Source organism: Rhizobium sp. CRRU65 (assembly GCF_048551595.1).
Classification (GTDB): domain Bacteria; phylum Pseudomonadota; class Alphaproteobacteria; order Rhizobiales; family Rhizobiaceae; genus Rhizobium; species Rhizobium leguminosarum_J.
The window spans coordinates 111,714-167,217 of record NZ_JBLYZH010000017.1 but is presented as its reverse complement, the minus strand read 5'-3'; the positions used below and the strand labels follow the sequence as shown (position 1 = coordinate 167,217).

The window sequence follows — 55,504 nt, the reverse complement described above, 5'->3', positions numbered from 1 at the left end:
GATACTGACAAGGTCTGGAACAAGCGTATCTCGACGGCGCGGCTCAACCGCTGGCTGGAGACGCAGCAGATCCAGCATCCGCCACCGGCCGTTTCCGGCCGCCGCATCAAGCTGAAATATATGACGCAGGTCAAGGCCCGCCCGCCGGCCTTCATGATCTCCTGCACCCGGTCGGATGCGCTGCCGGAATCTTATACACGCTATCTGATCAACGGGTTGCGCGCGGATTTCGACATGCCGAGCGTGCCGATTCGCATCCACTTCCGCTCGCCTGAAAATCCGTTCGAAGGCAAGAAGAGGCGGACGTAGGGCTGGGGTTGGCGCTGATTGGTAGCGTTTTGTGGAGTTTGGGTGTGCCGCGTGGCAACCGCCCTCTGCCCTGTCGGGCATCTCCCCCACAAGGGGGAGATCGGCAGGAGGCGAACGCTCAACGCTCTCTATCGGTGTTCTGATCGCCAAACGGTAATTGTTTGGGAAGCCGAACGTCCATCTGATCTCCCCACCTGTGGGGGCCGAAGGACGGGTCGAGACCCGTGGCTCGACCCCCAGGCCCCGGCAGGGCAGAGGGGGTATCACAAGCACTGTGATACCAGTCCGGTTAGCAGCTAAACCACGCTTCGATTCAGCGCTTCACGCAGCGCCACGATCTCGGCCTGGAGGCGGGTGAGGTCGACTGCATCGCGACCGCTGGCAGCGGCGATGCAGCCCGGGATGCCGATCGCCTTTTCCTTCAGGCGAATGCCTTCTTCGCTTAGGCGGATGACGACGACGCGTTCGTCCTCCCGGCTGCGTTCGCGTCTGACATAACCAGCGGTTTCCAGGCGTTTGAGCAGCGGGGTCAGCGTGCTCGATTCGAGGAAGAGTTTTTCACCCAAGCCGCCGACGGTCTGGCCGTCCTGTTCCCAGAGCGAAACCATCGCCAGATATTGCGGATAGGTGAGGCCGAGCGTGTCGAGCAGCGGCTTGTAGACGCGGTTCAGTGCGTGGCTTGCCGTATAGACGGCGAAGCAGATGAAGTTGTTGAGCTTCAGCTGATCCTGCATGGGATATCTCCAAAACTGACAGAATCTATATCGTGCGATAAAGAATCGTAAGCGCCTTTTATGCATAGCAGGCATGCGAAGATTTAAATTGCCCGATAAAGAATCGTGCGCGATATAAAAGCTGTGTTCACGACGAACATCGAAACCGAGAGGACAAGACAATGTCGACCATCAAGACCACCGTTTCCGCAGCAGCACTGCTCGCAGCCTCCGCCGTTGGCGCGCTTGCCGATCCGGTACTCGAACCGACAACGCAGAAATTCATCGACGGGCTTGCCGGCGGCAAGCCGATCTACACGCTGTCGCCGGCCGATGCCCGCAATGTGCTGGCCGGCGCGCAGAAGGGCGATGTGAAGAGGCTTGCTGCTAGGGGAGAGGACAAGGTCATCAAGGCTGGTCCGACAGGCAGCATCAAGCTGCGCATTGTCCGCCCGGAGCATGCCACGGGCACGCTACCGGTCATTCTTTATTTCCATGGCGGCGGCTGGGTGCTGGGCGATGCGGATACGCATGACCGGCTGGTGCGCGAGATCGCCAACGGCGCCGATGCCGCCGTCGTCTTCGTCGACTACGAGCGCTCGCCGGAAGCCCGTTATCCCGTTGCCATCGAGCAGGCTTATGCTGCGACCAAATATGTCGCCGAGCATGCCAAGGAGTTCAAGGTCGATGCCTCCAGGCTCGCGGTCGCAGGCGATAGCGTCGGCGGCAACATGGCGGCGGTGGTGACGCTGCTTGCCAAGGAACGCGGCGGTCCTGCCATCGACCAGCAGGTGCTGTTCTACCCCGTCACCGACGCCAATTTCGACAATGGGTCCTACAACCAGTTCGCCGATGGGCCGTGGCTGACCAAGGAAGCGATGAAGTGGTTCTGGAACGCCTATCTGCCCGACGAGACCAAGCGCAAGGAGCCGACGGCCTCACCGCTGCAGGCGTCGCTGGAGCAGTTGAACGGCCTGCCGCCGGCGCTGGTCATCGTTGACGAAAACGACGTGCTGCGCGACGAGGGTGAGGCCTATGCCCGCAAGCTCAGCCAGGCCGGCGTTAAGGTCACGTCGATGCGATACAACGGCACGATCCACGATTTCGTGCTGCTGAACGCGATTGCCGAAACGCCTGCCGCGCGCAGCGCGATTGCGGTCGCGAACGACACGCTTCGCAGCGCCCTGCACAAGTAAAATCAATCAGTCTGCAGACGGGAGGGGCCTGGCGGTTTCGCCGGGCTTTCTGCTTCTTGGAAGTGATTTGGCAAACTGCCAGGCCTTCTTCCATTTCGGCGTGATGACGCCATTGGCGGCGCGGATATTGTTGATGAACTGCAGCGTCGCTGCTTCCCAGGAATATTGCATGGCGAGTTCACGCGCCTTGCCGCGCGAGGCGGAGAGGGCGGCAAGGCAGGCGGCCTGCAGGTTCTGGTCGAGCGCCCCGACCTCGCTGTCATCGCCAATGATGTCGAGCGGGCCGGTGACCGGATAGGCTGCGACCGGCACGCCCGATGCCAGTGCTTCGAGGATGGTGTTGCCGAAGGTATCGGTGAGCGAGGGAAAGACAAAGACGTCGGCCTGGGCATAGGTTTTCGCCAGGTCCTCGCCGAACTGCACGCCCGCGAAGAAGACGTCGGAATATTGCTTCTCGAGTTCGGCGCGCGCCGGGCCGTCGCCGACGACGACCTTGGAACCCGGCAGGTCGAGATCGAGGAAGGCCGGCAGGTTCTTTTCCAGCGCCACGCGGCCGACGGTCATGAAGATCGGACGCGCCAAGCCGAACGGGTTTTCCTCGAGCGCCATCGGACGGAACTGCGTGGCGTCGATGCCGCGGCTCCAGGGCATGAGGTTGCGGATGCCCTTTTCCGACAGTTCACGGGCAAGGCTCGGTGTCGCCACCATGCAGCCAGCGCCGCCATTGTGGAACCAGCGGACGAAGGAATAGAGCCAGCTCTTCGGTATCGGCAGGCGCGCGGAGACGTATTCCGGGAAGCGGGTGTGGTAGCTCGTCGAAAACGGCATGCGGTTCCTCAGGCACCAGCGGCGGGCGGTCAGCCCCAGCGGACCTTCGGTGGCAATATGCACGTAGGAGGGATTGTGCTTTTCGATCTCGCGGGCGATGCGGTGGTAATTGGCGATCGATAGGCGGATCTCGGGATAAGTTGGGCAGGGGATGCTGTTGAAGCGCTCCGGCGTCACCATCGAAACCTCGACGCCCATCTTCGCCAGTTCGCGGTTGGTGTTCTCGATCGAGCGAACGACGCCGTTGACCTGCGGGTGCCAGGCATCGGTGACGATCACCAGCCTTTCGGGCAGGTTTCCGGCGGCTGCGGCATTGGCCCAGCTCTCGCAGCTATAAGTGTTTGCCGGACGTTGCAGCATGTCACGATTTCCATCCGCGTCGCAGTGATATGCCAACGCTCAACCCCAAAGCGGGGTTCCGGAACGGCGATTCCCGCTTCTCTATTTTGAGGCATGACCATGATGGAAATATTACAGCCCATATTGCAAGGATTGCAGGGCTTTAGCGGCTCGATACCCGCGAATATGTCAGCGGTCGATCGCGGTTTTCATGCATAAAGAACGATGGCGCCGGTCGTGGACCGGCGCCGTTTGGGAGGTCAAGCGGCAGCGGAAGCCGAGCTTGCTGTCGGAACTTCCGAGATCGTCTTCAGAACCTGCGAAGCGATCTGGTAGGGGCAGCCCTGCGAGTTCGGGCGGCGGTCTTCCAGATAGCCCTTGTAGTCGTTCTTGACGAAGGAGTGCGGCACGCGGACCGAAGCACCACGGTCGGCAACGCCGTAGGAGAACTTGTTCCACGGTGCCGTTTCGTGTTTGCCGGTCAGGCGCTTGTCGTTGTCAGGACCGTAGACGCTGATGTGGTCCATCAGGTTCTTTTCGAACTGCGCCATCAGCGCTTCGAAATAGGCCTTGCCGCCGACTTCGCGCATGTATTTGGTCGAGAAGTTGCAATGCATGCCCGAGCCGTTCCAGTCGGTATCGCCGAGCGGCTTGCAGTGATACTCGATGTCGATGCCGTACTTTTCGGTCAGGCGCTGCAAGAGGTAGCGTGCCATCCAGATCTGGTCGGCGGCCTTCTTGGAGCCCTTGCCGAAAATCTGGAATTCCCACTGGCCCTTGGCCACTTCAGCATTGATGCCTTCGTGGTTGATGCCGGCAGCGAGGCAGAGGTCGAGATGCTCTTCGACGATTTCGCGGGCAACGTCGCCGACGTTCGAATAGCCGACGCCGGTGTAGTACGGGCCCTGCGGAGCGGGGTAGCCCTGCTCAGGGAAGCCGAGCGGACGGCCGTTCTGGTAGAAGAAATATTCCTGCTCGAAGCCGAACCAGGCGTCTTCGTCGTCAAGGATGGTGGCGCGGGCATTCGATGCGTGCGGCGTGACGCCATCCGGCATCATGACTTCGCACATGACGAGAGCGCCGTTGGTACGGGCCGGGTCGGGATAGATGGCGACCGGCTTCAGCACGCAATCGGAGCTGCGGCCTTCGGCCTGCTGCGTCGAGGAGCCGTCAAAGCCCCAGAGCGGAAGCTGTTCCAGCGTCGGGAATACGTCGAATTCCTTGATCTGCGTCTTGCCACGCAGGTTCGGTACCGGAGTGTACCCATCGAGCCAAATATACTCGAGCTTATATTTTGTCATCGTGACTCTCTCAATGCTACGAAGGTGAGCAAATCCGGAGGTGATCTCGGCGCGCAAGCGCATCCGACCGCCAGGGATGATGCTTTAAAAGCACGTAGCGTGCCAGTTTTGGCGCGGCTCGAAAGAAAAATCGCGAGTCAGCATGTCTGTCGGTTTTTTAGCTTTTGGAAAATCGGGCCGTTTTTAACGCTCACCGGCGGTATTGCCCATCAAAACGCGCTTTTTCCGTCTGGAACCGGATGAAAATTGCGGCGTTAAGCTGAAATGATGAAGTGTTAAACAAATTATCGGAAGCTTTTAGCCGAGACAGCATACCGACCGATTACAATTGTAACATTGCCCTTATTTTATGCAATTTGCATAAACTATGTGCATTGTGCTATGTAGGTGGTCCTGAAATGTTGATGCGCCGAACTGAATGGAGGCGATCTCATGCCCACCGGTTTCCATCGTGAATCCGCGACGATCTACCAGTTTCCCGCTAAGGCGATACGAAACGCCAACCGGTTCGAACGCGCCAAGCTGATGGAGCGCGAGGCAGCAGCCGTCTGCGATGCAGCGCTCGACAGCTGCTGGTACCATGACGAGGCAGTTCGCGAGTCCGATCGACCGACGAAGTCCTGATTTCCCCTGGCAGCGGGGCACACGATGCCGATAAGGCAGGGAGCGCCTACACATGGCGTTCAGACTGCGTCACCATGGGCGGCGTAAAAGCATGTTGCGCTAAGCGAATCTGAAAGACCGCGCCGCTTTAGCCGCGGTCCAATCCAAGCTTTTCCCTTACGACCAATGCACCATGTTCGCTGACGACGCGGGCAGCAACCTTTGCTGCGAAGCGGGTGGCGGCAGGCGCATCGCCTGCTTCGAGATATCGTGCGAGAAAGGCGCCGTTGAAGCTGTCGCCGGCGCTGGTTGTGTCGACCACCTTCTCCACTTTTTCGGCCGGAACGAAGGTTTGCTCGCCGGCAAAATTCATCGTGACACCGTCAGCGCCGTTCTTGACGACGATATCGACGGCACCCAGTGCGCGATAGCGATGGATCGTCGCCTCGATGGAATCATCGCCGAAATGGGCCGCCTCGTCGTCGAAGCTCGGCATGACGAGCACGGAGGAGCGGGCGCCTTCGCTGATCGTCGTGTGCATCACGTCGTAGCTCGACCAGAGGCGCGGGCGGATGTTCGGATCGAAGACGACGAGCTTGCCGGCGGCCTTGGCGCGACGGACTTCTGCAAGCAAAGTCTCGGCATCCTCCTGGGGCAGAATGGCAAGGGTGATGCCGGAGAAATAGATGACGGCAGCGCTCTCCACCGCCTCGCGCAGGCGGTCCGGATCAGCCGCCAAGCTGCGGGCAGCCGAGCTGTCGCGCCAGTAGCTGAAGGAACGTTCGCCGTTCTTCAGATTGATCATATAGAGGCCGGGCGTCCTGCCCTTGATGCGGCGGATGAGGCTCGTGCCGATGCCTGATGTGTCGATGAAGGCCAGCATCTCGTCCGACATGGCGTCGTCACCGAGGGCGGTGAAGTAGTCGACCGACCAGTCGGCGGCAAGGCAGGCGCGGGCATACCAGGCGGTATTGAAGGTATCGCCGGCAAAGCCCTTGCGCAGCAGACCATCGCCTGCCTGCGAGAGTTCCACCATGCATTCACCGATCGATAGAAACCGTCTGCTCACCTTGTCCTCCCGGCATTTGGAGCCCCGCGTGTCCAACAGGACGCGCTAGTCTTCATTCGCTGATACGCGGAGCCGGGCGGAGTGACAAGCGTCGATATCACCAGATATGTAAACCCGCCTTCACGGACGAGGCGAAGGCGGGCTCTTATGATCTATTCGTGGATGGTGTAGCTGCCCATCGCGCAAAGATCCTGCGTATCTTCGGTGGTTTCGAGGTTTGACCCTTCCTCGAATTCGAAGCGCATGTCGTATTTGCAGACGGTGCGGCCGTCGGCGATGGTGATATCCATGGTTTCGTCCGGATCGAGAACGTTCTCGCCGAAGACGTCTTCTTCCCAGTCGTCGACGCCGGTCGGCGAGCTGTAGAAGTGCGTCAGGACGGAGTTCGTTCCGTTGATGAGCTTGAACGTCAGATCTTCGGCATGCGATGAAACCGCGGAGACGGCAATCATGGCCGCGGTAAGTGCGATTACACCTGATATTTTCGATTTCATATATGCGTTCCCCTGGCTTGCGATTAGGCCGAAATGGGATAGCACATGCTTATAAAAGCTTTCTTATTGGGGTCTTTAGACCCAAAATAAGTCTGCTTCGCCCGAAACGGATGGCGCACTGGGTATCCTTATGAGGTGACGGCCGCTTGCGCGACCGTCGTTCCATTCATGGCCTGTCCATATGATAACAGGCGGCCTTCTGGCCGGGGCGGACCTCCTCTGTCGGCGGCATTTCGGTGCGACAGATGTCGGTCGCCTTCCAGCAGCGCGGTGAGAAGACGCAGCCTTTCGGCGGGTTGAGCGGCGAGGGTGGGTCACCCTGCAGGCGGATGCGGGTGCGCAGGCGCGCAAGCTTCGGATCCGGGATCGGCGCAGCGGAGAAGAGCGCCTGCGTATAGGGATGGGCGGGATGATCGAAGACGGTGGCGCAGTCGCCGGCTTCCACCACCCTGCCGAGATAGAGCACCAGCACATCGTCTGAGATCAGGCGCACGACGGAGAGGTCGTGGCTGATGAAGATCAGCGTCAGGCCGAATTCCTTGCGCAGCTTGCGCAGAAGCGTGATGACCTGACCCTGGATCGAGACGTCGAGGGCCGAAACCGGCTCGTCGCAGATGATGAGCTTCGGTTTGGTGACGACCGCGCGGGCGATGCCTATGCGCTGCGCCTGGCCGCCGGAGAATTCGTGCGGATAGCGGTTGATCATTTCCGGCACCAGGCCGACGGCGGTCATGATCTCGCGAACACGCTCGGTGCGCTCGGCCCTTGATAGCTTCGGCTCGAAGACGGTAAGCGGCTCGGCGATGATATCTCCAACAGTCATGCGCGGGTCGAGCGAGGCGATCGGATCCTGGAAGATGATCTGCATGTCGCGGCGGGCGGCGCGCATTTCCTCGTCCGACAGGTCGAGAAGGTTGCGGCCCTGCCAGAGGATACGGCCCTTCTGCGACTTCAACAGCCGCAGGATGGAGCGGCCGAGCGTGGACTTGCCGCAACCGGATTCACCGACGATGCCGAGCGTGCGGCCTTCGCTGAGGTCGAAGCTGACATTGTTGACGGCGGTCAGGAAGATCGGCGGCTTGAAGAGGCCTTTGGCTGGCAGTTCGAATTGGGTCGTCAGGTTCTCGACCCTTAGAAGCGATCGTTCAGCCATGGTTCAGCAGCTCCTCGCGACGCGGGAAGGGGTGGTAACAGGCGGCGCAATGGTGCGGCGCCAGCGTTTCGAGCGGCGGCGGTCGGTCGATGCAATCGTCCTGGACCTGCGAACAGCGCGGCGAGAAATTGCAGCCCTTCGGCAGGTGCTGCAGGTTCGGCGGACGGCCGGGGATGACGACGAGGTCGTCGACATCCTGGTCAGGGCGTGGGATCGAGGCATGCAGTGCTGCGGTATAGGGATGGGCCGGATTGTCGAAGAGTTCATCGACCGGCGCTTCCTCGACGATGCGACCGGCATACATGACGGCGACGCGGTCGGCGAGGCCGGCAACGACGCCGAGATCGTGGGTGATCATGATCAGCGCCGTGTTCATCTCCGCCGTCAGATCGTTGAAGAGGTCGAGGATCTGTGCCTGGATGGTGACGTCGAGGGCCGTTGTCGGTTCGTCGGCGATCAACAGCTTCGGCCGGGTGAGCAGCGCCATGGCGATGACGATGCGCTGTCGCATGCCGCCGGAGAGCTCATGCGGGTAGAGGTGGAAGCGTCGCGTCGGGTCGGGGATGCCAACGCGTTTCAGCATATCGAGTGCGGCGGCGGATGCGGCGCGCGCCGTCAGCCCGCCGTGAACCTCGAGCTGCTCCGTCAGCTGCCGGGAGATCTTCAGCGTTGGATTGAGCGCCGTCATCGGGTCCTGGAAGACCATCGCCATGTCTTTGCCGCGGATCTGGTCGAGCTCGCGCGGTTTCAGCGCCAGCACGTCCTTGCCTTCGAGCAGCGCCTGTCCCGTCGTTTTGCCGTTCTTGGCGAGCAGGCCCATGATGCCGAGGAAGGTCTGACTCTTGCCGGAGCCGGATTCGCCGACGATGGCGATGCGCTCGCCGCGCTTGACCGTCAGGTTCATGTTCGAGACCGCCTTCACTTCTCCATCCGGCGTCTTGAAGGTGATCGAGTAGTCTTTGAGTTCGAGGAGGGTATCCGTCATTTAACGATCCTTCGGGTCGAACGCGTCGCGCAGCCCGTCGCCGATGAAGAGCAGGCTGAGCAGCAGCGCCACAAGAAAGCTCGCCGGGAAGACCAGCAGCCACGGCATGCTTTCCATGGCATCGGTCCCCTCGGCGATCAGCGTGCCGAGCGAGGTCAGCGGTTCCTGCACGCCGAAGCCGAGATAGGAAAGGAAGCTTTCGGTGGCAATGATCTCAGGCACCGTCAGCGCCGCGAAAATCACCACCGGGCCGACGAGGTTCGGGATGATGTGCTTGATGATGATCTTGAACGGCCGCTGTCCGGATGCGCGGGCCGCTTCGATGAATTCGCGATGCTTGATCGACAGCGTCTGGCCACGCACGATGCGGGCCATCGTCAGCCATTCCAGCGCGCCGATGGCGGCAAACAGCAGATAGACGTTGCGGCCGAAGATCACCATCAGCAGGATGACGAAGAGGATATAGGGAAGCGCATACATGATATCGACGAAGCGCATCATGATCGCATCCAGCCTGCCGCCGATATAACCCGATACCGCACCGTAGAGCACGCCGATGAAGACGGAGACGACGGTCGCCGTCAGCGCCACCGCCAGCGAGACGCGGGTGCCGTAAAGGACGCGGGCGAGAAGGTCGCGGCCGTTCGGGTCGGTGCCGAAATAGTGGCCGGTTTCGATCGAGGGGGGTATGCGGAAAGCCGCCCAATCAGGATCCTCATAGTTGAAGGGAATGAACCAGGGGCCGATGAAGGCGACGAGGATCAAAAGCGTCAGGACGACGATCGACAGGACGGCCGCCTTGTTGCGCCCGAGGCGACGCAAGGCATCCTTGGTGAGCGAGCGGCTTTCGGGCGCAAGGCCTTCCGCCTCCAGCAGTTCCTGGGCGAGCAATTCTCGCTTTGCGGGGTTGAGGATCATCGGTTTCTCACTTTCGGATCGAGCCAGGCATAGGCGATATCGACGAGAAGGTTCAGGAACACGATCAGCACCATGTAGAAGATGACCGTGCCGAGAACCATGCCGTAATCGCGGTTCAGCGCTGCGTTGACGAAATAGCGGCCGATGCCGGGCAATCCGAAGATGCTCTCGACAACCAGCGAGCCGGTGAGAAGGTAACTTGCTGCTGGACCCAGATAGGAGACGACAGGCATCAGCGCTGGCTTCAGCGCGTGGCGCATGACCGTCAGGCGGGGGCCGATGCCTTTGGCCTTGGCGGTGCGAATGAAATTCTGATTCATCACCTCGATCATCGAGCCGCGCGTGATGCGCGAGATACGGCCGGCATGCGGCAGCGCCAGAACGACGATCGGCAGGATGAGGTATTTGATCGAGCCGTCACCCCAGCCGCCGACCGGAAACCACGCGAGATGGATGCCGAAGACGAGCTGCAGGATGGGCGCAATCAGGAAGTTCGGTAGCACGACGCCCACCAGAATGAGCGCGCCCAGAATATAATCCGGTGCCTTGTTCTGATAGAGCGCCCCGAGACAGCCGACGGCCACGCCGACAATGATGGCAATCAGGAAGGCAGCCGTACCGATGGTGAAGGTGTAGGGCAGACCGATCATGATCTGCTGGGCGACTGTGAAATCCTCACTCGCGAAGGAGGGACCGAGATCGCCCCGGAGCAGGTCACCGACATAGATCAGGTACTGCTGGATGAGCGGCTTATCGAGATTGTAGTGGATCGCAAGGTTCTTCAGGATCACCGGCGGCAATGGCCTTTCGCCATCGAAAGGGCCGCCGGGGGCAAGGCGCAAAACAAAAAACGAGGCTGTCACGGCGATCCACATGACGGGGATCGTCGACAGCAGGCGACGGAGTGCGTATTTGATCATGATCGTGGGCCGGTCCTTTCCGCAGTGCGCGGAAAGGACCGTTTTCCCTTACTCTTTCATCGACAGCCAGCGGGTGCGGTGGATGTCTTGGATGTTGTCGACGAAGCCTTCGATCTTCGGCGAAACGACGTTCTTCGAGACATAGTAGTAGATCGGCAGGGCGGCGGATTCATCCAGCGCCAGCTGTTCGGCCTTCTTGAAGATCGCGGCACGCTTGGTGAGATCCGTCTCGGCGTTGCCTTCCTTGATCATCTTGTCGTACTCGGGATTCGACCAGCGGCCGTAGTTCATCTGCACGCCTGTCACCAGGAGGTTCAGGAAATTATCAGGGTCGTTGTAGTCGGCGAGCCAGCCGGCGCGGCCGATTTCGACTTGACCACGCTGCATCTGGTCGTAATGCACTTTGGTTTCGGCATTGACGAGTTCGACATCGACGCCAAGCGGCTTCCACATGGATGCGATGGCGACGGCGATGCGCTTGTGGTTGTCGTTGGTGTTGTAGCTCAGCACGGCGTGAAGCGGCTTGTCGGGGCCGAAACCGGCTTCGGTCAGGAGCTTCTTGGCTTCGGCGACCTTCTCGCTGTAGGGCAGGTCCTTCCAGCTAACATAGGCCGGTTCGCCGTAATTCGCCGTGCCCGGCGGAACCCAGGAATAGGCCGGCAGTTCGCCGGTGCCGAGGATCTGCGGGCCGATGACCTCGCGGTTGATCGCCATGGAGAGAGCCTGGCGGACGCGCTTGTCGCTGAAGGGCGGTTTCTGCGAGTTGACGACGTAATAATAGAGGCCAGAGAAGGGGGCGACATGCGCCTGGCCCGGCAGGTTTTTCTTCATCCACTCGTATTGGTCGGTTGGGAAGTCGGTGAGGATGTCGAATTCGCCGGCGCGGTAGCGTTTCAGCGCGGCTTCCTGGTCTTCGAGCACGAAGAACTTCGCTCCGTCGATCTTCAGGTCTTTGGTGTCATACCACTGATCGTTCTTGACTGTCGTGACATGCGAGCCCGGAACCCATTCGACGGGCTTGTAGGGGCCGTTGGTGACGATGTTGCCGATCTTGACCCAATCCTGCCCCTTCGCCTCGACGACATGCTTCGGCAGCGGATAGGCGGTGTAGTGCATCAGGGCATTGAGGAAATAAGGGGTGGAGTTTTCGAGGGTGATTTCGAGCGTCTTGTCGTCGATCGCCTTGACGCCGAGCTGGTTGAGATCGGTGATCTCACCCTTGTTGATCTTTTCCGCGTTCTTGATGGTGAACTGGAGATAAGCGTAGTCGGCGGCGTTCTTAGGGTCGACGAGGCGCTGGAAGGCGAAGACGAAGTCTCCTGCCGTTACCGGCTGGCCATCGGACCACTTGATGCCGTCGCGAAGCTTGAAGGTGTAGACCTTGCCGTCAGGCGAAATTGTCCAGCTTTCAGCCTGGCCGGGGATCGGATTATCCTTGGCGTCCTCAGTGACGAGGCCTTCAAAAATGTCGCCGGCGATGCGGTTCTCCCAGTCGCCGGAAAGCTTCTGCGGATCGAGCGACTGCGGGTCGCCACCATTGTGAATGTTGAGCGTGGCCGCGTGGGCCGAAAACGCCAGCAATGTGCCAAGCATTGCAGAGGCGAGAAATTTTTTCGCGAAATGGTTCATGGTGGGTCCACCTTTCTAGGCTTTTCGCCTTTATTAGACATTTGTTCCCGGTGTTTGACCTCTTACGTGCAGGTCAGCGCGCACATTATCGCAAAGGCTTTGCGTTGCAACCCCAAATCCGGAGGGTGGATTCGGGTTGTGGACAAGCCTATGTACGTCTCCCCCTTGTCGGATCGCGACGATGCGTCGCGGCGTTTCGCAACGCCTTCATAACCGCTTCACATGGTTGTCTTTTGTTTCGTCCGCTTTAGTGTGGCGAGCGCAAACGAGGCAGGAGATGTAGCCGATGGCATTGCAGGCAGGCGGGAGTGCGGACTGGTGGCGCGGCGCGGTGATCTATCAAGTCTATCCGCGCTCGTTTCAGGACACCAACAGCGATGGTCTCGGCGATCTCAGGGGAATTACCCGCCGGCTGCCGCATATTGCCAGCCTCGGCGTCGACGCGATCTGGCTCTCGCCCTTCTTCAAGTCGCCGATGGCCGACATGGGCTACGACGTTTCCGATTATTGCGACGTCGATCCGATCTTCGGGACACTCGCCGATTTCGACGAGATGATGGCCGAGGCGCACAAGCTCGGCATCAAGGTTGTTATCGACCAGGTGATCTCGCACACCTCCGACCGGCATCCCTGGTTCGTCGAGAGCCGATCGAGCCGGACCAATCCCAAGGCGGATTGGTATGTCTGGGCCGATCCGAAGCCTGACGGCACGGCGCCGAACAACTGGCTGTCGATCTTCGGCGGGCCGGGCTGGGAATGGGATGGCGTGCGCCGGCAATATTACCAGCATAATTTCCTGACCTCGCAGCCGGATCTCAACTTCCACAGCGAGGCCGTGCAGGATGCGGTGCTGGAGACGGTGAAGTTCTGGCTCGACCGCGGCGTCGACGGCTTCCGCCTGGATACGGTCAACTATTATTTCTGCGACAAGCTGCTCAGGAGCAATCCGCCGCACGAGCCGGATGAGGATGACGCAGGCCTCGATGCGCCCGACAGCAATCCCTACGGCATGCAGAACCACCTCTATGACAAGACGCAGCCGGAAAATGTCGATTTCCTCAAACGCTTCCGGGCGCTGCTCAACCAGTACGAGGATCGCACGACCGTCGGCGAAGTCGGCGATGGGGCGCGTTCGCTGAAGACGGTTGGCGCCTATACGAGTGGCGGCGACAAGCTGCACATGTGCTACACATTTGATCTGCTGGGGCCGGAATTCACCGCCGAGCATATTCGCGGCTGCGTCGAGGCCTTCCAGAAAGCAGTCACGGACGGCTGGGTCTGCTGGGCTTTTTCCAACCACGACGTCATGCGCCATGTCAGCCGTTTTGCGCGGACGGAGGAAGAGCGGCCTGTCATCGCCAAGCTGGCGATCTCGGTGCTTGCGGCACTACGTGGCTCGATCTGCCTCTATCAAGGCGAGGAACTCGGCCTGCCCGAGGCGGAGCTCGCCTTCGAGGATCTGCGCGATCCCTACGGCATCCGCTTCTGGCCGGCCTTCAAGGGCCGCGACGGATGCCGCACGCCGATGCCCTGGGAAGCCGGCAAGGCGCATGCGGGCTTCACGTCGGCCGAGAAGAGCTGGCTGCCGGTACCTTACGAGCAGGCAGCGCTTTCCGTGGATACGCAGGAGACGAGCGACAGCTCGGTGCTGCATCACTACCGCAGGACGCTCGCATTCCGGAGGAGCCACCTGGCGCTGATCGACGGCGAGATGACCTTCATCGGCACCAACCAGGATCTGCTCGCCTTCACCCGCGAAAAGGGCGGAGAAAAACTGCTCTTCATTTTCAACCTGACGCGCAAACCGGCGGAATTCCGCCTGCCTGACGGCATCGTGCTCGGGGAACCGCTTGCGATGCCGGGCTTCGAGGCGGTGGCTGACGCGGGATTGGTGAAGCTTGCGGCGTTGGATGGGTTTTGTGCGCGGGTTTGACGCTCGACTGAAAGGCGACTGTTGAGGTTGTCCGCCGCGGAGCCAGCCGTTTTTCAATCGCGTCACCCGATGAGCGCGAACTTGTCGACATCAACCATGCCGCGGTCGGATATTTTCAGGTGCGGGATGACCGGCAGCGGCAAGAAAGCGAGCTGGAGGAAGGGTTCTTCCAGCGTGGCGCCGAGCGCCAAGGCGGCTTTGCGCAGTTGGTGGAGCGTATCGCGGACCGTCTCATAGGGTTCGAGGCTCATCAAGCCGGCGATGGGCAGGGCGATTTCGCCGGTGACCTTGCCGTCTTCGACGACAACGAAGCCGCCCTTGATCTCGCCGAGGCGGTTTGCGGCGCGCGCCATGTCGTCCTCGTTGACGCCGACGACGCAGATATTGTGGCTGTCATGGCCGACGGTCGAGGCGATCGCACCCTTCTTCAGGCCGAAGCCCTGGACGAAGCCGTTGGCATGGTTGCCGTTCTTGCCGTGGCGCTCGATGACGGCGACCTTGATGATATCATTCGCAAGATCGACTGTCGCCTCGTTGCCCCTGACGGGCAGGCGATAGCGGCGATGCTCGGTGATGATCTTGCCCGGGATGACGCCGATGACAGGCGTCTCGCCTTCGGCGACCGGGACGCCGAAATGGGCGGCGTTGACGGGACGGGCCTTGACGCTGTCGAGGCCGATCGGGGCAACCGGCCTGCGCGAGGAAAAGAGCGCATCGGTGACGCGGCGGCCGGCGGAAAAGACCATGTCGGCGCGGCAGTTTTCCAGGCTGTCGAGCACCACCAGATCGGCGCGCCAGCCGGGCGCGACCAGGCCGCGGTCCCTCAGACCGAAGGCGCGGGCGGCCGAAATCGAGGCGGCGCGGTAGATCGCCAGGGGTTCGACGCCGCTCGCGATCGCTGTGCGGATCATATGATCAAGATGGCCCTGTTCGGCGATATCGAGCGGATTGCGGTCGTCGGTGCAAAGCGCGAGGAAGGGTGAAAGCCGCTCGGTGATAATGGGTATCAGCGCAGCGAGATCCTTGGATACCGAACCTTCGCGCACGAGAATGTGCATGCCCTTGCGGATCTTTTCCAGCGCTTCGGCGGCGGTCGTGCATTCGTGCTCGGTGCGGATGCCGGCCGAGAGGTAACCGTTGAGGTCGTTGCCCGAGAGCAGCGGCGCGTGACCGTCGATATGGCCGCTCTGGAAGGCTTCGAGCTTGGCCATGCAGATGGGGTCTTTGTGGATGACGCCGGGGAAATTCATGAATTCGGCAAGGCCGATGACCTGCGGATGGTCACGGTAGGGCAGGAGGCTTTCGATCGGCAGGTCGGCGCCGGAGGTTTCGAGATGTGTCGCCGGAACGCAGGAAGAGAGCTGGACGCGGATGTCCATGATCGTCTCCAGCGCGGATTCAACAAAGAATTCGATGCCGGCGGTTCCGAGCACATTGGCGATTTCGTGCGGATCGCAGATGGCGGTGGTGACACCATAGGGCAGAACGCAGCGATCGAATTCATGCGGGGTCACCAGCGAAGATTCGATATGCAGATGCGTATCGATGAAGCCTGGAACGACGATCCTGCCCGAGATGTCGATCTCGGTTTCGCCCTCATAATTGCCTGAGGTGCCGACGATGCGATCGGCGCCGATGGCAATGTCCGACTGGACGAGTTCGCCGGTGACGAGATCGAAGAAGCAGCCGCCCTTCAGCACGATATCGGCCGGCACACGGCCAACGCCCTGATCGATGAGACGTTCGAGCTTCGTGGTCATGGATTGCTACCTCTTCGATTGTTTTTCTGCCGCTGATGCCGAACTGATGCTGGAAACATTTGGATTGTATTTCCCGCTGCTTTTGCCTCGGTGGCAGCAGTGCTAGTGAAGCGAGAATACAGATGTCGTTTTCCAACTCAAGGTCATGATATGAAAGCAATTATTTCGGCGGCCTGCGCAGCAGATTTTCTGTTGAGCGGCTGTGTGAACAACTCTGCGGTACTCACGACCGACAAGCACGGGAAGGTCAGTCAGATCATTCTCAAAAAATCGACCGGAAGTGTCGCTTCCAATGAAAATCTTAAGCGCGTCGTGGTCGCCAGTTTCTACGCGCGGATTTCAAATCCAACACCCAATCGGACGTATGTTCAACCGATGGTACTTATCGAACACCCGACAGTGGAAAGCTATCTGCGTGAGGATAAGAGGACGCGGGATTGACCGGCAGCCCATCTCTCAAAATACAAATCGGGCGCCGTGAGGCGCCCGATCCTGTTTCTCTATATCCGTCAATTACTCGGCGGCGACGATCTTGCCGGCTTCCCACTTGTAGAGCGAGAAGCTCTGCGAGGTGAGGTCGCCGGTCTCGCCGTAGGTGACCTTGCCGATGGCGGTCGGGATTTCTTCGCCGCCCTTCAGCGCGGCCGCGACGGCTTCCGCATCCTCGGCGCTGCCGGCCTTCTCGATGCCGGCCTTCAGCACTTCGACGGCGGCATAAGCGTTCAGCGTGAAGGCCTCGGCCGGGATGTTCTTGGCGGCGAGCGCGCCGGCTGCGGCCTTGGAATCCGGGCTCTTGGTGGCGTCCGAAGCGTTGGTGAAGATCGTGCCTCCTGCCGCATCCGTGCCGATTGCCCAGAATTCGGTGTTGGAGAGTCCGTCGCCGCCGATGATCGTCGCGTTGGCGGCGAGGTCATGCAGCTGGCGGGCGAGCAGCCCGCCCTCCGGATGGTAGCCGCCGAAATAGACCACGTCGACCTTCTCGGACTTGATGCGGGTGGTGAGCGCGCTGAAATCCTTGTCGCCAGGCGTGATCGCGTCATTGACGACTTCGGTGATGCCGCCGGCGTTCAGCGTCGCCTTGAAGGCATCTGCGAGGCCCTTGCCGTAGGCGCCCTTGTCGTTGACGATGGCGACGCGCTTGTCCTTGAAATTCTTCAGCACATATTTGGCGGCGACTTCGGCCTGCTGGTCGTCGCGGCCGCAGGTGCGCAGCACATTGGTGAGACCACGCTTGGTGAGGTCGGGGGCCGTCGCGGTCGGGGTAACCATCAGCACGCCGTTTTCAGCAAGCACGTCCGAAACGGGAATGGCGACGCCCGAGGTTACCGGGCCGACGACGAAGCGGATGCCGTCGCCGACGACCTTGTTGGCGGCGGAAACGCCCTGTTTCGGTTCGCCGGCATCGTCGGCCAGTTCGAGGACGACCTTCTCGCCGAGAATTCCGCCCTTCTTGTTGATTTCGTCGACGGCGGTCTGCGCACCATTCTTCACCTGGTCGCCATAGGCGGCGACCGGGCCGGTCAGCGGCGCGATCAGGCCGATGGTGATATCGGCATAGGCAAGCGGCGCAAAGGCGAGTGACGCGACGAGGGTCGCCGTCAATGTCTTGAGGGTCATAATTTGTCTCCTTGGATGGGGTCATTCGACCCGCGATGAAGCGTCGCGCCGGCTTTTCCGGATCGTTCAACGGCCCCCAGGCCGTGCCAAGGACGATCGATATCGGCGCGATCGATGCGCCCTCCGGCCATATTTGGCTCAAATGGGCGCAACGGCAAGATTTCTAGGAATTTTGGTGAGATTCCGCAAGTTGATAACAAAATGAAACGAAAATCGAGCCGATCCGGCATGAAATCGTCCCGGAATCGTCGATCCTGGCGCTGTTTGCCGATTTCTAGAGGGTGCGGTACCCCCTGGCATCAGCGCGGATCGCTGATAGACCTGCTGAATTTCGGGGAACGTCCTCGTCTTTCTGAATATTCGAATTCCGTTTTGAGATTAACACTTGATTCTACCAATTAGAGTAGAACCATTGTTCGTGCATATATTGCTGCGATGCAAAAGAGCGGTCGATAATAAACAGAGAGATATTTCGGGAACTGAGATCTGGATGCTCAAGCGTATCGAAGCCAGGCGGGTGCGCAACGGAATGTTTGTGGAGGCGATCGAGGGTGCATGGCAGGATCCTTTTCTGTCCAAGCGAAGATTTCTGCTGCGGCGTGAAGCCGATGCCCTGAAACTTCGCAAGAGCGGTATTGAAGGTGTTATCATCAACACCAGCAGAGGCCTGGACATTGACGGCCTGCCAGGCGGCAATATCGAGATCGACACCCAGGCGGCACGCGAGACCATCCAGAAATCCGTGCAGGTACTGGAAAGCGTTTTCGGCCGGCTCCAGCATGGCGATGGGATCAGCGTCGATCAGGTGGCGCCGGTGATTTCCTCAGTCTCCAAGTCGATGGATGACAATCCCACTGTCTTTCTCAGCGTTACGCGTCTGAAATCCAAGGACGAAGTGACGTTTCTGCATTCCCTTTCGGTGAGTGCGCTGATGATCCTTTTCGGCCGTCATCTCGGACTTGACGAGGCTACAGTGCAGACGCTCGGCACAGCAGGATTGCTGCACGACGTCGGCAAGCTCGAAATTCCGCTTGAGATACTCAACAAGGAAGGGCGTCTTGACGAGGACGAGATCAAGATGATCCGCGATCACCCCGAAAAGGGGCATGCAATCCTGTCACGCCAGGAAGGCATGTCGGAGATCGTACTCGACGTATGCCTCAACCATCATGAACGTATCGACGGCAAGGGCTATCCTCGCAGGCTTTCCGAGACGCAGGTCAGCTTCCATGCCCGTCTTGCTGCGATTTGCGACGTCTATGACGCCGTGACCTCCGTGCGGCCGTACAAGGCGCCATGGAGCGCGAGCCAAGCACTGAAGTGGATGCTTGGCAGCGAAGGGCAATTCGATCGCCGGCTGGTGAAGAAATTCGCCCTCTGCCTTTCCGTCGCCGCCGTGAGCTGAGGCCTATCGGTCTTCCCAACAAAAGGGCCTGGATGGATTTACAGCGCCGCGCGTCTTTTCAGACGCGAAAAGGACGCTGTAACACTTTGAATTGCCGCATAATTTTCTCCTTAAATCGGTTCCGATTTGAGGAATTATGCAGGCGGTCCGCCGCAGGCCATGATGCCTGAAGACTTCAGAGCTTTCTCAAATGTTGTTCTGCAGGATGGCCCGCAGCTTGCCGAAGAGCTCGTCGATGTGGTGCTTCTCGATGATCAGCGGCGGGGAGAGTGCGATGATATCGCCGGTGGTGCGGATCAGCAGGCCGCTTTCATAGGCTTTCAGGAAAGCGGTGAAGGCGCGCTTGGTGGGCTCGCCGGCGATCGGGTCGAGTTCGATCGCGCCGATCAGGCCGGTGTTCCTGATGTCGATGACATTGGGGCAGTCCTTGAGCGAATGCAGCGCGTCGGCCCAATAGTCGGAAAGCTCGGCGGCGCGTGTCAGCAGGCCCTCCTCCTTGTAGGTGTCGAGCGTGGCGAGGGCCGCGGCGGAGGCGATCGGGTTGCCGGAATAAGTGTAGCCATGAAAGAACTCGATCATGTGCTCCGGGCCGTTCATGAAGGCATCATGTATCTCGGAGGTGACGAAGACCGCGCCCATCGGAATGACGCCGTTGGTCAGTCCCTTGGCGGCGGTGATCATGTCAGGCTTGACGTCGTAATATTGCGCGGCAAAGGGGGCGCCGAGGCGGCCGAAGCCGGTGATGACCTCGTCGAAGATCAGAAGGATGCCGTGTTTGGTGCAGATCTCGCGCAGCTTCTGCAGGTAGCCCTTCGGCGGGATCAAGACGCCGGTGGAGCCCGCCACCGGTTCGACGATGACGGCGGCGACGGTGGAGGCGTCATGCAAGGTGACGATGCGCTCGAGTTCGGTGGCGATGTCGCCTCCATGCTCGGGCTCGCCGCGGGTGAAGTTGTTCTTGCCGGGCTGGTGGGTGTGCGGCATGTGATCAACGCCGGTCAGAAGCGTGCCGAACATCTTGCGGTTGGTGACGATGCCGCCTACGGAAATGCCGCCGAAATTGACGCCGTGATAGCCGCGCTCGCGGCCGATCAGGCGGAAGCGTGATCCATTGCCCTTCACGCGATGATAGGCGAGCGCCACCTTGAGCGCGGTCTCGACGGATTCGGAACCGGAGTTGGTATAAAGAACGTGGTTCAGGCCTTCCGGGGCGATGTCGACCAGGCGGTTTGCCAGTTCGAAGGCCTTGGGATGGCCGAGCTGGAAGGCCGGCGCGTAATCGAGCTCGCCGGCCTGCTCGCGGATCGCCTCGGTGATTTTCGGGCGGCAGTGGCCGGCATTGACGCACCAAAGCCCAGCCGTGCCGTCCAGCACCTGACGGCCGTCATGGGTCGTATAGTACATATCCTTGGCGCCGACGAACAAACGCGGCTCCTTCTTGAACTGGCGATTTGCCGTAAACGGCATCCAGAAGGCGCGAAGATCGTTTGGTGCGTTGAGGCGATTGGACATGCTGTTCTCCTGGCCGCTGACGGCCCTTTCCCGGGGGCTTTACGCCCATATTTTTACTGCCCGGTCAAATTATCAGGGCTTCCCAAGGCGTCAACGGGAAAAGTCCCGAAAGCTCCCCTGACAGGAGGCTCAAGCTGCTTCGATCGATCACGGGGCGAGCGCTTCAGCGCGGTCGGGCTGCAATTCCTTCCCCGCGGCGAAAGGAGCAGAAAGGCCAGGCCTTCAAAGGCACGACCGGCAAATCGCAAATTTGCCGGTCGTGCCATAAGGTTCAGGTGCTGAAATATCGTTGCCAAGCCTCCGGGAACATCCCCTTGCAGCGCGGCATCGGCCGACATTCATGTCAGCGCTATCATCAGGCGGCGGATCTATTCCGGTTCTGCACGAGGTAAATGTCTTCGAGCGTTGCCAGGATCTTCATGACCGGCTCGGAGGTGCTCGAATAATAAATGGTTTGTGCGTCTCGGCGGGTCTTGACCAGCTTTTGAGCGCGCAGTTTCGACAGGTGCTGAGAGAGAGCCGACTGGCTGAGCCCGACCTGAGTCGCAAGCACGCCGACGGCCACTTCGCCCTTCACGAGGCTACACAGGATCAGCAATCTCTTCGGGTTTGCCATGGCCGACAATAAAGCTGCCGCCACGCTCGTGTGGTCGGCCAAATCAGAGGTTTCCATATGTTATCTTCCTAATGCAAAACGTACATCAAGCGTGTTGGCGCAGGCCGCCAGCCGGGATTTTGACTGACACCAAAAACTAGCAACTGGGCTCGAAGATTGTATATACCTAAATTTAAGGTATCGAGTATGCTATTTTAGACATGTTTGAACAAATGTGATCGGTATCCACAGCGAGGGTTTCGAACTCGTATCGCAGCAGCAAATCGCCGGAAATCATGTCGAAACCTGAGGAATCGATACCACAAATGCGCCAAGAGCCGGATTCCGGCGCCTTTAGCCTGATAGCGAGGCTTTCCTCGACGTCGGGGTGGCGTTCTACTAAATCTCGCACTGCTTCTGCCGCCCCGACGGCAATCGCCTCATTCGCGGCCGACTGGATTACGAGATCGTTCCCATCCAGCTGGTAGGCGCGGCCGAAGCCGCCATTGAGGCTGGCCTGCTCAGGCTTGAGACGGAAGAATAGGAAATCAGGAAAGTCGATATAAAGCTTCGCCTTAGTGTGGCGAGCGAGAAAACGCATGTGGATCCGCGCGTAGCATGGATTGCTGCGCTCGACGGATTCTGCTCTGCACTGGGTCGTCAGACGAGGATAGGCGAGGGGATCGCCCTTGCCGGGCTCGCCAGTCAGGAGCGAGGCGCGCGGGTCGCTGGCGAGCGCCCTGGTATGGGCCGACAGCTGCGAAACCAGGATAACGGGGGTGCCGTCGATATCGGTGGCGACGAGCACGCGGCTGGCGAAGGGAAAGCCGGTCTCTGGGTCGACAACGGCAATCGCCGCGTATCGTGCGGAGCGCAGAAGCACGCGGGCAAGCTTGCGGGCATCGTCGTCGGTTTCGCGTAAGGGCGAGGGCTGATCTTTCATATCCGCCTTGTGACAAAGCGGATGGAAAACATCAAGCTTCCTCCTTGCGGCGATGGCGGGTGAGGCCGGCAACGATATCCTGAGCCGAGATGGTGCCGACGATCGCGCCGTTTTCGACGATGCCGATACTGCCCGGCTGGCGGGCAAGGGCATCGAGGATATCGATGAGCGGGGTCGCGGCGCGGGCCGTGGCGCTGACGCTCATGCCGGCGGCAGTCTGACCGAGGCCTGGCTGCATGACGTCGGCCGCCGTCAGCATGTTGATCGGATTGAGGTTCTGCACGAAGTCGGCGACATACTGGTCTGCGGGGTTCTTGACGATGTCGTGCGGCGTCCCACACTGGATGATGCGGCCGCTCTCCATGATGGCGATGCGATTGCCGATGCGGAAGGCCTCGTCGAGATCGTGGCTGACGAAGAGGATGGTCTTCTTTAGCCGCCGCTGGAACTCCAGGAGCTCGTCCTGCAAACGGGTGCGGATCAATGGGTCGAGCGCCGAGAACGGCTCGTCCATGAGCAGGATCGGGGCGCCGGTGGCAAAGGCGCGTGCAAGGCCGACACGCTGCTGCATGCCGCCCGAAAGCTCGTTGACCTTGCGGCCTGCCCATTTTGTCAGGTTGACCAGTTCAAGCTGCTCGCCGACGCGGAGCTTGCGTTCGGCTTCCGGCATGCCGGCGAGTTCGAGGCCGAAGCCGACATTGTCGGCGACGGTGCGCCAAGGCAAAAGGGCGAACTGCTGGAACACCATGGAGACGGTGTGCGTGCGCAGATCGCGCAGAGCCTTGGCATTGCATCTGTAAGGGTTGACGGGGCCGGTGGTCGTGGAGACGGCGACATCGCCACGCACCACGGGAGCGAGCCCGTTGACGGCGCGCAGCAGCGTCGACTTGCCGGAGCCGGAAAGGCCCATCAGCACCAGGATCTCGCCTTCCTCGATCGTCAACGAAGCATCGGCGACGCCGAGCACCAAGCCGGTCGCGGCGCCGATTTCGTCGCGCGATTTGCCCTGATCGACCATGGCAAGCGCGGTTTCCGGCCGATCGCCGAAGACGATGCTGACATTGTTAAAGCTTACCGCGGTCATGCAGCGCCTCCTTCACCCGCCGTGCGGAACATCCGGTCGAGAATGATTGCCAGGATGACGATGCAGAAGCCCGCCTCGAAGCCCTTGGCGATATTGACGGTGTTCAGCGCACGGACGACGGGCACACCAAGCCCGGGAGCGCCGACAAGGGCGGCGATGACGACCATCGACAGCGATAGCATGATGGTCTGGGTGAGACCCGCCATGATCTGCGGCGTGGCGAAGGGAAGCTCGATTTTGCGCAAGACCTGTATCGGCGTCGCTCCAAAAGCGACGGCGGCTTCGACGAGGGACGGCGGCGTCGAGATGATACCGAGGCGCGTCAGCCGGATCGGGGCGGGGATCGCGAAGATGACGGTGGCGATCAGGCCCGGCACCATGCCGAGGCCGAACAGGATGAGCGCCGGGATCAGATAGACGAATGTTGGTATGGTCTGCATGAGATCGAGTATCGGGCGCATGGCAGCATAGACCCAAGGGCGGCGCGCGGCGGCAATGCCGAGCGGAATGCCGATCACCATACAGACGAAGGTGGCGGCGAGCACGAGGGCGAGAGTCTCCGTCGTTTCCTTCCAATAGTCCTGGTTGACGATCAGCAGCAGCCCGAGACAGGTGAAGACGGCGACTGCGATCGACCGGCGCAGCCAAAAGGCGATGGCGGTAATGGCCGCGATGACGATCAGCGGATGGGGCTTCTGCAGCACGAAGAGCAGGCCATCTATAGCGCTCGACAGCAGGAAGGCGATCTGGTTGAAGAACCACTCGCCGTTCGAGGTCAGCCAGTCCACGAAGGATTTGGCCCAGGGGCCAACGGGAATCTTAAATTCGGTGATCCAATTCAAGGGTGCGCCCATCCAGAAAAACAACAATCGGACAAAAATGAAGCGGGGCGGCGAGCCGCCCCGTTCGTATTATCAGAGGCCGAGGCCGGTTTTGGCGGCCGCGAGAGCCTCGCCGCTGCCGTCGCGGGTTTTGACGCCCGCGAGCCAGGGTTCGAGCGCTGCGGGGTTCGCCTTCAGCCATTCGGAAGCTGCAGCCTCCGGCTCCTTGCCGTCGTTGAGGATCTTGCCCATGATCTGGTTCTCCATGTCGAGGGAGAATTTCAGGTTCTTCAACATCATGCCGACATTCGGGCATTCGTCGAGATAACCGGCACGCACGTTGGTGAAGACCTTGGCGCCGCCGAAGTCGGGGCCGAACACTTTGTCCCCGCCTGTGAGGTAGGTCAGCTTGAAGTTGGTGTTCATCGGGTGGGGCTCCCAGCCGAGGAAAACAACGGGCTTGCCTGACTTGTCGGCACGCGCGACCTGGGCGAGCATGCCCTGTTCGGAGGATTCGACGACTTCCATATCCTTCAAGTCGAACTCGTTCTTCTCGATCATGTCCATGACGAGGCGGTTGCCGTCATTGCCGGGCTCGATGCCGTAGATCTTGCCGTCGAGATCGTCCTTGTGGGCGGCGATATCCTTGAAGTCCTTGATGCCGAGTTCCGCACCCTTGGCGTTGGTGGCGAGCGTGTACTTGGCGCCGACCAGGTTCGGGCCGAAGGATTCGACCGACTTGTCGTCGAGATAGGGACGAACGTCCTTCTCCTGCGTCTCCATCCAGTTGCCGAGGAAGACGTCGATGTCCTTGTTCTTCAGCGAGGTGTAGGTGACCGGCACGGAGAGAACCTTGACGTCGGTCTGATAGCCGATGCTCTTCAGGACGATGGATGCGGTGGCGGTGGTGGCGGTGATATCCGTCCAGCCGACGTCCGAGAAATGAACGGTGGAGCAGCTGCCGGGATCGGCGGCGAAGGCGGCGGTCGCAACGGAGAGGGCGGCGACGGCAGTTGCGGTAACGAGTTTGAACGTGCTTGTTGTTTTCATTTTAGACTCCCAGTCTTTAAGTTCCCAAGCCAACCATCAATAACCGAGTTTGACAAGCGACCTCAGTGCGTTTGCGCCGTATCGACCCATGCGATTGCGACGTCCGCGGATTTTTTCGCAATGCCTTGTTTCCGGGGCTTTCGGCGGTTTTCGAGCCGGATTCCTGTGATTATCGCTCCCTCAGGGCTTTTCTTTGCCATTCCAAGCTTTCAATAAGCCGATCAAGGAGAAATCGGATGGCAAAACTCTATTTCAACTACTCGACGATGAACGCCGGCAAGTCGACGATGCTGCTGCAGGCCTCCTATAATTACCAGGAGCGCGGCATGCGCACAGTGCAGCTGATCGCCGCCTTCGACGAGCGCGCCGGCCGAGGCGTCATCGGCTCGCGGATCGGCTTGGAGGCGAGCGCCATTCCCTTCGAGCCGCATGAAGATCTGTTTCGGTTGGTCGCGACGCTGAGCGGAGACGGAGCGCCGATTTCCTGCATCTTCGTCGACGAGGCGCATTTCATGACGCCTGTCCATGTCTGGCAGCTTGCCCGCGTCGTCGACAGGCTCGGTATCCCTGTGATGGTCTACGGGCTGAGAACCGATTTCCAGGGCAAGCTGTTTCCGGCCTCGCAGGAACTGCTGGCGATCGCCGACGAAATGCGCGAGGTGCGCACGATCTGCCATTGCGGGCGCAAGGCGACGATGGTTGTGCGGCTCGACGCGAAAGGAAAAGTATTGCACGAAGGCGCGCAGATCGATGTCGGCGGCAATGAGAAATATGTCTCGCTCTGCCGCAGGCACTGGGACGACGCGATGAACGGTGCCTGGATCGCCGAGCCGGTCTAAAGCCGGCGATGCTGCCTGTTTTCTTTGGCGCCGCAAGCGACTAGCTTGGGGGCAGGAGATTCCCTGGAGAGATCAGGTGCGCAAACCCCCGTCATTCGACAGCCTGTATGAAGCCGCAGGCAGCCTCGCCGAGAGGATTGCGGCCGAGGGGGCCTATTGCGTGGCTGCGATCAGCGCCTTCAGCGGCGACGAAACACGATCAGCCGACGAGGTCTTCCTCGAGCAGAATGCCCGCTTCCAGGCCCATATCGCCGATGCTGCGGCGCTCGACGCCCAACTGGCCGAGCTGGTCTTTTGCCTCGACCGGCTGACGGCCGAGGTTTCTGCCGATCTCGACAGTTTCCGGGGGCTGACGCTACGTGAGAAGATGGCCGGCTGGGTGTCGCGCCAGCGGATGTGGCGCATGTACACCGAACGCGTGCGCGAGGCGCCCGTCATCGAGCGGCTGCTCGATCTTTTGACGAAATCGGACGCGCTCGCCAGGCTGATCGCCAGTCAGCGCGCCGCGCTTACCGAACGGCACAAGGCAGCCGAACTCAGCCTTGTCGATATCGTCGAGCAGCGGCGCCGGCTGGTCGTTTCCATCGATATCGCCCGCCTCAAGATGAAGGAGCTCAATGCCAAGGCGCTGACGACGCAGGGCCGTATCGGCGTCTATGGCAACAGGGCGCATTGGGAGCAGATGGAGGCGGAACGGCGGGCGCTGAAGGCGGAGGTCGAGCGGATTTCCGCCGGGGAGCACGAGATGCGCGACGACAGCCAGCGGCGTGAGCGCTTCATCGGCCTGTTCCAGACCTATGTCGATTCGCTGAACGGCCGGATCGCCGCCTGCAACGCGCTGTTGCGCAAGCTGTTGATCGACGTGGAGGAGCGGCTGATCATCTACCAGGCGCAGGTCGATACCGACCGGCCGGGCATGAAGGTGAGGATCAAGCCGGAATTGTTCCCCGATATCGCTGCGCCGATCAGGCTGTTCGAGAAGGGCATGCTGGTCGCCCAGGATCTGGAGCGGCGCAAGAGCCGTGCCGATCTCGAATTCGCTAGAAGGTTCCCGACCTATGCCGATCCGCCGCCGGAAACCTCGGGAGCGCCTCTGATCGATACGGCGCGCAGGTCCTTCCGTTTCAGCCGGCCTTTCCTGCGCTCCTGACCAGCAGGGCGCGGGCAATACCCCTCTCCCAATGCTTTCATTCTGGAAAATCGAAGGGTTCGTGTTGTGCTCGGCCCATCGAGCGCATATGTGGGATGCAGCGGGACGGCAATGTCCCGATGTTCGCCTCGCCTGACAGGAGACGACGATGCTTGACCGGATAGCCGGTTTTTTCAGGCTGATCGGCCAGACGATCGGCCGTTGGGCCCGCCTGTTTTCCGCCTGGGCCTTCTGGCCCTTTCTTGCCGCACACGGCTGGTATCAGCGCCGGAGCTGGATGATCCGGCTGCCGGTCATCGCGTTCGTGGCGCTGCTGGTCGTGCTCTATGGTTATTTCTTCTGGCAGACGCAGGTCTGGTCGAATTTCAACACCGCCTTTGTCGATCAGTACCGGCTTTCCGAACGCAAGGTTGCCGCCGGACAGGAAGTGCCGGTCGCCGAGGGCGCCAATGCGACGGCGCCGAAGACCTGCCAACGCTCGGCGATCGTTGACGTCGCGGCCGATCTGACCGATTTCAATGTCAACCAGAACGCATGGATCTCCTCCATGCTGCTCTACAAGATGGGCTTCTTCGGCATCGACTGGGATCACACGCCCTTTCTCGACAACAAGGCGTCGTTCCAGCGCGGCGTCAACCAGGCGGTCCGACGGACTTCGGCGGAGCTTGTCGATACGCTTGGGCGCGTGCGCGGCACGTCGGGCATCAACAATGACCTGCAGAGCGCGCGCGGCAATCTGCAGTTCGACGAAAACAGCTGGTATTTCGGGCTCAATCCCTTCGGGCCGAAGACGCCAACGCCTTCCTATTACCGCTCCGCGGTCGGCAGCCTGCGCAAGTTCAACACCGATCTCGCCCTCTGCAATGTCGTTTTCGACGGCCGCGCCGATAACCTCATGCAGTTCATCGACCGCATTGCCAACGATCTCGGCGGCACCTCCGACATGCTCGCCGAGCGCTCGGAAAACCACAATCGCGGTTGGTTCGACACCCGCGCCGACGACCGGTTCTGGTTCGCCTATGGCCAGCTCTATGCTTACTACGCCATCCTTACCGCCGCGCAGGCCGACTTCTCACAGGTGGTGCAAGAACGCAATCTCGGCGCGATCTGGGGCAGCACGACGCGGCAGTTCCAGGCCGCCCTGCGCATCCAGCCGGCGATCATCTCGAACGGTCGCGAGGATGGCTGGATCATGCCGAGCCATCTCGCCACCATGGGCTTCTATATTCTGAGGGTGCGCTCGAACCTCGTCGAGATCCGCTCGGTGCTCGACCGCTAAAACGTCTGGAGTCAACGGGGTATCGTGTTGTCCTCGAAGCCGACGACGCGCAGTTTCTCGACGAATTCATAGGTGATGCCGACGATGCCGCCGCCGCTTTCATCGTTTCGGAAGCGGCCGACGCTGCGCACCAGCTTGTGGCCGCCAAGCCGGTTGTCGACACGATAGACGAAATGGAAGCCGACGCCGTGAAGGCTCGCCTCTTCGAAGGTCTGAGCGATCAGACTGCGGTCCTCCTCATGGATGCGCGACATCAGCTCTGTCAGGTTGACGGGGCCGTCGCTATAGGGGAGGCCGAAGATCGCGTGGACATCCTCGCTTGCAAAGAAATGTCCTGTCTCGATATCGATGCGCCAGAAGCCGAAAAGACGATAGGCAGCAAGCATCCGGACGACTTCCGCATCGGTGATGCCGATGTGGGCGCGGGATTGTTCTGTCTTGTCAATGACGGGCTGTTCGAAGTGAAGAGGCACGATTCCCCCAGATCATGGGACGACGTGCCGACTCTCTTCTGATTCCTCAGTTGATCAGCTTCAATCGAATGGCCTTAGCTACCAACTGGGTCCGGTTGACGCAATCGAGTTTTTTGATCGCGTTCGTCATATAGGCGTTCACCGTATGGTCCGAGAGCGTGAGGATCTGACCGATTTCGATCGAGGTCTTGCCCTGGGCAGTCCAGCGAACAACTTCTAGTTCTCTGGTTGATAGCGCGTTATGCGCGCATTCCTCGTTACGTTTGACTGCATTGTATGCATCAAGTGCATGGAGAATGATCATTGCCAGCTCGTTGGTCTCACTCTGGCCAAGTGCGGCGCGCTCGCCGCAGAACCAAAAGACCAGGCGCTGGCCGTCGGCTGCAATGGTCGGCATGGCAACGCCTGCCGGTATGGCATGGCGCAGCATCAGGGCACGAAGTTCGGCGGGGAAAGCCTGACCATTGGAGGCGTCGTTGAGGTGCCATGCCGGCGGCACAGCAGACTGCCTCAGCCTTACGCCGAAAGGGCAGCCGCGCATCATGTGGGCGCGGTCGAAATCCCTGACATAGGCGACAGGAAGCGAGCTCTCAATCAGCAGGGGTTTCAGGAGGAGGTCTTCGGGGGAGGGAGCGTGCATTAGCGTCGCATGCGACAATCCGAAGGCTGTGGAGACCCTGCCGAGCGCCTGCGCAAACAGGCTGCGCGTTCGTGCGGTCGCAAGCTCTGCCGAAAGCAATGACTGTCTTTCAGAGGTAGTCATGTAAGACATTTGTACGCCCCCGGCAGCCCCAATGTTACCGCTATCAAATACAGAAAATCTGCGGGATGCTAGCCCCAATTGACCTAACGCAAGCCGATTCATTCAAATTGTGAAAAATTAGCCACAGTAGCTCGCGCTTCGGTTGAGTTTCGAGTTGCAAACATAGCGTTGCGGTATCGTTGAGTTCCCTCATGGCGGCATCGCAATGGTCTCGCGCAGCCGGGCAGGGGAGAATCACTTGGGAGAGTTTCGGGGAAGAGCTCGGATCTCTCCGGCACCGGCGCAAAGGCGGTGGGGCGGCCTACCTGCAACGCTTGGCGGCGGCGCGGGTGATCTGCGCGAACACGGCCGCAGCGGGACGCCATCTCAGCCGGATTGCGATGAGAGAACAAAGATAAGAGGACCGCAGCAGGCGGCGAAATCCGGCTTGCTGGCAGTCAATCCACTTGCTAAGCCTATGCTCAGTACAACTGAGGCAATTTAATCGTGCGCTTTGCAGTTTCCTTTCTGGTGAAGTGTCTATTTTCCAGATTGTTACTTGTTTTTCTCCTTTTGACCTTGCCGATCGGAGCGGCAACCTCGCAGGCTGCCGAGGAAAAGAAGCCAGCGCCGCATCCCCCGATGAATTTCATCCTCGTGCGCAGTCTCCTCTGCCAGGAAAACTGTCCGGAATGGATATCGGCGGAGGGGCGGATAACGTCGGATACACCCGCGCGGCTCAGAAAGATCCTCAAGAAGATCGGCGGCCGTAAACTGCCTGTCGTTTTTCGTTCGGAAGGCGGCGACGTCGATGCCGCCTATGCGATGGGCCGGATGATCCGCAAGGCCGGGCTGGAAACGGCGGTCGGCGGCACGCGGCTCAAAGATTGCCCGGTTGGGGATACGCGCTGCCAAGCCGCTGTTGCCAAGGACGGTAGCGCGGTCGGTTATACCTATTCGTCCGGTGCATACTGCTTTTCTGCTTGTCCGCTGGCATTCGTCGGCGGTACGTCGCGTGTCTCGTCGCAATGGGCCTTGATCGGTGTCCACCAGATCACGACTGTCTACAACAAGGTGCGAGTTTCCTATCGCATCGAATACAAGATCGTGAACGGCAAGAAAAAGGAGATCTCCCGCAAGGAGGTCGGACGCAAGGTGGCGGGGCAGAGCAGTTCCACCAAACTTGGAAAGAAGGCTACTGCTGCCTTGACGGCCTATTTGAAGGAAATGGGCGTCAGCGAAGACGTGGTCGGTCTGATGATGAGCGCTACGCCTGACAACATCAATATCGTACCGGCTGCAGAGGCACTTCGAATAGGTCTCATTACGGACATGCTGTCCTACAATGAGTGGCCCGGCATGCCGCTCTGCGCGCCGGATGCAGCGGCCGAGGCTGTCTGTCACAGCCATCCGGCAGCCGAAGCGCCTGTGGCGGCTGAGGCGCCTGTATCTAAGACGCCGGTATCCGAGGCACCCGTACAGGAAGCGGCTGCAGAGACAAGCGAGAAACTGCCCAAAACCAGGCCGATGGACTTCCTCCTGATGTCCAATGGCAATTGCCAGGAAGAGTGCACGCAGTGGATTTCTGCGGACGGAGACATCACACCGGATACGCCGGCTCGGCTGAAGGCGATGTTGACGACGCTCGGCGAACGAAAGCTGCCGATCGTCCTTCAATCTAATGGCGGGGACACGGATGCGGCTTTCGTGATGGGGCGCATGATCCGCGCTGCAGGTCAGGAAACCTCGATTGGCAGAACGCAGTTGCCGAATTGTCCAAAGCTGGATCCACGTTGCAAAGCCAGCATCGCCAAAAGCGGACCGACCGAGGGCGAAGTCTTTGCCGGCCGTGCGTACTGTCTTTCGAGCTGCGCTCTTGTCCTGATGAGCGGAACGCCGCGGATGGTCGGATATTCGGCAATCGGCATCGTCAGGCCCACGACGGCTGAATATACGAGATTTTTAGCTTATTTCGACGAGATGGGCGTGAGCGCCGAGACATACGAGACGATGATGCCCGCTACTTCAACTGAGCGAGGAAGTATCATACTTCCTTCTGAGGCCCTCAAGCTTGGCATCATCAATGGTATCATCCCCTATGATGAAGAGCCCGGCTTGCATGTCTGTGGGCCGGAGGCGAAGGAAAGCCTTCGATGCCCGAGAAAAGCTGAGGCAGAGATCGTTCCTGTTGCTGCTTCGGTCAATTGATCTCAGGACTCGAAAGAGCATAGCTCGGCGTTTTCGTCGGGCTGCTGCTTGTTGAAGCTCCGAAGGCGCCTCGTGACGCCTGTCAGTCCTTATCCTTCAGATCATTTTTCGACGTGACGCTCATCAGCTTCTCCAGGAAACCGAGCATGACGGCGGAGGCGACGAAGGCGAGGTGCATGAGGGTCAGCCACATGATCTTGCCGTCCGCATATTTGTCGGCATTGAGGAAGACCTGCAGCAGGTGGATGGAGGAGATGGCGACGATCGAGGAGGCGACCTTGATTTTCAAGCTGCCCGAATCGAGCTTGCCAAGGAAGGAGACCTCGTTGTCGGCCTCGCTGGCCTCGTCGAAGCGGCTGACGAAATTCTCGTAACCCGAGATCATGACCATGATGATCAGGCTGGCAACGAGGGCAGCGTCGATCAAACCGAGCATGGCAAGGATCATCTCCGCCTCGTCAAGCTCGAAGACGCCGGAGGCGATCTTCAGGAACTTGTAGGCGAAGGAAACGGCATAGACGGCGAGTGCTGCTACTAGGCCGATATAGAAGACGACGAGGATCCAGCGGCTCGACAGGATGATGCGCTCGATGATGAGTTCCAGTGATTTCATGTTTTCAGTCTGTTAAACCGCAATTGTCGTCCGCCACATAAACGCCCAGCGTGGCGGCCGCAAGGCGTGGGGCTATTCACACCCCGCCGATATTTCGTTATCTCGATGAAGAGAAAAATAACGGCTCCGCGCCCGCGGAGGTCGGACGGGGGACATCCATGCCATCCATCAAATCCGATATCGAAATCGCACGCGCCGCGGCCAAAAAGCCGATCTTCGAAATCGGGGCGAAACTCGGCATTCCGGTCGAGCAGCTCGTTCCCTATGGTCATGACAAAGCGAAGGTCAGCGCCGAGTTCATTGCTGCGCAAGCAGGCAAGAAGGATGGCAAGCTGATCCTCGTCACCGCGATCAACCCGACGCCGGCGGGCGAGGGCAAGACGACCACCACCGTCGGGCTCGGCGACGGGCTGAACCGGATCGGCAAGAAAGCCGTTGTCTGCATCCGCGAGGCCTCGCTCGGCCCCTGCTTCGGCGTCAAGGGCGGGGCGGCCGGCGGCGGTTATGCACAGGTCGTGCCGATGGAAGACATCAACCTGCATTTCACCGGCGATTTCCATGCGATCACATCGGCGCACAATCTGCTGGCGGCGATGATCGACAACCACATCTACTGGGGCAACGAAGAGAATATCGACATCCGCCGCATCACTTGGCGGCGGGTCATGGACATGAACGACCGGGCGCTCAGAAGCATGGTCTCATCGCTCGGCGGCGTCGCCAACGGTTTCCCGCGCCAGGGCGGGTTCGACATCACCGTCGCCTCCGAGGTGATGGCGATCCTCTGCCTTGCCACCGACCTCAAGGATCTGGAGCGGCGGCTTGGCGACATCATCATCGGCTATCGTTTCGACAGGACGGCGGTGCAAGCGCGAGACCTGAAAGCCGACGGCGCAATGGCGGTGCTGTTGAAAGATGCGATGCAGCCGAACCTCGTGCAGACGCTAGAGAACAATCCGGCCTTCGTGCATGGCGGCCCCTTCGCCAACATCGCCCATGGCTGCAACTCGGTGACGGCGACGAAGACGGCGCTGAAGCTTGGCGACTATGTGGTGACCGAAGCGGGCTTCGGCGCCGATCTCGGGGCCGAGAAATTCTTCGACATCAAGTGCCGCAAGGCCGGGCTGAAGCCGGATGCGGCGGTGATCGTCGCGACCGTCCGGGCGCTGAAGATGAATGGCGGGGTGAAGAAGGAAGATCTCGGCACGGAGGATGTCGAGGCGCTGAAGAAGGGCTGCGCCAATCTTGGCCGGCACGTTGCCAATGTGCGTCGTTTCCGGGTGCCCGTCGTCGTGGCGATCAACCATTTCGTCTCGGATACCGACGCCGAGATCGCGGCAGTCAAGGAATTTGTCTCGAGGCTTGGCGCCGAGGCGATCCTCTGCCGCCACTGGGCGCTGGGTTCGGCCGGCATCGAGGAACTGGCGCACAAGGTGGTGGAACTGGCCGAATCCGGGCAGGCGAAATTCCAGCCGCTCTATGGCGACGACATTTCGCTGTTCGAGAAGATCGAGATCGTCGCCTCGAAGATCTACCATGCCGGTGAAGTGACGGCCGACAAGGCGGTGCGCGACCAGTTGCAGACATGGGAGGAGCAAGGTTACGGCAAGCTGCCGATCTGCATGGCGAAGACGCAATATTCCTTCTCCACCGATCCGAACCTGCGCGGCGCGCCGGAAGGCCACATCGTCACCGTGCGAGAGGTGCGGCTTTCGGCGGGAGCGGGCTTCGTCGTCGCCATCACCGGCGAGATCATGACGATGCCGGGCCTGCCGAAATCACCGTCGGCGGAACGGATTTTCCTGAACGACCAGGGCTATATCGAGGGGTTGTTTTAGAGCCGGCTTCAGAAGCTCTTCGGCCATCGTTGAGATGTATGCAAGATGGTTAGAATTTCAATTTCGTTTTCTCTAGCGCGACATGCGACAATATAGGGAATGTCGCTCAGCACCACTTCCCTTGTTCCCGCGACGCGACTGACTTTTCCCACCAACGGATAATCCGGCATCGTCTCCACGATGGATTGGATACGGACGATGACCCTCGCTGCGGCACCTTGATGGTGACGGGCGATGTAAGCGCCGATATGATCAAGGCGGGCAAGCGCTCTGCGGGTCCATTTGATGCGCAGGCTCATTTTCCAGAAGGGCTGCCAATATATTTTGACAGGACTGTAGCGACATCCTCATCGGAGGCGAAGTCGCTTTGGTCGGCTTCGCGAACGGCAGCCTCGATCTCCGAGAGTTGCCATTCCTCCCGTTCGATGAATTCTTCGATCGCCACGGCTGCGATCTCGGCCGACGAAAGCTTTCGCCTTTCGGCCAGGCGATCCAGACGGGAAACTGTGGAGTCTTTCATCTGGAAGCTCAACAAGGTCATGGTAGGCACTCCGCCGGTTCTTCGTGCCGAAGTTTAGTGGTTGGATGACCCGATTCAAGCGGGAATCGCAACTCTTTGAAGTGACTAATGGCAATAACGATAGCCACCCTTCCTCTCGATGACGTCTAGATGGAAATGGGTTTCGTGGGCGGCGTCGCTTTCCGGATCGAGGACGGTGGTGAAGTAGAGGCAGCCGGCGGCGCTGACGGTGCGCTGGAAGGCGCCGGTCAGCGTAGAATCCTCGCGACGGGAGCGGACGGCGACATCTTCACCCTTTTCGAAATGGAAGCTCGCAATATCGATGGCGTTGCCGCGGGCATGCTCGGAGATCTTGCCGGTTCCGGCACTGTTACGCAGGCGGCACATATAGGACGTTGCCTGGTTGACGGTGGTGATGCGGCCCTGCTCCGGTAGGGCGGCGGAAGCCGCCGGGATGACGCTGTCCTTCATCCAGCGAGCAAGGGCAAGCGCTGCCGGACAGCGAATCGTCGCCTCCGGCTTCAGCTTGATGCCGGGCAGGGCTTCAGAGACGATGATCGGCTTGTCGATGCCGCAGCCGTTACCGTCATCGATGCGCGGCGTGTCCTTGAAGACGACGCCCAGGGACTGAAGGGCGGCCGTGCATTCGGCATGCTCGGCATCGCTTTCCGGTTCGATCGTCAGGTGTTGCTCTTCAAGTGTCTGCTCGCCGGGCGGCTTACCTTCTTCCGTCGGCGGCTGTGAGCTTTCGGGGCTGCCCGGCGGCCGCGGCGGACCTTGCATCGGTTCTGTCGGCCCGGGCTCTGACGGTGCGGCCTGCGGCGCTGGCGGGCTCGATGCCGGTGCCTCCGGGTCCTTGACGTCGGGTTTCGGCTGAGGGGCCGGGACCTCTCCGGGCGCGGGCGGTTCCGTCTTTTCCGAGGAAGGGGAGGTGGGGCTGGTCGGCTGTCCGGCATCTGGCCGAGGTTCGGGCATCGGGCCTTGCGGGGGCAGGCGAGCGCCGGCAAGAAAGGCGGTAGCGGCGAAAAGGATCGCCAATGTCGAAAGTTTTCTCAACGCGTCCGATTCCTCGTATCCGTGGCTGAAGACAACGCATGAGGGCGTTTTTCGTTGCAATTGTGCAACGTAATTGAAGATCGCTAAAACTTGATATATTTATTCAACATAAAATGATGACTTATGTTGACAATGCTGCTCATGTTTTTTATGCGGCGAAAAGAAGGCGGAATTTTACTTCGTCTTCATCCGTAAAAGCCCAGCCAGCCCCTCGAGCGTTCGACGCGCCACGACCAGCCAGCCCGGTAATCATCATGAGAGGGTAGGTTATGATCGTCCGGCATTGGCGCTCGGTTCTATTGGTCTGCACGGCAGCCACAGTTGTTCTTCCTGTTTCGCAGTCTTTCGCGCAAAGCGCTCCGGCAACAGCGCCGCAAGCCGCGACGGAGGAAAGCACCGTCCTGCAGAAGATCGTCGTCAAGGGCAAACGCGTGGCGCCGGGCAGCGTCGCCGACACGCCGCTGGCCACCGAGATCACTGCCAAGCAGCTCGAAGAAAAGCAGGTCACCAATTTTGACGATATCGGCCGCAGCGTCGATGCAGGCGTAAATTATTCGCGTGGTGACGCAGGCTTCAACCTGCGTGGCCTTTCGGGCGCTCGCATCCTGACCACCGTCGACGGCATTCCAATTCCCTATATTTCGAACAGCTCGCGCCAGGGCGCTTTCGCCCTCAGCAATGCCAATGGCGGTGGCGATACGTTCGATTTCGATTCGCTGTCCTCGCTCGATATCGTGCGCGGCGCGGATTCGAGCAAGGGTGGTTCCGGCATGCTCGGCGGCGCCATCGTTCTCAATACGCTGGAGCCGGAGGATCTCATTCCTGAAGGCCGCGACTGGGGTGCGATCGTCAAGTCGACCTATGACAGCGAAGACCGCAGCATTTCCGGCTCAGCCGCTGCCGCCAAGAAGATCGGCGGTACGTCGATCCTGTTTCAGGGTGGCTACCGCAAGGGGCATGAACGCGACAACATGGGCGACAATGACAGCTATGGTCGTTTCCGCACCGAGGCGGATCCAGCTGATTTCGATCAGCATAATCTGCTCTTCAAGCTGCGTCAGGAGCTGGAGGGTGGCCACCGCATCGGTCTGACTGCCGAGCGTTTCAGGCGTGACCTGCAGACTGATCTGCGTGAACAGCAAGGTACCGGACGCACTTATATGATCGACAATTACGACGGTCGCGAACTGCGTGATCGTGATCGTGTGTCGCTCGATTATGACTATGAAGCGCAGTCTTCCGATGCGTTCTTCAGCAGTGCGCGCGCCACGCTCTATTGGCAGGACTTGAAGAAGGAATCCGGCAGCAAGGGGCGTACCGCGGCGAATGTGGCCTATGGCCGTAACAACGAGATTGAAAACGAAACCTGGGGCTTCAGCGGCACTGCAACGAAGGATTTTGAGTATTCCGGTCTCAGCCACTCCGTTCGCATTGGCCTCGACGTCGGCGTTTCCAGCTGGAGCCAGTATAGCTGGGCCCTTTGCCCCACACCGACGACCTGCCCGTCGCTGAACAATCAGGCGGAAGTGCCCAATGTCGACAGCCAGAATCTTGGGCTTGTTGTCGAAGACAAGATCGAAATCGGCAATACCGGCTTCGCGCTGACACCCGGCTTCCGCTTTGACTGGTTCAACTACAATCCCTCGACCGGCGGGAGTTTCGCAAGCAATACCGGCCTTGCTCGTTTCGGGGACCTGAGCGACCGAACGGAAGCCGGCCTGTCACCGAAGATTCTTGCGACATACGACTTGACGCCCGACGTGCAGCTCTACCTGCAGCTGGCAGTCGGCTTCCGCGCACCCACCGTGGACGAACTCTACAGCCGCTTCTACAACCCGACGGGCCGCTACGCCCAGCTCGGCAATCCCGATCTGCAACCCGAAATCGGCCGCGGCGTCGAAATCGGCGCTAATTTTGACACGGGCGATTTTACCGGTCGGGTTGCGGCCTTCCACACCCGCTACCAGAATTTTATCGAGACGGTGACGAGCGTCGACGCGACCGGCTTTACGGAATTCAACTACACGAACGTATCTGCGGCAACGATCTCGGGTATTGAAGCCAGCGCCGCCAAGACATTCAACAACGGCATCAATCTCCATACGTCACTTGCCTATGCCTATGGCAGGAACGAGGAAACTGCCCAGCGCCTGCGATCGGTGGCACCGTTCAAGGCGATAGTCGGCGGCGGCTGGAGCAACGAGACTTTCGGCTTCGATCTTTCTTCGACGCTTTCGGCGGGCATGCTTACCGATCATCTCGATACGCCCGTCACCAACACCACCGACACGACCTTCGATGCGCCGGGCTACGCGATCGTCGACCTGACCGGCTGGTGGACGCCGGACCAGGTGCCGGGCCTGCGCGTGCAGGCAGGTGTCTACAACATCTTCGACCAGGAATATTTCAACGCGCTCGCCGTGCGCGATGTCAACCTGATCTCGACGGCGTCGCAGCCGCGCGATTGGTATTCCGAGCCCGGACGCACCTTCAAGATCTCGCTGACCAAGACTTTCTGATCGCGATCACGCCTTCATGGCTGGGGGAGTGGCGGCTTTCGGGCCGCCCTTTTCATTCCGCATTCGCCTCTTGCGCAATTGCTGATCTCAGGCTAACAATTTTTCATGATCAAGTCCTTGAACATTGCTGTTTGGTGGTGGGTTCGCTAAGGCGGCCTCGACCAATCGTGTCCAAAGACGACGAGTGAGCCGCCCGAAACTTCGAGGCGGCTTTTTTTGTTTTATGGCCGCCTGTCGTCCGGGCCCCGATAACGGAGTGGAACAATGGTAACGATCCTGCGGGATGATGGTGCGGAAATCTACGAGACCAAGGGCGGCATTACGGTCACGCGGCAGCGGCGGGCGATCCCCTACGGCGATGCGGTCTCTTCCTATGTCGACAAGCTCGACGAGCGCCGCGGCGCGGTGTTTTCGTCGAACTACGAATATCCCGGCCGCTATACGCGCTGGGATACCGCCGTCGTCGATCCGCCGCTCGGAATCTCTTCCTTCGGGCGCGACGTCTGGATCGAGGCCTATAATGAACGCGGCGAGGTGATCCTCGGCTTCGTGATCGAGCGGCTGAAGACCGTGTCCGACATCGTGCTCGGCGCTTCCTCGGCCCGCCGCCTCGACCTCACCGTCAAGACGCCGGACCGGGTGTTCACCGAGGAAGAACGCTCGAAGATGCCGACGGTCTTCACCGTGCTGCGCGCCGTCACCGACCTGTTTTATTCGCAGGCGGATGCAAGCCTCGGGTTCTACGGCGCCTTCGGATACGACATCGCCTTCCAGTTCGACGCGATTAATCTGAAGCTGACGCGGCCCTCCGATCAGCGTGACATGGTGCTCTACCTGCCGGACGAGATCCTCGTCGTCGACAACTATTCCGCCAAGGCCTGGGTCGACCGTTACGACTTCGAAAAAGGCGGCGTGTCGACCGAGGGCAAGGCCCAGGATATCGCCGCGGAGCCCTTCAAACACACGGATGCCATTCCGCCGAAGAGCGATCACCGACCGGGCGAATATGCCGAGCTCGTCACCAAGGCGAAGGAAAGTTTCCGCAAGGGCGACCTTTTCGAAGTCGTGCCCGGGCAGAAATTCATGGAGCGCTGCGATAGCAAGCCGTCCGACATTTCAAAGCGGCTGAAGGCGATCAATCCCTCGCCCTATTCCTTCTTCATCAATCTCGGCCATCAGGAATATCTGGTCGGCGCCTCGCCTGAAATGTTCGTGCGCGTTTCCGGCCGTCGCATAGAGACCTGCCCGATTTCGGGCACGATCAAGCGCGGCGACGACCCGATCGCCGACAGCGAGCAGATCCTGAAGCTGCTGAATTCCAAGAAGGACGAATCCGAGCTCACCATGTGCTCGGATGTCGACCGCAACGACAAAAGCCGTGTCTGCGAGCCGGGTTCGGTCAAGGTGATCGGCCGCCGGCAGATCGAGATGTATTCGCGCCTCATCCACACGGTCGACCATATCGAAGGGCGGCTGCGCGACGACATGGACGCCTTCGACGGTTTCCTCAGCCACGCCTGGGCCGTTACCGTCACCGGCGCCCCGAAGCTCTGGGCGATGCGCTTCATCGAGAGCCATGAAAAGAGCCCACGCGCCTGGTATGGTGGGGCGATCGGCATGGTCGGTTTCAACGGCGATATGAACACCGGCCTGACGCTGCGCACCGTGCGCATCAAGGATGGTATCGCCGAGGTGCGCGCCGGTGCGACGCTGCTCAACGATTCCATTCCTGACGAAGAAGAAGCCGAAACAGAACTGAAGGCCTCTGCCATGCTTTCCGCCATCCGAGACGCCAAGACGGGTAATTCCGGCAGGGTTCAGCGCGACGTCGCAGGCGTCGGCAAGGGCGTCAGCATCCTGCTCGTCGATCACGAGGACAGCTTCGTCCACACGCTCGCCAATTACTTCCGCCAGACGGGGGCGACGGTTTCGACCGTGCGCACGCCGGTGCCGGAGGAAATCTTCGACAGGCTGAACCCGGACCTCGTTGTGCTGTCGCCGGGACCCGGAACGCCCAAGGATTTCGATTGCAAGGCGACGATCAAGAAGGCGCGGGCGCGCAACCTGCCGATCTTCGGTGTCTGCCTCGGCCTGCAGGCGCTCGCCGAAGCCTATGGCGGGGAGTTGCGTCATCTGGCGGTGCCGATGCACGGCAAGCCCTCGCGCATCCGCGTGCTGGAGCCGGGCATCGTCTTCTCCGGCCTTGCCAAGGAGGTGACGGTCGGCCGCTACCACTCGATCTTCGCCGATCCTTCGACGCTGCCGCGCGAGTTCATCATCACGGCGGAAAGCGACGACGGCACGATCATGGGCATCGAACACGCGAAGGAACCGATCGCCGCGGTGCAGTTCCATCCAGAATCCATCATGACGCTCGGTGGCGATGCCGGGATGCGGATGATCGAAAATGTCGTGGCGCATCTGGCGCGCAAGGTGAAGACGAAGGCTGCCTGAGGATTTCGACGGTTATTCGGCCTGCTCTTTCCCCCGACTGCGGGGAGGGGCAGGCCGTTTTCGAAAGGCCGGTTGACTTCTTCAGGCAAATCAGAACATTTCAGGAACGATCAATCGGGATATTCGACGTGGCCAATGCTGAAAAGTTCATCGTTCTTCCCTATCGCAAGAACCGCGGCAATCTCGTCCCCGGTGAAATGCGCCAGGCATCGAACTCCGTCAGCGCGGAGAAAATTGCCTCGGCGATGTCGGAGCGTTTTGTCGGCGTGGCGGCCTATGCGGTGATCGTCGATGAAGAAACCGGAGATATGTCGTCGCCGCGATTGCTTGCACGATATGGCGAGATTGCCGATCTCAACGCCGCCTGAGGCGCGGTTTTCAGCATGGAGACATCGCTCTACCTGCCGGTCAAAGCTTTCCTGGAGGCGGCGGGTTATGTCGTGAAGGGTGAGGTCGGCGGGTGCGATCTCGTTGGCTTGAGCGATGCCGAGCCGCCGGTCGTGGTGGTCTGCGAACTCAAGCTCTCCTTCAACCTCGAGCTTGTTCTCCAGGCGGTCGATCGCGCGGCGATGAGCGATGAGGTCTGGATCGCGGCCCGCGTCTCCGCCAAGGGTCGGGGGCGGGAGACCGACAAACGCTATCGCGATCTCTGCCGCAGGCTCGGCATCGGCATGCTCGGCGTCTCCGATAGCGGCGAGGTCAGCGTTATCGTCAGTTCCGTCTCGCCGATGCCGCGCACCAATCCCAAGCGGCGGACGCGCCTCGTCAAGGAGCATCAGCGCCGCCGCGGCGATCCCGCCATCGGCGGCAGCACGCGGGCGCCGATCATGACCGCCTATCGCCAGCAGGTGCTGCTCTGCGCCGCCGCAATCGAGCGTGGGGTCGGGCGGCCGCGCGATATGAAGGCTCAGGTGCCCAATGCCGGCCGCATCCTGCTCGACAACGTCTACGGATGGTTCGAGCGCAAGGAGAAGGGCGTTTATGCGCTGACGCCTGCAGGGCAGGCCGCGCTCTTGCGCTGGCCGCAAATTGTTCTCGCCGACCCCGCTCCTTGAGTCGCGCGGAAGGGAGTCTCATTGCCCTTTGACAAATCCGCCGTCTTCCCCCATATCACCATCAACTGAACCGCCTGCGCGACATTCGCGTGGGCGGTTTTGCGTTTCAACGGCTTGAAAGCTGCAATTCATTCGCAACCGCAGGGGAACGATATGAGTGACAACGGCGATCTTACGGTTCGCAAGTTGGCGATGTGGGGGATTCCGCTGTCGCTCGGCGTCATGGGGCTGAAGATGGTGGCCTGGTGGTTCACCGGGTCGGTGGCGCTGCTGTCGGACGGGCTCGAATCATCGGTCAACGTCGTCGCAGCCTTCATCGCATTCTTCGTCATTCGCTATGCGCAAAAGCCGGCCGATCACGACCATCCTTTCGGCCATCATAAGGCGGAATATCTGTCAGCGGTTACCGAGGGCGCGCTGATCGTCGTCGCTGCCCTGCTGATCGTCAACGAGGCGGTTGGTTATCTCGCCGAGCCACGCATGCTGGATGCACCCGTGCTCGGCCTTGCGATCAACTTCGCGGCCGGTGTCATCAATGCGATCTGGGCGCGCTTGCTGATCAGAACCGGACGCAGACATCGCTCGCCAGCGCTGACGGCGGATGGGCAGCATATCATGTCCGATGTCGTAACCTCTGTCGGCGTGCTCATTGGCCTGCTGCTGGCGCTGGCGACGGGGTATGCGATCTTCGACCCGGTGCTCGCCATCCTCGTTGCCGTCAACATCCTCTATCAGGGCTGGAAGGTGATCTCGCAATCGATCGGCGGGCTGATGGACCAGGCGGTCGAGCCGCAGGAGGAGGAGGCGATCAAACAGGCGATCGCTGCCCACGCGGAGGGCTCGATCGGCGTGCACGACCTGAAAACGCGCCGCGCGGGCACCGTCACCTTCATCGATTTTCACATGGTGGTGCCCGGCGGGATGTCGGTGCGGCAGGCGCATGATATATGCGACCGCCTTGAGGATGCCATCAGGGCGGTGCACCAGGGCGCCACGATCGCAATTCATGTGGAGCCGGAGGGCGAGAAGGCTCACGGCATCCGCGTCAAAGTCGTCAAGGAGGCATGATGCCGAATACAGATGTTTCCAGCCTGTCGATGCTGGGTCAGCAAACCGAAACCGCGCAATCGCCTGAGGAGGCGGTGCTTGAAAAAGTGCCGTCCAACCATGCCGGCACCGCCTATGTCGTGCGCTTCACCGCGCCGGAATTCACCTCGCTCTGCCCGATGACCGGGCAGCCGGATTTCGCCCATATCGTCATCGATTACATTCCGGGCGAATGGCTGGTGGAATCGAAGTCGCTGAAGCTCTTCCTGCATTCCTTCCGCAATCACGGCGCTTTCCACGAAGATTGTTCGGTCTACATCGCCAAGCGCATCGTCGAACTGCTTGATCCCAGGTGGCTCAGGATCGGCGCCTACTGGTATCCGCGCGGCGGTATTCCGATCGACGTCTTCTGGCAGACGGGCAAGCCGCCGGAAGGCGTCTGGCTGCCGGAACAGGGCGTTGCCACCTATCGCGGCCGTGGGTGAGCAGCGGTCGGGCAAAGCCCGAGCAATCGATCCAGTGAATCGATTGCAGCGGCGAACGCCCTAAGCCTAGAGCGAAGGGCCGGGCAACGGTGCGGCAATCGCTATCAGTCTCCGGCCGCTACACCTCAAACATCCGTAACGTCGTCGCCGGACGAGTCGTCGATGGAATCGTCGCCGTCGTCGTAATCGGCCTGCTGCAGGTCGGCGCTGTTGTCCTTGTCATCGGCCGTGTTGTCCGCGGCCTGGCGGGTGTCGTCATTGCCATAATAATTGTTGATGACGGTTTCTTCGGTCGGCGCGCTGGCATTGCCGAAGGGATTGGCGCCGAAGGGCGAGCCCCAGCCGAGCGAGGACATGTGGTTGCCGAAGATGCCGCTCAGCGAGTTGGCAAGCAGCATGCCGCCGGCGACACCCGCCGCCGTGCCGAGCGCGCCATGCAGGAAGCTGCCGCCGGCAGACGGCGCAGAGGCCTGCTGGGTCCAGGGGCCGGTCGGCTGTTGCGGCGGCTGGCGGACATCGCGGTCGTAGCCGCGGGAATCGTCATAGCCGCGGGACTGCTGGCCCCAGGGACCGGGATTGGAGGGGCCAGGATTGGAGGGGACTGGCGCCGGTTGCTGCGTCTGGGTGTTGCCGAAGATCGAGCTCAGAAAGCCGCCGCCCTGCTCGGCCTGACGGTGTTCGCTCTCGCCGGCTTCCAACTGGCGGACACGCTCTTCGAGTTCCTTGATGTGGTTGGCGGCCGCCTCCAGCCCCTTTTCCTGAACGATGACGGCCTGGGCCAGATAATAGGTGGCGGAGGGCTGTTCGCGCGTCGCCCGGTCGATCAGGGCCTCGGCCTCGCGGTCGCGCGGTGTGGCCGCGGCGGTGCGCACGCGGTCGAAGAGAGCGGTCAGCAATTGGCGTTCTTCGGGTGACATGTCCTGTCTCCTAATGATCTGGAGCGCCGCGCGTCCGACAGGACGCGCTAAGGACGCTCTATCAATTTAAAACTGCGCATAATCCTATCCGACAATCGATTCGATTGTCGGGGCCATGCGCTGGCGGCGTTTGCCGCGTGAGGTTGAGGTAGGAACCGATTTAGGCTTTTCAAAGCCTTTCGCCGTTACAATTCAGTAAGGCTTGCAGAACGGCGCGCGGCTTCTTAAGGATATCTCCATCGCTTCGGTGCCTTGTGTTTTTCCCGCATTGTTTTAGGCATTGAGTCGCACTATGTGCGAGGAACCCGAATTCATCTCCAAGAGGTTCGAATGAACGACGAAGACCAGGACGACAAGACGAAGGAACTGCCGCTCGGCAAGGAAACGGAGGCGAATCTTTTCAAGTCGCGTTCGATCTTCATCTACGGACCGATCAATCAGGAATTGGCGCAGAAGGTCTGCTCGCAGCTTGTGGCACTTGCCGCGGCCAGCGACGAGGACATCCGCATCTATGTCAATTCGCCCGGTGGCCACGTCGAATCCGGCGATTCCATTCATGACATGATCAAGTTCATCAAGCCGAAGGTCTGGATGATCGGCACCGGTTGGGTCGCCTCCGCTGGCGCGCTGATCTATGTCGCCACTCCGAAGGAGCGGCGCCTGTGCCTGCCGAACACGCGCTTCCTGCTGCATCAGCCCTCCGGCGGCACGCGCGGCATGGCATCCGACATCGAAATCCAGGCGCGCGAGATCATCAAGATGAACGAGCGCTTGAACAGGATCATGGCAGCGGCCACCGGCCAGCCGCTCGACAAGATCGACAAGGATACGGATCGCGACTACTGGCTTTCGGCCGAAGAGGCGAAGGAGTATGGCCTCGTTTCACGGATCGTGACGTCGCAGGCCGATATCTAAGTTTTCTCAGCCAAAGCTGCCAAGAACCCGCCCTTGCCTGCCGATCGCAGGTGAGGGCGTCTTGTTTTCGGCCAGAGCCTTTCCTGGTCAGAATGCTGCAATCTGGCCAGGAAAGGCTTTAGTGCTTGAACGGAGATGATCTCCTAGCGGCAAGGTCTGAACGGAAAGCACTGAATCCAGACTTGCGCCTGCGGCAACCATCATGCTCCATGCGGCATTCGCGCAGCTCGAGTCCCGCCATGCTCAAAGATTTTTCCGTCCAAGCCCTGTTCATGGGGCTGCTGACCGCCTTCGTCGGTTCCGCCAGTTCCTTCGCCGTTGTACTGCACGGGCTGCAGGCGGTCGGCGCCACGGATGTACAGGCGGCTTCCGGGCTGATGGCATTGTCGATTTCCATGGGCGTCTGCGCGATCGTGCTGAGTGCCGTGACCAGATTGCCAGTCAGCATCGCCTGGTCGACACCGGGTGCCGCACTGCTGGCAAGCACCGGGGCGATCGAGGGCGGCTTCAATGCGGCGGTCGGGGCATTCCTGATCTGTGCTGCGCTGATTATCCTTGCGGGACTGTTCAAGCCGCTCGGGCGAGCGGTTGCCGCCATTCCGGCACCACTCGCCAATGCAATGCTCGCCGGCGTGCTGATCGGCCTCTGCTTCGCGCCGGTAAAGGCGATCGGCTTCAATCCGCTGTTCGGCCTGCCGATCGTCGTCGCTTGGATCGTCGTCGGCGCCTTCAAGCGGCTTTGGGCGGTGCCGGCAGCACTCGCGGCCTTCGTGCTGGTGCTCGCCTTCGGCGTCGATATCCCTGACGGTGCGCTCGGCTCGCTGGAACAATCACTGGTGCCAACGGCGGAAATCGTCCGACCGGTGTTCAATCTTGCCGGCCTCATCTCGATCGCGCTGCCGCTCTTCATCGTCACCATGGCCTCGCAGAACATTCCGGGTATCGCGGTGCTGAAGGTCAACCATTACGATCCGAAGCCCGGCCCGCTCTTTGCCGTCACCGGCTTCTTCTCGCTGCTGTCGGCGCCGTTCGGCGGCCACGCCGTTAATCTGGCGGCCATCACCGCGGCGATGTGCGCCGGACAGGACGCCCATGCCGATCCGAAGCGGCGCTATTGGGCGTCACTCATCGCCGGTGTCGGCTATATCATTCTCGGGCTGCTCGCCGGCGCGGTGACGGCCTTCGTCGCCCTTGCGCCTTCCATCCTGATCGAGGCGGTGGCCGGCCTGGCGCTGGTCGGCGCCTTCTCGTCCTCGGCAATGTCGGCCTTCCAGGCGCTGGACTCACGTGAGGCGGCGGCAATCACCTTCCTCGTCACCGCCTCCGGCGTTTCCTTCGGCGGTATTTCCGGCGCCTTCTGGGGCCTGCTCGCGGGTGGGCTGATGCTGGCGCTGTCGCGGCTGGTGAGGCTTTGGAAAGACCGAGCTCAGTCGAGGTAACGGAAGGTCGTTCTGCCCTTCAAATGCCGGATCCTGGCGCTTTCAAGCAACTCCGCCGGCAATAGATGGGCAGTTGGTCGAATGTTGGCGGCGATCAAAAGCCGGGCAAGGACTTGCCAGCTCTACCGTCCGAGGCTATAAGCGCGCTCATGAAGACCACTGGCGCCAGAATTTCTGACACGATTGCACGCGGCCGCATTGCCCTGCGTGACAATACGCGCGCCCTGACCTCGCTTCTTCTCCTCGGCCTTACGCGCGGTTGTCGGGTCCTTTGAGGAGCGCCCGGCGGCCGAAAGCCCGCCCGGCCATCGCTCCTCGCGACTCACTTTCAAAATTGACCTAACGACCGACAAGGTCCGCATTTGTTTATCGCCAAGCCCGACGTGATCGGCTAAGAGCGGGCAAATGCCGGGACGAGGAGACGATACGATGGACGCGAAGACGCAATCCTCCGAGAATAAAGTGGCCTCAAAGAGCGGAACGAATTCCGCAAAAGGCATGCCCGATGCCGCGGCAAAATACCGGGCCTATCCGCAGGTGAACATTCCCGACCGCACATGGCCGACGAAGACCATTACCAAGGCACCGGTCTGGTGCTCGGTCGACCTGCGCGACGGCAACCAGGCACTCGTCGACCCGATGGGCCACGATCGCAAGGCGCGCATGTTCCAGCTGTTGATCGAGATGGGCTTCAAGGAAATCGAGATCGGTTTCCCCTCGGCTTCACAGACCGATTTCGACTTCGCCCGCTGGTGCGTGGAGGAGGGCAATGTGCCCGACGACGTCTCCCTGCAGGTATTGGTGCAGTGCCGCCCGGAACTCATCACCCGCACCTTCGAAGCGCTGGAAGGCGCAAACCGGCCGATCGTGCATTTCTACAATTCCACCAGCGAGTTGCAGCGCCGCGTCGTCTTCGCCAAGGATGTGCAGGGCATCAAGCAGATCGCCGTCGATGCCGCCAAGATGATCACCGATATGGCCACGAAGGCCGGCGGCGGTTATCGTTTCGAATATTCCCCGGAGAGCTTTACCGGCACGGAACTCGATGTGGCGCTGGAGATCTGCAACGCCGTCATCGAGGTCGTCAAGCCGACGCCCGATAACAAGCTGATCATCAACCTGCCGTCCACCGTCGAGATGGCGACGCCGAACGTCTATGCCGACCAGATCGAATGGATGTGCCGCAACCTCGACAATCGCGAGAACCTGATCGTTTCGCTGCATCCGCATAACGACCGCGGCACCGGCATTGCCGCTGCCGAACTGGCACTGCTGGCAGGTGCCGACCGCGTCGAAGGCACGCTGTTCGGCAATGGCGAGCGTACCGGCAATGTCGACATGGTGACGATGGCGCTGAACATGTTCACGCAAGGCGTCGATCCCGAGATCGACTGCTCGAATATCGAACGCATCAAGGAAGTGTTCGAATATTCGAACCAGATGGCGATCGGCGAGCGCCATCCTTACGTCGGAGAATTGGTCTACACCGCCTTCTCCGGCTCGCATCAGGACGCGATCAACAAGGGTATGAAGGCAGCGCAGGTCGCCAATCATCCGATGTGGGAAGTCCCATACCTGCCGATCGACCCGCGCGATGTCGGTCGTTCCTACGAGGCGATCATCCGCATCAACTCTCAGTCTGGCAAGGGCGGTATCGCCTATATCCTGCAGCAGGATTACGGGCTGAACCTGCCGCGCAACCTGCAAGTGGAATTCCGCGAGGACATCCAGCGCATCACCGACGTCGAGGGCAAAGAGCTTCCGTCCCGGCGCATCTACGACCGCTTCATCGAGCGCTACGTGACGCAGCCGGAAGGCCGCCTGCGCTTCGTCGACCATCACACCTATCCCGACACCGAGCACAAGGGCCAGCGGATCGTCGCAGCCGAGATCACCGACAATGGGGAGATCAAGCGCATCGAAGGGCGCGGCAACGGTCCGATCGACGGCTTCATCAATGCGCTGTCGCATTATCTCGGCGTCGACATGTCGGTCGAGGACTATTCCGAGCATTCGCTCCAGCATGGCTCGAACGCAGCGGCGATCTCCTATGTCGAGATCTCCTATCCCGGCGGCAAGCTCTTCGGCGCCGGCATCAATACCAACATCGTCGCGGCGTCGCTGGAAGCGATCGTCTCGGCCGCCAACCGCGTCCTCGACGTGAAGGCCGGCAAAGCCTAATCGGCCTTTGTCGGTTAGGTCTCAGGCCGAGACCGCTCTACTGCATAATTCCTTAAATCGGAATCGATTTAAGGATAAAATTATGTAGCAATTCAAAGTGTTACAGCGCCTTATGCGCGTCTGAAAAGACGCGCGGCGCTGTAGCGCGGCGCGGCCTGACGATGCAGTCGGCGATATCGGCGGCTTCGTTTCGCGCCTCGGCATGGCGCTGACCCCATTGGCAGAGCGCCAGCAGCACCGGTTCGAGGCCGAGGCCGAGTTCGGTCGCGCTGTATTCGACGCGGACGGGGACTTCAGCGAAGATCTGGCGGGCGACCAGCCCGTGCTCCTCCATCTCGCGCAGTTGCTGGATCAGCACCTTCTGGGTAATGGCGGGCATCATCCGTTTCAGCTCCGACAGACGCTTCGGGCCGGAGAAGACGTAATAGAGGATGACCGGCTTCCAGCGCCCCGAGATCACCTTCAGCGCGCGTTCGACGGGCAGCTCGGGGAGTCTTTTCATCGGCTCAGCCATGGTCACCTCCTGGTGGGTAGGGCACGAAAGAGTGTGTATTTTCATCTGATGTTCTATTGCTAAACCTGCCCCACGCCAATCAGACGTGAGGTTCACCTGCCATGAAAGCCGTCCAATTCAATCGCTTCGGTCCGCCAGATGTCCTCGAGCTCGTGGAACTGCCGGTCCCCGAGCCGGGACCGGACGAGGTGCTTGTCCGCGTCCACGCGGCGGGCGTCAACTTCTTCGAGGTGTTGATGCGGGCCGACCGCTATGCCGTGACGCCCGACCTGCCGATGTTTCCCGGTGTCGAGGTCGCGGGTACGATCGAGCGAGCAGGGCCTGGTGCCGACCGCTCGCTCATTGGTACGCGCGTTGCCGTTCCTCTCTTTGCGATGGGGCGCGGTTCGGGCGGTTATGCCGAGTTCGTTGCGGTCGATGGCGGGGCGGTGGTGCAACTGCCCGGTGCGGTTTCTTTCGAGGCGGCCGCCGCGCTGATGGTGCAGGGGTTGACGGCGCTGCACCTCCTACGCCGCAGTCCAGTGAAAGGCAAAAACGTTCTCGTCAATGCGGCAGCCGGCGGTGTCGGTTCGCTCCTCCTGCAGCTGGCGAGGCGCGACGGGACGAAGATGGTGATCGCGGCGGCGAGCAGTGACGAGAAGAGGGCGCTTTCCCTGTCGCTTGGCGCCGATCATGCGGTCGATTATACGGCGCCCGGCTGGCAGGAGGATGTCAAGAGGGTGACCGGAGGGCCCGGCGCGGATGTCATCTATGAAACCGTCGGCGGCGCGTTTTCAAGGGCGGCGCTCGATGCGCTGGCGCCTTGCGGGGAACTGGTGCTGGCGGCGATGGGGCTGTTCGGGCTCGAGGCCGCAGATGTCGAGGGCATGCTTGATCACAACCAGTCTATCAAGGGATTTTCGTTGTTGGCGCTGCTGACGCCTCAGGGGGTGCGTGAGGATCTTGCAGCGCTCTTCGAGCTTGCCGCGACGGGCGCCCTGACGGTTATCGACGGCGGTCGTTTCCCACTGCATCAAGCGGCGGAAGCGCATCGCGCCATCGAAGATCGGCGGGCGGTCGGCAAGGTGGTGCTGGTGCCTTAGAGCCTTTCCGGGTTAGATTGAAGCATTCTGTTGGCTCAAACGGAGTCGGATGGTCGACCGGCCGGCGCGCGTCGTAGCCCAGCTCTACGGCCAAGCCGGCCGGTCGATCAGCCGGCCCGTTTCAGCCAACCCGAAGGGCCGGGCATCTTTCCGCCAGGACAAAGGCGATCGGCTCGGACGTACCCTGGGGTATGCCCGTCGCCAATCGCCTCTGTCCTGACGAAAACCTGCTCCGGCAGAATGCTGCAATCTGACCCGGAAAGGCTCTAAATCAACGTGACGCACGATGTCGGGCGATACTGCTCGGCATCATGCTCCGGCAATCAGATCGCGGTGGCGATCTCCATGGCGAGCTGGCCGAGCGTTGCTTCGGCGGAGGGGCCGGCGAGTACGTAGGAGGTGCCGGCATTGTGCCAGGTCACGAGGCCGATCTCGTCCTTGATCGTTTCCTTGAAATCGTCGGTCTCCGGCGGCTGCGCGTCCTTGCGGAAGCAAATGGAGATGATGTCGCCATCGGCATTCGAATAGACGAGCTGTCCGACGGGGCGGCTGTCGCCGAGGATGACGCGCGCGCCCTGGAAGGTCCAGGCTTCGGCGCTCAGATCCGGCACGCGGAAGGGGACGCCGATTGCGGTCGTCAGCCAGCTGGAGATTTCCTCGGCCTGCGAGGCGGGCACTTCGACGAGATGACGGGGCTGGCGGATCAGCAAGCGCTGATAGGCGGTGACGTCGCCCAGCCAGTCGCTGGTATTGACCGGTGCCGTATTGGTGGTAGCCGTGGTGGCAATCTCGTCGGCATCCGGGGCTGTGCCGACGAAATAGCCGATGCCGCAACCGACGACAAAGAGGATGAGGGCGGCGGCCAGTGCCTGCGGGCCGCTCGGCGCCAGTTTCACTTGCGGGCGCGTGGCGCGCTGGGCGATCGGCGTCTTCGGCGGCTGTGTGCTCTTGATAGAGCGGACCAGGGCAAGCGGGACCGGCTCCTTCAGGATATCGTCGAGGCGGCGGCGGCCGAAATCGGCGCCGTGGCGCAGCTTCTCATGCAGCCGGCGCGCATTCTCGTCGCTTGCCAAGCGCTGCTCCAGTTCGTGCCGCTGTTCGGGCGAGACTTCGCCGTCGAGAAGGGCGGTGAGCTGGGCTTCGAGCGGCAGTTTCCTAAGATCGAGCAAATTCAGAACCTGTGGATCGGGTGGGTGCCGGCAAGCTCGGCGAAATGCAGCCTTGCGGTGGCGAGCTGCGAGACGACGTTTGCCACCGGAATACCCATGATGTCGGCCGCCTGCTGGTAGCTGTGGCCTTCGACGTCGACGAGCAAGAACATGCTGGAAACACCATCCGGCATATCGGAAATCATGTGATGGATGGTGTCGGGATCGACCGCTGCCGAACGTTCGCGCGCGGCCTCGCGAATATCGGTGACGTTGCCGCGGACGGAAGCCTTCGGCTTGCGTTTGCGGTTGTCGTCGGTCCATTGCTGGCGGGCAAGCGTGTAGATCCAGCTTTCCAGCCGGCCTTCGCCGCTCCATTGATGACCCTTGGCGATGGCGCGCTGACAGACGGCCTGAACGAGTTCATCGGCCACGGCAACCTCACCCGCGAGCGTGATCGCGAAGCGGCGAAGGCGGGGCAGGAGGCCGACGAGATCACGCCGGAGATCGATGGTCGTTGCGGGCTGACGCATTGTTTATCCAAGAAGCATTCACAATGGTTTCGCGGACGAAGGGTTCGCCGTCGGGCGCGAAACCGACTTTATCGACGCCGTCGATGCATGAGCTTTATGAAACAAGTCTCCTGCACTTCGCAAGCATCCGGTCGTCTTCATCCCTCTTTCCCAAGGGATTTTCGTATTCTGGCCCGCAAAGCTTGCGTCAATATGTCTTGTAGCCGTTCAAGCTTTGCAGCAGGGCGCGATAGGCCCAGGTGCCTTCGCCGCCGCGATCACGGATTTCGACAAGCTGGACGCGGGCGCCCTGAATATCTCCCTGTTCCACCAGCGCCATGCCCATATAAGAGCGGGCGAGGATATAATTCTCATCCGCCTGCAGCGCCTTGCGGTAGTAGGACATGCCGAGCTCCATGCGGCCGGCCTTGCGGTTAGCGTAGCCGAGATAGTTCAGGATGCGCGGGTCGTTCTGGTTGCGAGCGAGATTGAGCACGGTGATGGCGTTGTCATACTGGCCGGCATAGGCAAACTCGCGAGCGAACTTATAAAGATCGTCGTCGTTGAAGCTGCTCTTCTTCGGGTTGACACATTCCTTCTTGGCCTTGTCCCAGACCTTGCCGCCGGTGCAGGTCTTGGTCGTCTGGGTCTTCGGCGGCGGATTGGTGTCGTCATTGTTGTCGCCGACCGCGAAAGCGGCCGTGGCGATGCCGAAGGCAAAGCCGGCGGCGAGCGAAAGTCTGGACAGGTGACGGAAAGAAGAAGTCATCGGCGCGCTCCGTTCTCAGGCAATGCAGTTGCTCGAATTGTACGCTTACCACTAAAAATACCAAGAGGGTAAGCAACCTCCATGGCAAATGTTGCGACGGTGGGCCGATCTCCTCGCAGATCGATTCAAGTGCTATACAAAAAGAGTCAGGAGCCGGCGCTAAGGCGCGAAAATATCGGTGCTTTCCGGCATCACCGCGTCGCCGGCCCTGTTGAGGCTGAAGCGTTCGCCACTGAGCTCCCAGGCGCCGGGAGAGCCGTCGATGGAGAAGAGGTTGTAGGCGGCGGGCGGCTTGACGCTGCCCGGTCCCTGCGAGGCTGAGGCGATGCCGACGACCGGCACCGGCTGCACCTGGCCGCGCAGCCAATGCAGCGTGTTCAGGTGCGTATGGCCGTGCAGCACGAGTTCGGCGCCGCCTGTCGAAATCACAGCGGCGAAACGGCGGATGCCGATCATCCGTTTGTAGAAGGCCGTGGCGCCGCGGATCGGCGGATGATGGATCATGACAACGCGGAAGAGCCCGGCTTCCCCAGCCGCGCGCAACATGTTGACAGTATCGCGGGCCTGTCGCGCGCCGAAAAAGCCGGAGGCGGCGAAGGGAGGAGTGGCGACCGCCGTCGAACAACCGACAATCGCGACTTTGCCGCGAACACGCAGATAGGGGAAGATATGGCGGTCGTCCTGCCATTGCGGCGGGGCGAGATCGCCGCGGACATAATCGTACCACGCGCGCATCGACTTCTCATAGGCGCCTGGTACATAGGCGTCATGATTGCCGGGAACGACTGACGTGTTCGCAGGGTCGCCGAACGCGCGCAGCCATGCAGCGGCGGCGCGAATCTCAATGCCGCTCGCCAGATTAACGAGGTCGCCGGTGACGGCCAGGTGATCGGCCTGGTGGGCGCGGATGTCGTCGAGCAGCAGATCCAACGTGCTGCCGAAAAGGTGCTTGCGTCGATTTCGATGCCAGTTCACAAAGCCTGTTATGCGTTTTGAAAACAGCTCTTGAATGGAAAGACTGGGCAGCGGCCCGAGGTGGACGTCGGAGATATGCGCGAGCTTGAACATGTTACGAGACATAGACCAGCTTATTGACAAATCAAACACATCGGGCGGGATGAAGAGCTGAAACGGAGTGATAGTGGATAAAGAGAACCGGCCCCTTCACATGAGGCTGGCATTGCGCCTGCTGCATGTCTATTTCAGTTTCGTCCGCAGCATGACCGTGGGCGTGCGGGCTGCCTGTTTCGATGCAGACGGACGCATCTTTCTCGTGCGCCACAGCTATATCGGCGGCTGGCACATGCCGGGCGGCGGGCTGGAGCGCAACGAGACGGTCGAGGAAGCGCTTGCCAAGGAATTGCGCGAGGAGGGCAACCTCAGGATCATCGGCAAGCCGCAGCTGATCCAGGTCTATTTCAATACCACCACCACAAGGCGCGACCATGTCGTCTTCTACCGGGCAATCGTCGAGCAGACGGCGCCGCGGCCGCCGGACTGGGAGATATCCGACAGCGGCTTCTTTTCCCTCGACAGCCTGCCCGAGGGCACGACCAAGGCGACGCATCGCCGTCTTGCCGAGCTTCGCGGCGAGCAGGAGCCCGCCCACCGCTGGTAATTCTCAGGCGGCGGCAAGCGACTGCAAAATTTCTTAAATCGGAATCGATTTAGGGATAGAATTATGCAGCAATTCAAAGTTCTACAGCGTCCCTTGCGCGTCTAAAAGGACGCGCGGCGCTGTAGCACGACCGTGCGGACGGTCGAGATCGAGCGCCGGGCCGACGGGAACGATGCCGGTCGGATTGATCGTCTTGTGGCTGCGGTAATAGTGTTCCTTGATGTGCTTCAGGTTCACCGTCTCCGAAACGCCCGCGGTCTGGTAGAGATCGCGGAGATAGTCGGGCAGGTTGGGGTAGTCGGCGATGCGGCGGATGTTGCACTTGAAATGGCCGACATAGACGGCGTCGAAGCGCACCAACGTGGTGAACAGGCGCCAGTCGGCCTCGGTCTGCCTGCTACCGAAGAGGTAGCGGCCCTTGCCGAGGTGTTCATTGAGCATGTCGAGCGTTTCGAACAGCTTGCCGACGTTTTCTTCATAGGCTTGCTGGGTGGTGGCAAAGCCGGCCTTGTAGACGCCGTTGTTGACGGTGTCGTAGACGGTGGCGTTCAGCGCATCGATGTCGGAGCGAAGGTCCTCGGGATAGTAATCGGCCTTCGAGCCGGTCAGCCCGTCGAAGGCACTGTTAAACATGCGGATGATCTCGGCGGATTCGTTGCTGACGATCGTGCCGGTCTTCTTGTCCCAGAGCACGGGAACGGTGACGCGGCCGGAATAGTGCGGATCGGCCTTGACGTAGATCTGCCAAAGCGCGGACGCGCCGAAGAGGTGATCGCCGGTGGCACCGTCGCCGACCTTGAACTCCCAGCCGTTCTCGAGCATCAGCGGATCGACGACCGAAACCGAGATCAGCTCTTCGAGCTTCTTCAGCTTGCGGAAGATCAGCGTGCGATGCGCCCAGGGGCAGGCGAGCGAGACATAAAGATGGTAACGCCCGGCTTCGGCCTTAAAGCC

Annotated in this window: 56 protein-coding genes (2 of these 56 only partly in view); 23 read left to right on the top strand and 33 right to left on the bottom strand. The window is 60.7% G+C overall.

The window, feature by feature from the left end; all coding sequences use genetic code 11:
• Positions 1-309, top strand: partial view of a ribosome biogenesis GTPase Der gene (der, locus tag ACM5SV_RS28995; RefSeq protein ID WP_012758524.1) — the final stretch only. The gene continues 1,116 nt to the left of window position 1, outside the view; 309 of the gene's 1,425 nt are visible here — the last part of the coding sequence; its start codon lies beyond the left edge, outside the window; its stop codon occupies positions 307-309.
• A gap of 296 nt (positions 310-605) precedes the next feature.
• Here der and ACM5SV_RS28990 read toward each other — a convergent pair whose 3' ends face one another.
• Complete coding sequence (locus ACM5SV_RS28990) at positions 606-1,043, bottom strand: MarR family winged helix-turn-helix transcriptional regulator (RefSeq protein ID WP_012758523.1); 438 nt, start codon at positions 1,041-1,043, stop codon at positions 606-608.
• A 161-nt stretch (positions 1,044-1,204) separates the two neighbouring features.
• On the opposite strand from ACM5SV_RS28990, the gene ACM5SV_RS28985 reads away from it, so the two are divergent.
• Complete coding sequence (locus tag ACM5SV_RS28985; protein ID WP_128407436.1) at positions 1,205-2,218, top strand: alpha/beta hydrolase; 1,014 nt, start codon at positions 1,205-1,207, stop codon at positions 2,216-2,218.
• A gap of 6 nt (positions 2,219-2,224) precedes the next feature.
• On the opposite strand, the gene ACM5SV_RS28980 is transcribed toward ACM5SV_RS28985, so the two are convergent.
• Together ACM5SV_RS28980 and ACM5SV_RS28975 are read right to left on the bottom strand one after the other, a co-directional pair.
• On the bottom strand, positions 2,225-3,406 hold the full coding sequence (locus ACM5SV_RS28980; protein WP_012758521.1) for a glycosyltransferase family 4 protein: 1,182 nt from the start codon (positions 3,404-3,406) through the stop codon (positions 2,225-2,227).
• A gap of 239 nt (positions 3,407-3,645) precedes the next feature.
• Positions 3,646-4,686, bottom strand: coding sequence for a glutamine synthetase beta-grasp domain-containing protein (locus tag ACM5SV_RS28975; RefSeq protein ID WP_012758520.1), 1,041 nt, complete (start codon positions 4,684-4,686; stop codon positions 3,646-3,648).
• A 24-nt stretch (positions 4,687-4,710) separates the two neighbouring features.
• Here ACM5SV_RS28975 and ACM5SV_RS28970 point away from each other — a divergent pair, with 24 nt between their 5' ends.
• Both ACM5SV_RS28970 and gstI read left to right on the top strand, forming a co-directional pair.
• A complete protein-coding gene (locus ACM5SV_RS28970; protein ID WP_128407438.1) occupies positions 4,711-4,929 on the top strand; it encodes a hypothetical protein in 219 nt (72 codons plus the stop codon).
• Between the two features lie 189 nt (positions 4,930-5,118).
• Positions 5,119-5,310, top strand: a complete 192-nt coding sequence (gstI, locus tag ACM5SV_RS28965; RefSeq protein WP_017994859.1) for a glutamine synthetase translation inhibitor GstI — start codon at positions 5,119-5,121, stop codon at positions 5,308-5,310.
• A 127-nt stretch (positions 5,311-5,437) separates the two neighbouring features.
• Here the strand turns inward: gstI and ACM5SV_RS28960 are convergent, their stop codons facing one another.
• From ACM5SV_RS28960 to ACM5SV_RS28930, 7 genes are all read right to left on the bottom strand, one after another.
• Positions 5,438-6,358, bottom strand: a complete 921-nt coding sequence (locus ACM5SV_RS28960; protein ID WP_012758518.1) for a sugar kinase — start codon at positions 6,356-6,358, stop codon at positions 5,438-5,440.
• A gap of 152 nt (positions 6,359-6,510) precedes the next feature.
• The gene (locus tag ACM5SV_RS28955; RefSeq protein WP_012758517.1) at positions 6,511-6,852 is read right to left on the bottom strand and encodes a hypothetical protein; all 342 of its coding nucleotides are present in this window, start codon (positions 6,850-6,852) and stop codon (positions 6,511-6,513) included.
• Between the two features lie 166 nt (positions 6,853-7,018).
• The gene (locus ACM5SV_RS28950) at positions 7,019-8,005 is read right to left on the bottom strand and encodes an ABC transporter ATP-binding protein (protein ID WP_012758516.1); all 987 of its coding nucleotides are present in this window, start codon (positions 8,003-8,005) and stop codon (positions 7,019-7,021) included.
• On the bottom strand, positions 7,998-8,990 hold the full coding sequence (locus tag ACM5SV_RS28945) for an ABC transporter ATP-binding protein (protein WP_012758515.1): 993 nt from the start codon (positions 8,988-8,990) through the stop codon (positions 7,998-8,000). Before ACM5SV_RS28945 ends, ACM5SV_RS28950 begins: the two co-directional genes overlap by 8 nt.
• A complete protein-coding gene (locus ACM5SV_RS28940) occupies positions 8,991-9,908 on the bottom strand; it encodes an ABC transporter permease (protein ID WP_003561446.1) in 918 nt (305 codons plus the stop codon).
• Positions 9,905-10,828, bottom strand: coding sequence for an ABC transporter permease subunit (locus tag ACM5SV_RS28935; protein ID WP_012758514.1), 924 nt, complete (start codon positions 10,826-10,828; stop codon positions 9,905-9,907). The genes ACM5SV_RS28940 and ACM5SV_RS28935 overlap by 4 nt, the downstream gene beginning before the upstream one ends.
• A gap of 48 nt (positions 10,829-10,876) precedes the next feature.
• Positions 10,877-12,457 carry a peptide ABC transporter substrate-binding protein gene (locus tag ACM5SV_RS28930; protein ID WP_011653015.1) on the bottom strand — a complete coding sequence of 527 codons (1,581 nt, stop codon included), beginning with the start codon at positions 12,455-12,457 and terminating at the stop codon, positions 10,877-10,879.
• 286 nt (positions 12,458-12,743) lie between these two features.
• Between ACM5SV_RS28930 and ACM5SV_RS28925 the strand changes: the two genes are divergently transcribed.
• A complete protein-coding gene (locus ACM5SV_RS28925) occupies positions 12,744-14,390 on the top strand; it encodes an alpha-glucosidase (RefSeq protein WP_012758513.1) in 1,647 nt (548 codons plus the stop codon).
• Between the two features lie 62 nt (positions 14,391-14,452).
• On the opposite strand, the gene ade is transcribed toward ACM5SV_RS28925, so the two are convergent.
• A complete protein-coding gene (ade, locus tag ACM5SV_RS28920; protein ID WP_012758512.1) occupies positions 14,453-16,150 on the bottom strand; it encodes an adenine deaminase in 1,698 nt (565 codons plus the stop codon).
• Between the two features lie 150 nt (positions 16,151-16,300).
• On the opposite strand from ade, the gene ACM5SV_RS28915 reads away from it, so the two are divergent.
• Positions 16,301-16,591 carry a hypothetical protein gene (locus tag ACM5SV_RS28915; protein WP_222014234.1) on the top strand — a complete coding sequence of 97 codons (291 nt, stop codon included), beginning with the start codon at positions 16,301-16,303 and terminating at the stop codon, positions 16,589-16,591.
• A 72-nt stretch (positions 16,592-16,663) separates the two neighbouring features.
• On the opposite strand, the gene ACM5SV_RS28910 is transcribed toward ACM5SV_RS28915, so the two are convergent.
• Both ACM5SV_RS28910 and ACM5SV_RS28905 read right to left on the bottom strand, forming a co-directional pair.
• On the bottom strand, positions 16,664-17,767 hold the full coding sequence (locus ACM5SV_RS28910; RefSeq protein WP_012758510.1) for a branched-chain amino acid ABC transporter substrate-binding protein: 1,104 nt from the start codon (positions 17,765-17,767) through the stop codon (positions 16,664-16,666).
• The gene (locus ACM5SV_RS28905; RefSeq protein WP_157628338.1) at positions 17,764-17,997 is read right to left on the bottom strand and encodes a hypothetical protein; all 234 of its coding nucleotides are present in this window, start codon (positions 17,995-17,997) and stop codon (positions 17,764-17,766) included. The genes ACM5SV_RS28910 and ACM5SV_RS28905 overlap by 4 nt, the downstream gene beginning before the upstream one ends.
• 260 nt (positions 17,998-18,257) lie before the next feature.
• On the opposite strand from ACM5SV_RS28905, the gene ACM5SV_RS28900 reads away from it, so the two are divergent.
• The gene (locus ACM5SV_RS28900; RefSeq protein ID WP_012758509.1) at positions 18,258-19,172 is read left to right on the top strand and encodes an HD-GYP domain-containing protein; all 915 of its coding nucleotides are present in this window, start codon (positions 18,258-18,260) and stop codon (positions 19,170-19,172) included.
• Positions 19,173-19,358: 186 nt separating this feature from the next.
• On the opposite strand, the gene ACM5SV_RS28895 is transcribed toward ACM5SV_RS28900, so the two are convergent.
• The 6 genes from ACM5SV_RS28895 to ACM5SV_RS28870 all read right to left on the bottom strand — a co-directional run bounded on the left by ACM5SV_RS28895 (position 19,359) and on the right by ACM5SV_RS28870 (position 25,177).
• On the bottom strand, positions 19,359-20,684 hold the full coding sequence (locus ACM5SV_RS28895; RefSeq protein WP_012758508.1) for an aspartate aminotransferase family protein: 1,326 nt from the start codon (positions 20,682-20,684) through the stop codon (positions 19,359-19,361).
• A gap of 355 nt (positions 20,685-21,039) precedes the next feature.
• Complete coding sequence (locus ACM5SV_RS28890) at positions 21,040-21,357, bottom strand: ArsR/SmtB family transcription factor (protein ID WP_012758507.1); 318 nt, start codon at positions 21,355-21,357, stop codon at positions 21,040-21,042.
• 115 nt (positions 21,358-21,472) lie between these two features.
• The gene (locus ACM5SV_RS28885) at positions 21,473-22,222 is read right to left on the bottom strand and encodes a HugZ family protein (RefSeq protein WP_222014233.1); all 750 of its coding nucleotides are present in this window, start codon (positions 22,220-22,222) and stop codon (positions 21,473-21,475) included.
• Between the two features lie 31 nt (positions 22,223-22,253).
• Positions 22,254-23,306, bottom strand: a complete 1,053-nt coding sequence (choV, locus tag ACM5SV_RS28880) for a choline ABC transporter ATP-binding protein (RefSeq protein ID WP_113548248.1) — start codon at positions 23,304-23,306, stop codon at positions 22,254-22,256.
• The gene (gene choW / locus ACM5SV_RS28875) at positions 23,303-24,148 is read right to left on the bottom strand and encodes a choline ABC transporter permease subunit (RefSeq protein WP_017994845.1); all 846 of its coding nucleotides are present in this window, start codon (positions 24,146-24,148) and stop codon (positions 23,303-23,305) included. Before choW ends, choV begins: the two co-directional genes overlap by 4 nt.
• 72 nt (positions 24,149-24,220) lie before the next feature.
• A complete protein-coding gene (locus ACM5SV_RS28870) occupies positions 24,221-25,177 on the bottom strand; it encodes a choline ABC transporter substrate-binding protein (RefSeq protein ID WP_221973106.1) in 957 nt (318 codons plus the stop codon).
• A gap of 236 nt (positions 25,178-25,413) precedes the next feature.
• Here ACM5SV_RS28870 and ACM5SV_RS28865 point away from each other — a divergent pair, with 236 nt between their 5' ends.
• From ACM5SV_RS28865 to ACM5SV_RS28855, 3 genes are all read left to right on the top strand, one after another.
• Positions 25,414-26,016: a thymidine kinase gene (locus ACM5SV_RS28865; protein WP_012758502.1), complete on the top strand. Its 603-nt coding sequence runs from the start codon at positions 25,414-25,416 to the stop codon at positions 26,014-26,016.
• A gap of 76 nt (positions 26,017-26,092) precedes the next feature.
• Positions 26,093-27,166, top strand: coding sequence for a hypothetical protein (locus ACM5SV_RS28860; protein WP_221973107.1), 1,074 nt, complete (start codon positions 26,093-26,095; stop codon positions 27,164-27,166).
• Positions 27,167-27,314: 148 nt separating this feature from the next.
• Positions 27,315-28,445 carry a DUF2333 family protein gene (locus tag ACM5SV_RS28855; RefSeq protein WP_012758500.1) on the top strand — a complete coding sequence of 377 codons (1,131 nt, stop codon included), beginning with the start codon at positions 27,315-27,317 and terminating at the stop codon, positions 28,443-28,445.
• Between the two features lie 11 nt (positions 28,446-28,456).
• Here ACM5SV_RS28855 and ACM5SV_RS28850 read toward each other — a convergent pair whose 3' ends face one another.
• From ACM5SV_RS28850 to ACM5SV_RS28840, 3 genes are all read right to left on the bottom strand, one after another.
• The gene (locus tag ACM5SV_RS28850) at positions 28,457-28,918 is read right to left on the bottom strand and encodes a PAS domain-containing protein (protein ID WP_012758499.1); all 462 of its coding nucleotides are present in this window, start codon (positions 28,916-28,918) and stop codon (positions 28,457-28,459) included.
• A 46-nt stretch (positions 28,919-28,964) separates the two neighbouring features.
• Positions 28,965-29,690 carry a helix-turn-helix transcriptional regulator gene (locus ACM5SV_RS28845; protein ID WP_012758498.1) on the bottom strand — a complete coding sequence of 242 codons (726 nt, stop codon included), beginning with the start codon at positions 29,688-29,690 and terminating at the stop codon, positions 28,965-28,967.
• A 452-nt stretch (positions 29,691-30,142) separates the two neighbouring features.
• On the bottom strand, positions 30,143-30,313 hold the full coding sequence (locus ACM5SV_RS28840; RefSeq protein ID WP_244432227.1) for a hypothetical protein: 171 nt from the start codon (positions 30,311-30,313) through the stop codon (positions 30,143-30,145).
• 181 nt (positions 30,314-30,494) lie between these two features.
• On the opposite strand from ACM5SV_RS28840, the gene ACM5SV_RS28835 reads away from it, so the two are divergent.
• The gene (locus tag ACM5SV_RS28835) at positions 30,495-31,868 is read left to right on the top strand and encodes a hypothetical protein (RefSeq protein WP_244432226.1); all 1,374 of its coding nucleotides are present in this window, start codon (positions 30,495-30,497) and stop codon (positions 31,866-31,868) included.
• 82 nt (positions 31,869-31,950) lie between these two features.
• Here ACM5SV_RS28835 and ACM5SV_RS28830 read toward each other — a convergent pair whose 3' ends face one another.
• On the bottom strand, positions 31,951-32,481 hold the full coding sequence (locus ACM5SV_RS28830; RefSeq protein ID WP_222014232.1) for a TIGR00645 family protein: 531 nt from the start codon (positions 32,479-32,481) through the stop codon (positions 31,951-31,953).
• A 158-nt stretch (positions 32,482-32,639) separates the two neighbouring features.
• Between ACM5SV_RS28830 and ACM5SV_RS28825 the strand changes: the two genes are divergently transcribed.
• Positions 32,640-34,319, top strand: coding sequence for a formate--tetrahydrofolate ligase (locus ACM5SV_RS28825; protein WP_012758495.1), 1,680 nt, complete (start codon positions 32,640-32,642; stop codon positions 34,317-34,319).
• Between the two features lie 8 nt (positions 34,320-34,327).
• Here the strand turns inward: ACM5SV_RS28825 and ACM5SV_RS28820 are convergent, their stop codons facing one another.
• The 3 genes from ACM5SV_RS28820 to ACM5SV_RS28810 form a co-directional block, all read right to left on the bottom strand.
• Positions 34,328-34,618, bottom strand: a complete 291-nt coding sequence (locus tag ACM5SV_RS28820) for a type II toxin-antitoxin system RelE/ParE family toxin (RefSeq protein ID WP_012758494.1) — start codon at positions 34,616-34,618, stop codon at positions 34,328-34,330.
• Complete coding sequence (locus tag ACM5SV_RS28815) at positions 34,615-34,860, bottom strand: CopG family ribbon-helix-helix protein (RefSeq protein ID WP_017994843.1); 246 nt, start codon at positions 34,858-34,860, stop codon at positions 34,615-34,617. The genes ACM5SV_RS28820 and ACM5SV_RS28815 overlap by 4 nt, the downstream gene beginning before the upstream one ends.
• A gap of 84 nt (positions 34,861-34,944) precedes the next feature.
• On the bottom strand, positions 34,945-35,955 hold the full coding sequence (locus ACM5SV_RS28810; protein WP_017994842.1) for an extensin family protein: 1,011 nt from the start codon (positions 35,953-35,955) through the stop codon (positions 34,945-34,947).
• Positions 35,956-36,164: 209 nt separating this feature from the next.
• On the opposite strand from ACM5SV_RS28810, the gene ACM5SV_RS28805 reads away from it, so the two are divergent.
• From ACM5SV_RS28805 to queF, 6 genes are all read left to right on the top strand, one after another.
• A complete protein-coding gene (locus tag ACM5SV_RS28805; protein WP_017994841.1) occupies positions 36,165-38,414 on the top strand; it encodes a TonB-dependent hemoglobin/transferrin/lactoferrin family receptor in 2,250 nt (749 codons plus the stop codon).
• A 264-nt stretch (positions 38,415-38,678) separates the two neighbouring features.
• Complete coding sequence (locus ACM5SV_RS28800; RefSeq protein WP_012758490.1) at positions 38,679-40,868, top strand: anthranilate synthase; 2,190 nt, start codon at positions 38,679-38,681, stop codon at positions 40,866-40,868.
• Positions 40,869-40,996: 128 nt separating this feature from the next.
• Positions 40,997-41,236 carry a hypothetical protein gene (locus ACM5SV_RS28795; RefSeq protein WP_003541831.1) on the top strand — a complete coding sequence of 80 codons (240 nt, stop codon included), beginning with the start codon at positions 40,997-40,999 and terminating at the stop codon, positions 41,234-41,236.
• A gap of 15 nt (positions 41,237-41,251) precedes the next feature.
• Positions 41,252-41,923 (top strand): DUF2161 domain-containing phosphodiesterase, encoded by a 672-nt coding sequence (locus ACM5SV_RS28790; protein WP_012758489.1) that lies wholly within the window; start codon positions 41,252-41,254, stop codon positions 41,921-41,923.
• A 153-nt stretch (positions 41,924-42,076) separates the two neighbouring features.
• On the top strand, positions 42,077-42,991 hold the full coding sequence (gene emfA, locus ACM5SV_RS28785) for a CDF family cation efflux transporter EmfA (RefSeq protein ID WP_012758488.1): 915 nt from the start codon (positions 42,077-42,079) through the stop codon (positions 42,989-42,991).
• Positions 42,991-43,455, top strand: coding sequence for a preQ(1) synthase (gene queF, locus ACM5SV_RS28780; protein WP_222014231.1), 465 nt, complete (start codon positions 42,991-42,993; stop codon positions 43,453-43,455). Before emfA ends, queF begins: the two co-directional genes overlap by 1 nt.
• Positions 43,456-43,580: 125 nt before the next feature.
• Here the strand turns inward: queF and ACM5SV_RS28775 are convergent, their stop codons facing one another.
• Entirely contained in the window at positions 43,581-44,372 is a 792-nt protein-coding gene (locus tag ACM5SV_RS28775) for a DUF2076 domain-containing protein (RefSeq protein ID WP_222014230.1), read from the bottom strand.
• Between the two features lie 330 nt (positions 44,373-44,702).
• On the opposite strand from ACM5SV_RS28775, the gene ACM5SV_RS28770 reads away from it, so the two are divergent.
• From ACM5SV_RS28770 to leuA, 3 genes are all read left to right on the top strand, one after another.
• Positions 44,703-45,287 carry an ATP-dependent Clp protease proteolytic subunit gene (locus ACM5SV_RS28770; RefSeq protein ID WP_003561390.1) on the top strand — a complete coding sequence of 195 codons (585 nt, stop codon included), beginning with the start codon at positions 44,703-44,705 and terminating at the stop codon, positions 45,285-45,287.
• Positions 45,288-45,496: 209 nt separating this feature from the next.
• On the top strand, positions 45,497-46,726 hold the full coding sequence (locus tag ACM5SV_RS28765; RefSeq protein ID WP_222014229.1) for a benzoate/H(+) symporter BenE family transporter: 1,230 nt from the start codon (positions 45,497-45,499) through the stop codon (positions 46,724-46,726).
• Between the two features lie 429 nt (positions 46,727-47,155).
• Positions 47,156-48,907 carry a 2-isopropylmalate synthase gene (leuA, locus tag ACM5SV_RS28760; RefSeq protein ID WP_221990146.1) on the top strand — a complete coding sequence of 584 codons (1,752 nt, stop codon included), beginning with the start codon at positions 47,156-47,158 and terminating at the stop codon, positions 48,905-48,907.
• A gap of 100 nt (positions 48,908-49,007) precedes the next feature.
• Here the strand turns inward: leuA and ACM5SV_RS28755 are convergent, their stop codons facing one another.
• A complete protein-coding gene (locus tag ACM5SV_RS28755) occupies positions 49,008-49,517 on the bottom strand; it encodes a winged helix-turn-helix transcriptional regulator (protein WP_206641043.1) in 510 nt (169 codons plus the stop codon).
• 5 nt (positions 49,518-49,522) lie between these two features.
• Here ACM5SV_RS28755 and ACM5SV_RS28750 point away from each other — a divergent pair, with 5 nt between their 5' ends.
• A complete protein-coding gene (locus ACM5SV_RS28750) occupies positions 49,523-50,503 on the top strand; it encodes a quinone oxidoreductase family protein (RefSeq protein ID WP_419425462.1) in 981 nt (326 codons plus the stop codon).
• 323 nt (positions 50,504-50,826) lie between these two features.
• On the opposite strand, the gene ACM5SV_RS28745 is transcribed toward ACM5SV_RS28750, so the two are convergent.
• From ACM5SV_RS28745 to ACM5SV_RS28730, 4 genes are all read right to left on the bottom strand, one after another.
• On the bottom strand, positions 50,827-51,672 hold the full coding sequence (locus ACM5SV_RS28745; RefSeq protein ID WP_012758481.1) for an anti-sigma factor family protein: 846 nt from the start codon (positions 51,670-51,672) through the stop codon (positions 50,827-50,829).
• Positions 51,673-51,674: 2 nt separating this feature from the next.
• Positions 51,675-52,184 (bottom strand): RNA polymerase sigma factor, encoded by a 510-nt coding sequence (locus ACM5SV_RS28740; protein WP_012758480.1) that lies wholly within the window; start codon positions 52,182-52,184, stop codon positions 51,675-51,677.
• Positions 52,185-52,371: 187 nt separating this feature from the next.
• The gene (locus ACM5SV_RS28735; protein ID WP_003561379.1) at positions 52,372-52,932 is read right to left on the bottom strand and encodes a tetratricopeptide repeat protein; all 561 of its coding nucleotides are present in this window, start codon (positions 52,930-52,932) and stop codon (positions 52,372-52,374) included.
• A 159-nt stretch (positions 52,933-53,091) separates the two neighbouring features.
• Positions 53,092-54,000 (bottom strand): metallophosphoesterase family protein, encoded by a 909-nt coding sequence (locus ACM5SV_RS28730; protein WP_012758479.1) that lies wholly within the window; start codon positions 53,998-54,000, stop codon positions 53,092-53,094.
• Positions 54,001-54,100: 100 nt separating this feature from the next.
• On the opposite strand from ACM5SV_RS28730, the gene ACM5SV_RS28725 reads away from it, so the two are divergent.
• Entirely contained in the window at positions 54,101-54,550 is a 450-nt protein-coding gene (locus ACM5SV_RS28725; RefSeq protein WP_050563527.1) for an NUDIX domain-containing protein, read from the top strand.
• An 81-nt stretch (positions 54,551-54,631) separates the two neighbouring features.
• Here the strand turns inward: ACM5SV_RS28725 and ACM5SV_RS28720 are convergent, their stop codons facing one another.
• Positions 54,632-55,504, bottom strand: the 3' portion of a protein-coding gene (locus ACM5SV_RS28720) for a glutathione S-transferase family protein (RefSeq protein WP_012758477.1). The gene runs 138 nt beyond the window's last position; the window shows 873 of its 1,011 coding nt (coding positions 139-1,011); the start codon falls outside the window, past its right edge — the gene reads right to left on this strand; it ends in the stop codon at positions 54,632-54,634.

Bases quoted from the DNA above. Each gene is read 5' to 3' on its own strand.
- ACM5SV_RS28990 (WP_012758523.1), bottom strand. From the start codon at position 1,043: ATGCAGGATCAGCTGAAGCTCAACAACTTCATCTGCTTCGCCGTCTAT.
- ACM5SV_RS28985 (WP_128407436.1), top strand. From the start codon at position 1,205: ATGTCGACCATCAAGACCACCGTTTCCGCAGCAGCACTGCTCGCAGCC.
- ACM5SV_RS28980 (WP_012758521.1), bottom strand. From the start codon at position 3,406: ATGCTGCAACGTCCGGCAAACACTTATAGCTGCGAGAGCTGGGCCAAT.
- ACM5SV_RS28975 (WP_012758520.1), bottom strand. From the start codon at position 4,686: ATGACAAAATATAAGCTCGAGTATATTTGGCTCGATGGGTACACTCCG.
- gstI (WP_017994859.1), top strand. From the start codon at position 5,119: ATGCCCACCGGTTTCCATCGTGAATCCGCGACGATCTACCAGTTTCCC.
- ACM5SV_RS28955 (WP_012758517.1), bottom strand. From the start codon at position 6,852: ATGAAATCGAAAATATCAGGTGTAATCGCACTTACCGCGGCCATGATT.
- ACM5SV_RS28950 (WP_012758516.1), bottom strand. From the start codon at position 8,005: ATGGCTGAACGATCGCTTCTAAGGGTCGAGAACCTGACGACCCAATTC.
- ACM5SV_RS28945 (WP_012758515.1), bottom strand. From the start codon at position 8,990: ATGACGGATACCCTCCTCGAACTCAAAGACTACTCGATCACCTTCAAG.
- ACM5SV_RS28940 (WP_003561446.1), bottom strand. From the start codon at position 9,908: ATGATCCTCAACCCCGCAAAGCGAGAATTGCTCGCCCAGGAACTGCTG.
- ACM5SV_RS28935 (WP_012758514.1), bottom strand. From the start codon at position 10,828: ATGATCAAATACGCACTCCGTCGCCTGCTGTCGACGATCCCCGTCATG.
- ACM5SV_RS28930 (WP_011653015.1), bottom strand. From the start codon at position 12,457: ATGAACCATTTCGCGAAAAAATTTCTCGCCTCTGCAATGCTTGGCACA.
- ACM5SV_RS28925 (WP_012758513.1), top strand. From the start codon at position 12,744: ATGGCATTGCAGGCAGGCGGGAGTGCGGACTGGTGGCGCGGCGCGGTG.
- ade (WP_012758512.1), bottom strand. From the start codon at position 16,150: ATGACCACGAAGCTCGAACGTCTCATCGATCAGGGCGTTGGCCGTGTG.
- ACM5SV_RS28915 (WP_222014234.1), top strand. From the start codon at position 16,301: ATGAAAGCAATTATTTCGGCGGCCTGCGCAGCAGATTTTCTGTTGAGC.
- ACM5SV_RS28910 (WP_012758510.1), bottom strand. From the start codon at position 17,767: ATGACCCTCAAGACATTGACGGCGACCCTCGTCGCGTCACTCGCCTTT.
- ACM5SV_RS28905 (WP_157628338.1), bottom strand. From the start codon at position 17,997: ATGCCGGATCGGCTCGATTTTCGTTTCATTTTGTTATCAACTTGCGGA.
- ACM5SV_RS28900 (WP_012758509.1), top strand. From the start codon at position 18,258: ATGCTCAAGCGTATCGAAGCCAGGCGGGTGCGCAACGGAATGTTTGTG.
- ACM5SV_RS28895 (WP_012758508.1), bottom strand. From the start codon at position 20,684: ATGTCCAATCGCCTCAACGCACCAAACGATCTTCGCGCCTTCTGGATG.
- ACM5SV_RS28890 (WP_012758507.1), bottom strand. From the start codon at position 21,357: ATGGAAACCTCTGATTTGGCCGACCACACGAGCGTGGCGGCAGCTTTA.
- ACM5SV_RS28885 (WP_222014233.1), bottom strand. From the start codon at position 22,222: ATGAAAGATCAGCCCTCGCCCTTACGCGAAACCGACGACGATGCCCGC.
- choV (WP_113548248.1), bottom strand. From the start codon at position 23,306: ATGACCGCGGTAAGCTTTAACAATGTCAGCATCGTCTTCGGCGATCGG.
- ACM5SV_RS28870 (WP_221973106.1), bottom strand. From the start codon at position 25,177: ATGAAAACAACAAGCACGTTCAAACTCGTTACCGCAACTGCCGTCGCC.
- ACM5SV_RS28865 (WP_012758502.1), top strand. From the start codon at position 25,414: ATGGCAAAACTCTATTTCAACTACTCGACGATGAACGCCGGCAAGTCG.
- ACM5SV_RS28855 (WP_012758500.1), top strand. From the start codon at position 27,315: ATGCTTGACCGGATAGCCGGTTTTTTCAGGCTGATCGGCCAGACGATC.
- ACM5SV_RS28845 (WP_012758498.1), bottom strand. From the start codon at position 29,690: ATGTCTTACATGACTACCTCTGAAAGACAGTCATTGCTTTCGGCAGAG.
- ACM5SV_RS28840 (WP_244432227.1), bottom strand. From the start codon at position 30,313: ATGAAATTCATCGGGGGATGCGGCGCTGGCTTCTTTTCCTCGGCAGCC.
- ACM5SV_RS28835 (WP_244432226.1), top strand. From the start codon at position 30,495: ATGATCCGCAAGGCCGGGCTGGAAACGGCGGTCGGCGGCACGCGGCTC.
- ACM5SV_RS28830 (WP_222014232.1), bottom strand. From the start codon at position 32,481: ATGAAATCACTGGAACTCATCATCGAGCGCATCATCCTGTCGAGCCGC.
- ACM5SV_RS28825 (WP_012758495.1), top strand. From the start codon at position 32,640: ATGCCATCCATCAAATCCGATATCGAAATCGCACGCGCCGCGGCCAAA.
- ACM5SV_RS28820 (WP_012758494.1), bottom strand. From the start codon at position 34,618: ATGAGCCTGCGCATCAAATGGACCCGCAGAGCGCTTGCCCGCCTTGAT.
- ACM5SV_RS28815 (WP_017994843.1), bottom strand. From the start codon at position 34,860: ATGACCTTGTTGAGCTTCCAGATGAAAGACTCCACAGTTTCCCGTCTG.
- ACM5SV_RS28805 (WP_017994841.1), top strand. From the start codon at position 36,165: ATGATCGTCCGGCATTGGCGCTCGGTTCTATTGGTCTGCACGGCAGCC.
- ACM5SV_RS28800 (WP_012758490.1), top strand. From the start codon at position 38,679: ATGGTAACGATCCTGCGGGATGATGGTGCGGAAATCTACGAGACCAAG.
- ACM5SV_RS28790 (WP_012758489.1), top strand. From the start codon at position 41,252: ATGGAGACATCGCTCTACCTGCCGGTCAAAGCTTTCCTGGAGGCGGCG.
- emfA (WP_012758488.1), top strand. From the start codon at position 42,077: ATGAGTGACAACGGCGATCTTACGGTTCGCAAGTTGGCGATGTGGGGG.
- queF (WP_222014231.1), top strand. From the start codon at position 42,991: ATGCCGAATACAGATGTTTCCAGCCTGTCGATGCTGGGTCAGCAAACC.
- ACM5SV_RS28775 (WP_222014230.1), bottom strand. From the start codon at position 44,372: ATGTCACCCGAAGAACGCCAATTGCTGACCGCTCTCTTCGACCGCGTG.
- ACM5SV_RS28770 (WP_003561390.1), top strand. From the start codon at position 44,703: ATGAACGACGAAGACCAGGACGACAAGACGAAGGAACTGCCGCTCGGC.
- ACM5SV_RS28765 (WP_222014229.1), top strand. From the start codon at position 45,497: ATGCGGCATTCGCGCAGCTCGAGTCCCGCCATGCTCAAAGATTTTTCC.
- leuA (WP_221990146.1), top strand. From the start codon at position 47,156: ATGGACGCGAAGACGCAATCCTCCGAGAATAAAGTGGCCTCAAAGAGC.
- ACM5SV_RS28750 (WP_419425462.1), top strand. From the start codon at position 49,523: ATGAAAGCCGTCCAATTCAATCGCTTCGGTCCGCCAGATGTCCTCGAG.
- ACM5SV_RS28740 (WP_012758480.1), bottom strand. From the start codon at position 52,184: ATGCGTCAGCCCGCAACGACCATCGATCTCCGGCGTGATCTCGTCGGC.
- ACM5SV_RS28735 (WP_003561379.1), bottom strand. From the start codon at position 52,932: ATGACTTCTTCTTTCCGTCACCTGTCCAGACTTTCGCTCGCCGCCGGC.
- ACM5SV_RS28730 (WP_012758479.1), bottom strand. From the start codon at position 54,000: ATGTTCAAGCTCGCGCATATCTCCGACGTCCACCTCGGGCCGCTGCCC.
- ACM5SV_RS28725 (WP_050563527.1), top strand. From the start codon at position 54,101: ATGAGGCTGGCATTGCGCCTGCTGCATGTCTATTTCAGTTTCGTCCGC.